The sequence below is a fragment of the Paraburkholderia phosphatilytica genome (assembly GCF_003443895.1).
In the GTDB taxonomy this organism is placed as follows: domain Bacteria; phylum Pseudomonadota; class Gammaproteobacteria; order Burkholderiales; family Burkholderiaceae; genus Paraburkholderia; species Paraburkholderia phosphatilytica.
On the sequence record NZ_QQOA01000037.1, the window covers coordinates 1 to 56,959 of the forward strand.

Annotated in this window: 53 protein-coding genes and 1 pseudogene (1 of these 54 cut by a window edge); 13 read left to right on the plus strand and 41 right to left on the minus strand. The window is 65.5% G+C overall.

Features of this window, described 5'->3' with window-relative positions:
• The 6 genes and pseudogenes from DVS29_RS28655 to DVS29_RS28680 form a co-directional block, all read right to left on the minus strand.
• Positions 1–111: pseudogene (locus DVS29_RS28655) on the minus strand (isocitrate/isopropylmalate family dehydrogenase); the annotation flags it as partial.
• A 32-nt stretch (positions 112–143) separates the two neighbouring features.
• Positions 144–1,208 carry a cyclase family protein gene (locus tag DVS29_RS28660; protein ID WP_118183916.1) on the minus strand — a complete coding sequence of 355 codons (1,065 nt, stop codon included), beginning with the start codon at positions 1,206–1,208 and terminating at the stop codon, positions 144–146.
• A gap of 21 nt (positions 1,209–1,229) precedes the next feature.
• Positions 1,230–2,540, minus strand: a complete 1,311-nt coding sequence (locus DVS29_RS28665; RefSeq protein WP_118183917.1) for an MFS transporter — start codon at positions 2,538–2,540, stop codon at positions 1,230–1,232.
• Between the two features lie 62 nt (positions 2,541–2,602).
• Complete coding sequence (gene hpaI / locus DVS29_RS28670) at positions 2,603–3,421, minus strand: 4-hydroxy-2-oxoheptanedioate aldolase (RefSeq protein WP_118183918.1); 819 nt, start codon at positions 3,419–3,421, stop codon at positions 2,603–2,605.
• Positions 3,390–4,727: an MFS transporter gene (locus tag DVS29_RS28675; RefSeq protein ID WP_118183919.1), complete on the minus strand. Its 1,338-nt coding sequence runs from the start codon at positions 4,725–4,727 to the stop codon at positions 3,390–3,392. Before DVS29_RS28675 ends, hpaI begins: the two co-directional genes overlap by 32 nt.
• Before the next feature lie 81 nt (positions 4,728–4,808).
• Entirely contained in the window at positions 4,809–6,362 is a 1,554-nt protein-coding gene (locus tag DVS29_RS28680) for a UxaA family hydrolase (protein ID WP_118183920.1), read from the minus strand.
• Between the two features lie 241 nt (positions 6,363–6,603).
• On the opposite strand from DVS29_RS28680, the gene DVS29_RS28685 reads away from it, so the two are divergent.
• Complete coding sequence (locus tag DVS29_RS28685; protein WP_118183968.1) at positions 6,604–7,572, plus strand: LacI family DNA-binding transcriptional regulator; 969 nt, start codon at positions 6,604–6,606, stop codon at positions 7,570–7,572.
• Between the two features lie 51 nt (positions 7,573–7,623).
• On the opposite strand, the gene DVS29_RS28690 is transcribed toward DVS29_RS28685, so the two are convergent.
• Positions 7,624–8,517 carry a hypothetical protein gene (locus DVS29_RS28690; protein ID WP_118183921.1) on the minus strand — a complete coding sequence of 298 codons (894 nt, stop codon included), beginning with the start codon at positions 8,515–8,517 and terminating at the stop codon, positions 7,624–7,626.
• 285 nt (positions 8,518–8,802) lie between these two features.
• On the opposite strand from DVS29_RS28690, the gene DVS29_RS28695 reads away from it, so the two are divergent.
• Positions 8,803–9,756: a glycosyltransferase family 9 protein gene (locus DVS29_RS28695; protein ID WP_240655826.1), complete on the plus strand. Its 954-nt coding sequence runs from the start codon at positions 8,803–8,805 to the stop codon at positions 9,754–9,756.
• On the plus strand, positions 9,753–10,640 hold the full coding sequence (locus tag DVS29_RS28700) for a glycosyltransferase family 9 protein (RefSeq protein ID WP_118183922.1): 888 nt from the start codon (positions 9,753–9,755) through the stop codon (positions 10,638–10,640). Before DVS29_RS28695 ends, DVS29_RS28700 begins: the two co-directional genes overlap by 4 nt.
• A 559-nt stretch (positions 10,641–11,199) precedes the next feature.
• Here the strand turns inward: DVS29_RS28700 and flhC are convergent.
• The 3 genes from flhC to DVS29_RS28720 all read right to left on the minus strand — a co-directional run bounded on the left by flhC (position 11,200) and on the right by DVS29_RS28720 (position 13,387).
• A complete protein-coding gene (flhC, locus tag DVS29_RS28710; RefSeq protein WP_420816175.1) occupies positions 11,200–11,823 on the minus strand; it encodes a flagellar transcriptional regulator FlhC in 624 nt (207 codons plus the stop codon).
• A 17-nt stretch (positions 11,824–11,840) separates the two neighbouring features.
• Entirely contained in the window at positions 11,841–12,158 is a 318-nt protein-coding gene (flhD, locus tag DVS29_RS28715; RefSeq protein ID WP_118183923.1) for a flagellar transcriptional regulator FlhD, read from the minus strand.
• A gap of 620 nt (positions 12,159–12,778) precedes the next feature.
• A complete protein-coding gene (locus DVS29_RS28720) occupies positions 12,779–13,387 on the minus strand; it encodes a hypothetical protein (RefSeq protein ID WP_118183924.1) in 609 nt (202 codons plus the stop codon).
• A 220-nt stretch (positions 13,388–13,607) separates the two neighbouring features.
• Between DVS29_RS28720 and DVS29_RS28725 the strand changes: the two genes are divergently transcribed.
• Positions 13,608–13,856 carry a hypothetical protein gene (locus tag DVS29_RS28725; RefSeq protein ID WP_118183925.1) on the plus strand — a complete coding sequence of 83 codons (249 nt, stop codon included), beginning with the start codon at positions 13,608–13,610 and terminating at the stop codon, positions 13,854–13,856.
• An 88-nt stretch (positions 13,857–13,944) separates the two neighbouring features.
• Here DVS29_RS28725 and DVS29_RS28730 read toward each other — a convergent pair whose 3' ends face one another.
• Complete coding sequence (locus DVS29_RS28730) at positions 13,945–14,715, minus strand: hypothetical protein (protein WP_118183926.1); 771 nt, start codon at positions 14,713–14,715, stop codon at positions 13,945–13,947.
• A gap of 367 nt (positions 14,716–15,082) precedes the next feature.
• Here DVS29_RS28730 and DVS29_RS28735 point away from each other — a divergent pair, with 367 nt between their 5' ends.
• Both DVS29_RS28735 and DVS29_RS28740 read left to right on the plus strand, forming a co-directional pair.
• Positions 15,083–15,814, plus strand: a complete 732-nt coding sequence (locus DVS29_RS28735; protein WP_118183927.1) for a response regulator — start codon at positions 15,083–15,085, stop codon at positions 15,812–15,814.
• Positions 15,798–17,060, plus strand: coding sequence for an ATP-binding protein (locus DVS29_RS28740; protein WP_118183928.1), 1,263 nt, complete (start codon positions 15,798–15,800; stop codon positions 17,058–17,060). Before DVS29_RS28735 ends, DVS29_RS28740 begins: the two co-directional genes overlap by 17 nt.
• 19 nt (positions 17,061–17,079) lie before the next feature.
• Here the strand turns inward: DVS29_RS28740 and DVS29_RS28745 are convergent, their stop codons facing one another.
• Both DVS29_RS28745 and DVS29_RS28750 read right to left on the minus strand, forming a co-directional pair.
• Positions 17,080–18,648 (minus strand): SulP family inorganic anion transporter, encoded by a 1,569-nt coding sequence (locus DVS29_RS28745; protein WP_118183929.1) that lies wholly within the window; start codon positions 18,646–18,648, stop codon positions 17,080–17,082.
• Between the two features lie 121 nt (positions 18,649–18,769).
• Complete coding sequence (locus DVS29_RS28750; protein WP_118183930.1) at positions 18,770–19,366, minus strand: carbonic anhydrase; 597 nt, start codon at positions 19,364–19,366, stop codon at positions 18,770–18,772.
• A 343-nt stretch (positions 19,367–19,709) separates the two neighbouring features.
• On the opposite strand from DVS29_RS28750, the gene DVS29_RS28755 reads away from it, so the two are divergent.
• Both DVS29_RS28755 and DVS29_RS28760 read left to right on the plus strand, forming a co-directional pair.
• The gene (locus DVS29_RS28755; RefSeq protein ID WP_118183931.1) at positions 19,710–21,473 is read left to right on the plus strand and encodes a methyl-accepting chemotaxis protein; all 1,764 of its coding nucleotides are present in this window, start codon (positions 19,710–19,712) and stop codon (positions 21,471–21,473) included.
• A 327-nt stretch (positions 21,474–21,800) separates the two neighbouring features.
• Positions 21,801–22,814, plus strand: a complete 1,014-nt coding sequence (locus DVS29_RS28760; RefSeq protein WP_118183932.1) for a GGDEF domain-containing protein — start codon at positions 21,801–21,803, stop codon at positions 22,812–22,814.
• Positions 22,815–22,831: 17 nt separating this feature from the next.
• Here the strand turns inward: DVS29_RS28760 and DVS29_RS28765 are convergent, their stop codons facing one another.
• From DVS29_RS28765 to DVS29_RS28795, 7 genes are all read right to left on the minus strand, one after another.
• A complete protein-coding gene (locus DVS29_RS28765; protein ID WP_118183933.1) occupies positions 22,832–23,701 on the minus strand; it encodes a hypothetical protein in 870 nt (289 codons plus the stop codon).
• 49 nt (positions 23,702–23,750) lie between these two features.
• Positions 23,751–23,963, minus strand: coding sequence for a hypothetical protein (locus DVS29_RS28770; RefSeq protein ID WP_118183934.1), 213 nt, complete (start codon positions 23,961–23,963; stop codon positions 23,751–23,753).
• Between the two features lie 93 nt (positions 23,964–24,056).
• Positions 24,057–24,302, minus strand: coding sequence for a hypothetical protein (locus DVS29_RS28775; RefSeq protein ID WP_118183935.1), 246 nt, complete (start codon positions 24,300–24,302; stop codon positions 24,057–24,059).
• A 146-nt stretch (positions 24,303–24,448) separates the two neighbouring features.
• Positions 24,449–25,081, minus strand: coding sequence for a response regulator (locus DVS29_RS28780; protein WP_118183936.1), 633 nt, complete (start codon positions 25,079–25,081; stop codon positions 24,449–24,451).
• Positions 25,078–26,709 (minus strand): response regulator, encoded by a 1,632-nt coding sequence (locus DVS29_RS28785; protein ID WP_118183937.1) that lies wholly within the window; start codon positions 26,707–26,709, stop codon positions 25,078–25,080. The genes DVS29_RS28780 and DVS29_RS28785 overlap by 4 nt, the downstream gene beginning before the upstream one ends.
• Positions 26,706–28,862, minus strand: a complete 2,157-nt coding sequence (locus DVS29_RS28790; protein WP_118183971.1) for an ATP-binding protein — start codon at positions 28,860–28,862, stop codon at positions 26,706–26,708. Before DVS29_RS28790 ends, DVS29_RS28785 begins: the two co-directional genes overlap by 4 nt.
• Before the next feature lie 232 nt (positions 28,863–29,094).
• Positions 29,095–29,403: a hypothetical protein gene (locus DVS29_RS28795; protein WP_118183938.1), complete on the minus strand. Its 309-nt coding sequence runs from the start codon at positions 29,401–29,403 to the stop codon at positions 29,095–29,097.
• Between the two features lie 302 nt (positions 29,404–29,705).
• On the opposite strand from DVS29_RS28795, the gene DVS29_RS28800 reads away from it, so the two are divergent.
• Both DVS29_RS28800 and DVS29_RS28805 read left to right on the plus strand, forming a co-directional pair.
• Complete coding sequence (locus DVS29_RS28800; RefSeq protein ID WP_205962534.1) at positions 29,706–30,563, plus strand: CPBP family intramembrane glutamic endopeptidase; 858 nt, start codon at positions 29,706–29,708, stop codon at positions 30,561–30,563.
• 468 nt (positions 30,564–31,031) lie between these two features.
• Complete coding sequence (locus tag DVS29_RS28805; RefSeq protein WP_118183939.1) at positions 31,032–31,988, plus strand: PfkB family carbohydrate kinase; 957 nt, start codon at positions 31,032–31,034, stop codon at positions 31,986–31,988.
• Between the two features lie 122 nt (positions 31,989–32,110).
• Here DVS29_RS28805 and DVS29_RS37455 read toward each other — a convergent pair whose 3' ends face one another.
• Entirely contained in the window at positions 32,111–32,281 is a 171-nt protein-coding gene (locus DVS29_RS37455) for a hypothetical protein (RefSeq protein ID WP_164708010.1), read from the minus strand.
• A gap of 220 nt (positions 32,282–32,501) precedes the next feature.
• Between DVS29_RS37455 and DVS29_RS28810 the strand changes: the two genes are divergently transcribed.
• The gene (locus DVS29_RS28810; protein ID WP_118183940.1) at positions 32,502–32,804 is read left to right on the plus strand and encodes a DUF6566 family protein; all 303 of its coding nucleotides are present in this window, start codon (positions 32,502–32,504) and stop codon (positions 32,802–32,804) included.
• Positions 32,805–32,927: 123 nt separating this feature from the next.
• Here DVS29_RS28810 and DVS29_RS28815 read toward each other — a convergent pair whose 3' ends face one another.
• The 6 genes from DVS29_RS28815 to DVS29_RS28840 form a co-directional block, all read right to left on the minus strand.
• On the minus strand, positions 32,928–34,466 hold the full coding sequence (locus DVS29_RS28815; RefSeq protein ID WP_118183941.1) for a methyl-accepting chemotaxis protein: 1,539 nt from the start codon (positions 34,464–34,466) through the stop codon (positions 32,928–32,930).
• A gap of 379 nt (positions 34,467–34,845) precedes the next feature.
• Positions 34,846–35,115: a DUF1488 family protein gene (locus tag DVS29_RS28820; RefSeq protein ID WP_118183973.1), complete on the minus strand. Its 270-nt coding sequence runs from the start codon at positions 35,113–35,115 to the stop codon at positions 34,846–34,848.
• 26 nt (positions 35,116–35,141) lie between these two features.
• The gene (locus DVS29_RS28825; protein ID WP_240655827.1) at positions 35,142–35,417 is read right to left on the minus strand and encodes a DUF6723 family protein; all 276 of its coding nucleotides are present in this window, start codon (positions 35,415–35,417) and stop codon (positions 35,142–35,144) included.
• A 230-nt stretch (positions 35,418–35,647) separates the two neighbouring features.
• Positions 35,648–36,499, minus strand: coding sequence for a sugar phosphate isomerase/epimerase family protein (locus DVS29_RS28830; RefSeq protein WP_118183942.1), 852 nt, complete (start codon positions 36,497–36,499; stop codon positions 35,648–35,650).
• A 4-nt stretch (positions 36,500–36,503) separates the two neighbouring features.
• A complete protein-coding gene (locus DVS29_RS28835) occupies positions 36,504–36,812 on the minus strand; it encodes a MocE family 2Fe-2S type ferredoxin (RefSeq protein WP_118183943.1) in 309 nt (102 codons plus the stop codon).
• A 41-nt stretch (positions 36,813–36,853) separates the two neighbouring features.
• Positions 36,854–37,930 carry a fatty acid desaturase family protein gene (locus tag DVS29_RS28840; RefSeq protein WP_118183944.1) on the minus strand — a complete coding sequence of 359 codons (1,077 nt, stop codon included), beginning with the start codon at positions 37,928–37,930 and terminating at the stop codon, positions 36,854–36,856.
• A 165-nt stretch (positions 37,931–38,095) separates the two neighbouring features.
• On the opposite strand from DVS29_RS28840, the gene DVS29_RS28845 reads away from it, so the two are divergent.
• Positions 38,096–39,157 (plus strand): LacI family DNA-binding transcriptional regulator, encoded by a 1,062-nt coding sequence (locus DVS29_RS28845; RefSeq protein ID WP_118183945.1) that lies wholly within the window; start codon positions 38,096–38,098, stop codon positions 39,155–39,157.
• Between the two features lie 28 nt (positions 39,158–39,185).
• Here the strand turns inward: DVS29_RS28845 and DVS29_RS28850 are convergent, their stop codons facing one another.
• The 12 genes from DVS29_RS28850 to DVS29_RS28905 all read right to left on the minus strand — a co-directional run bounded on the left by DVS29_RS28850 (position 39,186) and on the right by DVS29_RS28905 (position 52,576).
• Complete coding sequence (locus tag DVS29_RS28850) at positions 39,186–40,538, minus strand: pyridoxal phosphate-dependent decarboxylase family protein (RefSeq protein ID WP_118183946.1); 1,353 nt, start codon at positions 40,536–40,538, stop codon at positions 39,186–39,188.
• A gap of 71 nt (positions 40,539–40,609) precedes the next feature.
• Entirely contained in the window at positions 40,610–40,999 is a 390-nt protein-coding gene (locus DVS29_RS28855) for a cupin domain-containing protein (protein ID WP_240655828.1), read from the minus strand.
• On the minus strand, positions 40,989–41,957 hold the full coding sequence (locus DVS29_RS28860) for a LysR substrate-binding domain-containing protein (RefSeq protein ID WP_240655829.1): 969 nt from the start codon (positions 41,955–41,957) through the stop codon (positions 40,989–40,991). Before DVS29_RS28860 ends, DVS29_RS28855 begins: the two co-directional genes overlap by 11 nt.
• On the minus strand, positions 41,954–42,970 hold the full coding sequence (locus DVS29_RS28865) for a GlxA family transcriptional regulator (RefSeq protein ID WP_118183947.1): 1,017 nt from the start codon (positions 42,968–42,970) through the stop codon (positions 41,954–41,956). The genes DVS29_RS28860 and DVS29_RS28865 overlap by 4 nt, the downstream gene beginning before the upstream one ends.
• A complete protein-coding gene (locus DVS29_RS28870) occupies positions 42,967–43,968 on the minus strand; it encodes a LysR substrate-binding domain-containing protein (RefSeq protein WP_118183948.1) in 1,002 nt (333 codons plus the stop codon). Before DVS29_RS28870 ends, DVS29_RS28865 begins: the two co-directional genes overlap by 4 nt.
• A 175-nt stretch (positions 43,969–44,143) precedes the next feature.
• The gene (locus tag DVS29_RS28875) at positions 44,144–45,637 is read right to left on the minus strand and encodes an aldehyde dehydrogenase (protein WP_118183949.1); all 1,494 of its coding nucleotides are present in this window, start codon (positions 45,635–45,637) and stop codon (positions 44,144–44,146) included.
• Between the two features lie 17 nt (positions 45,638–45,654).
• Positions 45,655–46,986 (minus strand): NAD(P)/FAD-dependent oxidoreductase, encoded by a 1,332-nt coding sequence (locus tag DVS29_RS28880; RefSeq protein WP_118183950.1) that lies wholly within the window; start codon positions 46,984–46,986, stop codon positions 45,655–45,657.
• Positions 46,987–46,998: 12 nt separating this feature from the next.
• On the minus strand, positions 46,999–47,886 hold the full coding sequence (locus tag DVS29_RS28885; RefSeq protein WP_118183951.1) for a dihydrodipicolinate synthase family protein: 888 nt from the start codon (positions 47,884–47,886) through the stop codon (positions 46,999–47,001).
• A gap of 88 nt (positions 47,887–47,974) precedes the next feature.
• Positions 47,975–49,270, minus strand: coding sequence for a serine hydroxymethyltransferase (gene glyA / locus DVS29_RS28890; protein ID WP_118183952.1), 1,296 nt, complete (start codon positions 49,268–49,270; stop codon positions 47,975–47,977).
• A gap of 120 nt (positions 49,271–49,390) precedes the next feature.
• Entirely contained in the window at positions 49,391–50,272 is an 882-nt protein-coding gene (locus DVS29_RS28895; RefSeq protein WP_118183953.1) for a glycine betaine ABC transporter substrate-binding protein, read from the minus strand.
• 124 nt (positions 50,273–50,396) lie between these two features.
• Complete coding sequence (locus tag DVS29_RS28900) at positions 50,397–51,287, minus strand: ABC transporter permease (RefSeq protein ID WP_118183954.1); 891 nt, start codon at positions 51,285–51,287, stop codon at positions 50,397–50,399.
• Positions 51,284–52,576 carry a quaternary amine ABC transporter ATP-binding protein gene (locus tag DVS29_RS28905; protein WP_118183955.1) on the minus strand — a complete coding sequence of 431 codons (1,293 nt, stop codon included), beginning with the start codon at positions 52,574–52,576 and terminating at the stop codon, positions 51,284–51,286. Before DVS29_RS28905 ends, DVS29_RS28900 begins: the two co-directional genes overlap by 4 nt.
• A 499-nt stretch (positions 52,577–53,075) precedes the next feature.
• On the opposite strand from DVS29_RS28905, the gene DVS29_RS28910 reads away from it, so the two are divergent.
• Positions 53,076–54,332 (plus strand): aromatic ring-hydroxylating oxygenase subunit alpha, encoded by a 1,257-nt coding sequence (locus tag DVS29_RS28910; RefSeq protein WP_118183956.1) that lies wholly within the window; start codon positions 53,076–53,078, stop codon positions 54,330–54,332.
• A gap of 2 nt (positions 54,333–54,334) precedes the next feature.
• On the opposite strand, the gene DVS29_RS28915 is transcribed toward DVS29_RS28910, so the two are convergent.
• Positions 54,335–55,486, minus strand: a complete 1,152-nt coding sequence (locus DVS29_RS28915) for a peptidyl-alpha-hydroxyglycine alpha-amidating lyase family protein (RefSeq protein ID WP_118183957.1) — start codon at positions 55,484–55,486, stop codon at positions 54,335–54,337.
• A gap of 79 nt (positions 55,487–55,565) precedes the next feature.
• Positions 55,566–56,959 carry the 3' portion of a putative bifunctional diguanylate cyclase/phosphodiesterase gene (locus DVS29_RS28920; RefSeq protein WP_240655830.1) on the minus strand. 526 nt of this gene lie beyond the right edge of the window, so only the last 1,394 of its 1,920 coding nucleotides appear in the window; its start codon lies beyond the right edge, outside the window; its stop codon occupies positions 55,566–55,568.

The window sequence follows — 56,959 nt, forward strand, 5'->3', positions numbered from 1 at the left end:
GATGCCAAAGCGCTTGCACGCGGCGTCGAGCACGCGCACGCCTTCGGGCATCACTTCCGTGCCGATGCCGTCGCCGGGGATGACGGCAATGCGGTAGGTCTTCGATGTCATGGTCAATTCCTTGGAGAGGGGTATTCGTTGGGTCAAACCGTCGCGACCGGCGTCACCGGCGATCCGACCGCGCCCGGCAGACGCAATGGCGGCGCCGTCAGCAGAAAGCTGTTTCGGCCATGCTCGCCGAGCCAGTCCGCGAGTTCGCTCAGGTGCCACAGTTCGCCGAGATACACGCCGAGCCGGAACAGGCAGAGATCGTGCAACGGATGCGACGCGTAGCGCTCGTTCGTCGTAGGTGCAGCGGGCAGCATTTCGACCGCCGCGTTGTCGGCGATCAGCGCAACGATTCCGGATTCCACGATCCATCGGCGCAGCGGTTCGTCGCGGCCATCGAGCGCGGCGAAACGCCCTTGCAGGCGCGTCATGTCGGGCGCGCCGCGCATCTCGAGCAGCGCTTCGTCCACGCCCGTGCGCAGGCACACCATGTCGCCGGGCTCGACGACGACCTGCTGCGCGTCCATCGCTTCCTTCAGCTCGCGATAGCCGACCGCGAGCTGCGCGGTGCCGAACTGCCGCTTCAGGTCGATCATCACGCCGCGGCCCTGCACGCAGGTCACCGCCATGTTCTCGATGCCGAGCTTCTCCGCGCGCGGTGCACGATGCGTTGACGGCTCGCCCGGCTGACGGTAATCGAGCGGACCCACCACGTCTTCGCCCGCACGAAAACCGTTGTAGAACAGCATTTCCGGATTGCCCGTACCGCTTGCGTCGAACCACTGCCCCATGTGCGCGAGGCTATCCCATTGCGTCGAATACTGCAGCGTCAAGTGCACGGTGTCGTCGCAGGTCACGTCGGTCAGACGCGCATCGTCGCGCGACAGCGGGTACGTCATGTTCGGCTTGTCGCCGCGCATCGTCGGCGCGAGCCGCGGCGGCTGACGGCGCGGATTCATCGCGGTACCGCCGGGGTAGTCGAGCGGCAGGCTCAGGCAGAACGTGCGGCCCTCGCGCACTTCGAGCATGCCTTGCAGCACCTTGCGCGGCGTCAGCAGATTGAGCCGGCCGAGTTGATCGTCGTGGCCGAAGTCACCCCAGGTCGAATCGTCGGGGCGCCGTGTCCAGCGGCGGTTCTCAGTGGCATTGGCCGTGCTCATCGCGTGCTTCCTCGTGCAGGCTCAGCGCGTTGCATTGCCGACCGCCATCAGCGCGTGCTCGTCCGTATTGCGCTCGGTCTCGCCGTCGCTCGATTCGCCGCGCGGCATCCAGCGCGACGTGTCGAACACGCTGATCGCGATCAACAGCAGCGCGCCGCCCGCGATGAACGACGCCATGCCGAATTTCAGACCGAGCGACGGCGTCACCAGCGCGATCGCATACGGCGCGACCACGCTCACGGCCGTCATCGCGTAGCTGATGCCGATACCCGTCGCGCGTCCTTCCACAGGAAAGCGGCGCGACTGGTACAACGGCATGATGCCGAACAGCCCGTTCGCGAACATGCCCATGCAGAACGCGCCGACTCCTAACAGGAAGTGGCTCGACACCATCGTGTAGAGCGCCGTCGACGGAATCACGACACACAGGAACGAGATGATCGTGCGGCGTTCGCCGATGCGGCTCGCCGCATAACCGGAGAGCGGCTTGCCGATCACCGAGCCGACCGAGTACGCGACCACGAACGGGAAGATCTGGCTCGAATCGAGGTGCTGGATGGTCAACAGGAAGGTCGGATACAGCACCTGTACGGCCCACAGCATGAAGTTGATCGCCGCGGAGAAGAGCCACGCCTGCACGACGGCGGGATTGAACACGAACACGTCGCGCGCGCTGCGTTTCGTATGCATCTGCTGCTCGCGCGTCCAGTCCGGCGATTCAGCGATGCCGCGACGCATGAACAACGTGAGCAGCGCCGGCAGCACGCCGAGGAAGAACATCCAGCGCCAGCCCGTGACCGGAAAGATGAAGTGGAACGCGAGCGCGGCGAGCATGTAGCCGAATTCGTAGCCGGCCACCATGATGCCGGACGCGAGCGGCCGCGCCTTCGCGGGCACCGTTTCCATCAGCAGCGACACGGAGGCCGTCCATTCGCCGCCGAAACCCGCGCCGAACAGGATGCGCATCACCATGAACGAGCCGTAGCTCCATGCGAGCCCGCTCAACCCCGCGGCGCACGAGAACCACAGCACGGCGGCCATGAATGCGAGCTTGCGGCCGAAGCGGTCCGCGGCGAGCCCCCAGCCGATCGTGCCCGCGATCTTCGCGAAGCCGGTGGCGGTGACGACCAGCGCCATCGCCGGCAGCCCGACGTTGAACACCTTGCCGAGATGCGGAATCAGGAACAGCAGGATCGTGAAGTCGAACGCATCGAGTGCCCAGCCCGCGGTCGCCGCGAAGATGATCCGCCAGTGTTTGCGCAGTTCGCTCAGTGGCGAGCCTGTCGTTGGCGCTGCGTCGAGCGCATCGGCCATCATTTCGTTATCCTGCATATCCTGTCTCCATCATCGTTATCCGACTGTGCGCCGGGTGCATACCGCATGAAGCGCTTACCTCAGGCTGGCATGCGAACGTCCGCGAAATCGCGCGCCAGTTTGCGCGCCGCGTTCGCGAACATCAGGATGTCGACGCCCGTCGCGACGTAGGTGCAGCCGAGTTCGAGATAGTGCCGTGCGAGCGCCGGATCCGACGTCAGCGTGCCGGCCGCTTTGCCCGACGCGACGATCGTGCAGATCGCGCCATCGATCGCCTGCTGCACGTCTGGATGCGCGGGCTTGCCGCGATGTCCCATCGACGCGGCAAGATCCGCGGGCCCGATGAACACGCCGTCCACGCCATCCACCGCGCAGATCGCGTCGAGATTGCCGAGCGCCGTGGCGGTCTCCGCCTGCACCAGCAGGCAGACTTCGCTATCGGCAATATCGAGGTAGTCGGTGCGCGAACTCCAGCGCGACGCGCGCCCGACCGCGCTGCCCACGCCGCGAATACCGTGCGGCGGATAGCGCACGGCCGCAACCAGCGCGCGCGCCTGTTCCGCGGTATCGACCATCGGCACCAGCAGATTGCGCGCGCCGATGTCGAGCAGGCGCTTGAGCAGCGCCGGGTCGCCCGTCACCGGGCGCACCACCGGCTCCGCACCGTACGGCGCCACCGCCTGCAGCTGCGCGAGCGTGGTGCGCACGTCGTTCGGCGCGTGTTCGTTGTCGATCAGCAGCCAGTCGAAGCCCGCGGTCGCGCTCACTTCGGCGAGATAGGCATCCGCCATCGAGAGCCAGAAGCCGATCTGCTTGCGGCGCGCCGCGAGCGCGGCCTTGAACGGGTTGATGGATTGAGACACGGCTTCAGGGACTGACGTCGGCATTTCGTTGCTCATGAACAAGGGACTCCGCTGGACGGCCGTCGAACCGGATCGGTTCGACCTTGCCGAGGAGGAACAGGTAGTTGAGAATCGCGATGCCGATCAGCACCGACGAAAAGACGAGCGCGGGCACGAACGAACCCGTCGCACCGACGATCGCGCCTGTGACGATGGGGCCGATCACGCCGCCGATGTTCGATACCGTGTTCTGCACGCCGGCCACCATCGATACCGCGTTCGGCGGCGCAACGTCGCCCGGCAGCGCCCACACCTGTGACGCCGCGACGGTCGTGCCCGACTTCGCGATGCACAGCAGCAGCACCGCCATCGCCGCCGAATGCGCGAACGCGGCGAGCCCGATGCTCGACGCCATCAAGAGGCCGATCACGAGAAACAACTTGCGCGTCGCGGTCAGCGACAGCCGGCCGGATGCATACACGCGATCCGACGCCCAGCCCGCCAGCACCTCGACGACGATCGAAGCGAGCAGCGGCAGCGACGCCATCCAGCCCATCTCCATCACCGTGAGACCGCGCGCCTTGATCAGGTAAGTCGGCAGCCACGTGATGAAGAAATACGAGTTGTAGTTGATCATGAAGAAGCCGATGCACATCGCCCAGATGTTGCGATGGGCGAGCAGCCGGCGCCAGTCGGGCCGAGCCGCATCGGCCGCGGACTGCGCAGTCCGTCCGCGTTCGATGTGCGCGAGTTCGCTCGCGCTGACGCGCGGATGCCTGGCCGGCGAATCGGTAAAGCTCAGTTGCCACACGACGAACCACACGATGCCTAGCAGCCCGGTGAGCACGAACGTGAGCTTCCAGTCGAAGGCCGCGAGCATCCATGCGATCAGCGGCAACGCGATCGCTCCGCCGAGCTTCGAGCCGCTATCGAAAATACCCGCTACCGTCGCGCGTTCTTCGCGCGGAAACCAGCGCGTCGCGATGCCCGCGTTGCTCGGATAGGCGCCGGCCTCGCCGACGCCGAGCGCGACGCGCAACGCCACGAGCGAGCGAAACCCGTTCGCAATGCCCGTTGCCGCCGTTGCGAGCGACCACCAGAACACTGCGAAACCCAGCACCTTCTTCTGCCCGAAGCGGTCGGCAAGCATGCCGGCTGGCAACTGCAGCAGCGCATACGACCAGAAGAACGCCGACATCACGACGCCCATCTCGACCGCACCCAGATGAAACTCCGACTGGATCCGCGGCGCAGCGGCGGACAGCACCGTGCGATCGATATAGTTGATCGCGATCGCCGACCACATCAGCCCGGCGACCCACCATCGCACGTTCGAGCGGCCTCGTCCTTGTGCGCTATGCATCCGTTGTCTCCAATGTCCGTTTATTTATGGTGTGCGCTACGTTCGCATCATGAGCCGACGCTGCGAGATGCAGCAACGTGGTCAGCTCACGATACCCATGTGCCAGGGCACGAATTCGTTGTCGCCGAGGCCCAGCAGTTCGCTCTTCGTGCGTTCGCCCGATGCCGCGCGCACGATGCAATCGAAGATGTCCTGCCCCATCGCTTCGATCGACCGTTCGCCGTCCAGCACGAGCCCGCAGTTGATGTCCATGTCTTCTTCGAGCCGCGCGAACATCGGCGTGTTGCTCGCAAGCTTTAGCGTCGGCGCGGGCTTCGAGCCGAACATCGAGCCGCGTCCGGTCGTGAAGCAGATCAGGTTCGCGCCGCTCGCGATCTGCCCGGTGACCGCGACCGGATCGTAGCCCGGCGAATCCATGAACACGAAGCCCGCGCGATCGATCGGTTCGGCGTATTCGTACACCGCCTGCAACGGCGTGGTGCCGCCCTTCATCGCGGAGCCGAGCGACTTCTCGAAGATGTTCGCAAGGCCGCCCTGCTGGTTGCCCGGCCCGACCACGCCATTGAACTGGCCGTTGTGGCCGCGCGTATAGCGCTCCCACCACGCGAGCCGGTCGAGCAGTTTCTGGCCCACTTCCGGCGTGACCGCGCGGCGCGTCAGCATGTATTCGACACCATGAATTTCAGGTGTTTCCGACAGGATCGCGGTGCCGCCATGACGCACCAGCAGGTCCATCGCGGCACCGAGCGCCGGGTTCGCGGTGATGCCCGAGAAGCCGTCCGAGCCGCCGCATTCGAGGCCGATCTTCAGATGACTGACGGGCACCGGCGTGCGCGCGACGTCGTTCGCGGCGGGCAGCATCTGCTGGATCGCGGCGATGCCCGCTGCGATGGTCGCGCGGGTGCCGCCTTCGTTCTGCATCACGAGCGCATGCACCGACTTGCCGGTCTTGAGTCCTTGCGAATCGAGCAGATCGGCGACCTGATTGCGCTCGCAGCCGAGCCCGACGATCAGCACGCCGGCCAGGTTCGGATGCCGCGCATAACCGGCGAGTGTGCGGCGCAGCACATCGAAATGCTCGCTCGGCGACGACATGCCGCAACCGCTCGTCTGCGCGAAGGCCACCACGCCATCCACGTTCGGATACGCGCGCAGGCGTTCCGGCGTGAACCAGTCGGCGATATGGCGGATCACGGTGGACGAACAGTTGACCGACGCGAGAATGCCGATGAAGTTGCGCGTCGCGACGCGGCCATCGGGCCGCACGATGCCGTTGAAGGTAGCGCGCTGCGCCTCGGGCACGTAGTCGACCGGCTTCACGTCGAGACCGAAGCCGGGATCGCGCTCGAAATCGACGAGGGTGATGTTGTGGGTGTGGACGTGCTCGCCCGCTTCGATGTCGCGCGCGGCCACGCCGATCACGGTGTCGTATTTGCGGACCGGTTCGCCGGCCGCGATGCGCGCGGCCGCGACCTTGTGACCCGCCGCGACCTGCGCGCGCAGCCGCACCGTGCTGCCGCCGACCGACACCTGCTGGCCGATGGTGAGCGCTTCGCGCGCGATCAGCACGTTGTCACGCGGGTTGAGCCGGAGCAGCTGCCCGCTTGCGGCTTCGAAGGAATTGGCCTGCAACATTCGGCGTGTCTCCACGGGCCGCGGCGGTGGGGTCGCGCAGCCGGTTTGTTCTGGAACTTATGTTACCGGTATATGTAACCGGTAACATGTGTGCCATCGTAGTACGCTTTTGGGATAATTGCCAGCACTCTTTGCGCCGACAGGAACCGCCGCCGCCGTGACCAAAACTTCGACAGAACTCGACCTGCCGGCCGCCGCCGGCGTTCCGCGGCGCGCCCGCCGCAGTACCGGCCGCGTCACGCTGAGCGATCTGGCCAGGCTGACCGGGGTGACGAAAGTCACGGTATCGCGCGCGCTCAACAGCCCCGAGCTCGTGTCGAGCGAAACGCTCGAACGGGTTCGCGAGGCCGTGCGGCAGACCGGCTACACGCCCGACCTGATCGCGGGATCGCTCGCATCGAACCGCAGCCGCCTCGTGGTCGCGCTGATTCCCGCGATGGCGGGCAGCGTGTTCCAGGAAACGGTCGCGGCGCTGACCGCCGAACTCGCGGCGGCGGGCTACCAGCTGCTGCTCGGGCAAAGCGGCTACGACGAATCGCGCGAGGAGGCGCTGCTCGACGCGATCATCGGCCGGCGGCCGGCGGGTATCGTGCTGACAGGCGTCGTGCATTCGGAGGCGTCGCGGCAGAAGCTGCGCGCGGCGGGCATACCCGTCGTGGAGACATGGGACATCACGCGCTCGCCGCTCGACATGCTGATCGGCTTCTCGCATCAACAGGTGGGCGAAGCGGCGGCGCGCTATCTGCGCGAACGCGGCGCACAGCGTCCGGCAATCGTCACGCCGGGCGACCGCCGTGCGAAGCTGCGCGCGGATGCGTTCATCGATGCGTTCGAGGGCGGCTGGAGCATCCCGGTCATGTCGGTGGCGTCCCCCGCCAATCTCGGCGACGGCCGGCGCGCGCTCGCGCGTCTGCTCGACGATCATCCGTCGATCGATGCGGTGTTCTGCGGCGCCGACATCATGGCGCTGGGCGTGCTGATGGAAGCGCGTTACCGCAAGGTCGACGTGCCGACGCGGATGAAAGTGATCGGCTACGGCGACCAGAATTTCGCCGGCGACACCGACCCGCCGCTGACGACGATCCGCATCGACGGCACGCGCATCGGCAAGCTCGCCGCGTCGATGCTGATCGCGAAGATCGAAACCGGCGCGCAGAAGCAGCGCAAGGTGGACGTCGGCTTCACGCTGATCGAACGCGGCTCCGCGTAAGCGGCGCGACGCCGACGTCGGCCCACGCGCGGGCTGGCCGTATTAGCCGCGCTATCCGTGCGAAAGCGCGGACCCGACGCCGCGCGCCGCGTTGCCGTTGTAATAGCTGAGATCGGGGCTCGTCAGAAGGCGCGTCATGTGCGGCCCGTGCGTGTGCAGCTTCGCGCGCTCCAGACACTCTTTCTTGCCGCGCAGGCAATCGGTAGCCTCGAGTTGCGGATGATCCTGCATGGACGGCGCTTCCGCGGCGCTCGGCCAGTGATGGCACACGAGGCTCAGCGCATCGCACGAGTTGCGATAACGCGGATGCACCGGCTCGCGCTCGGGCATGTCGATCACCGCCCGGCGTCCAAACCGCTCCACCACCGCGCGATACAGCACCTTCTCCAGAAACGCGTCGTCCTCCACTTCCAGCGACGACACCGTCCGCAGCAGCTCAGGCGTGCACTTCGCGATGAAGAACTGCGTCGAGATCGACTTGCGCTCGCGAATGCCGTAGCGCACGCCAAGCGGCCGCAGCACGGTCGCGAGCCGCGCGCGCAGACGCCTGCGAAGTTCCGGCGAGCGACGCCATTCCGGCAGGCGGTCCGTGCTCCACGACGACGCGGCAATCAACGCGGCGGGGTCCTGCTCGAGCCGCTCGATGTAACGCAGCAGCACGTTCTGGTCGAACACCCAGGTGTCGGCTTCGAGATGGATCACGTAATCCGCCTGAAATGCGTCGACGGCGCCCTGCATCGACGCCACCAGCAGATCGAGCGCGCCGCGCGTGAGCGGCCTGGGTTCGCGCCGCACCAGCACGTCCTCGATATAGCGCGTATAGCCGGGATCCGCGCACGCGTGCACGACCGGCCACTTATGCGCCCAGTTCAGCTTGACGATCTCCATCGAGATGCGCGCGCAATCGGTGCGATTGAACGAAGTCAGACAGATGACGACCTGCATGGGCAACGGGGTCCGCTGAACGAAAACCGGCACATGGTGCACGAAAGCGCATGCCCCGAACGGGTGCCGACGCTTACCGCAGATTACGACACCCCTCCCGCGTAGCTGCCGCACACCCGCCTGTATGGCTCCTCGCGCCGCAGAGCGCGGACACACGCCCGAAATACGTCGCAAGAGAACGGCAATCTGCCGTAGCAATGCCTATGGCACCATGCGCGGCAAACCAGTTCAGACTGCATCGCCCGTATGGCGCGCGACGAGACCCAACCGGCCACCTCGGCCCACATGAAGATCCCAACCGCAAGCGGCGCCGACCGCGTTCGGACCGTCGCGTTCGTGATGTCGCCGGCGCTCGGCGACACGCTGAATCTGCTCGTCGTCGCGCACAACCTGTGGCTCGCCGGCTGGCGCGTCAACGTATTCGGCGACCACGCGCATTCGCTCGCGGCCTGGTTCCCGCATCTGACGATCGCGCCGGCGTTGATGCCCGGCGATGCACGCCACGTGCTCGCCAGCTATCCGTTCGTCGTGCAGATGCACCGCGACCGGCCCCTCGCCGATCTGCGCGGCTGGCACCCCGGCTTCATCGATCTGCACGACGTCGAGTACGCGAAGAACGGCGACTGCATGGCGCGACGCTTCGCGGACTTCGCCGCCACGCGCTTCGGCCTGCCGAGCGTGGTCGTGTCGAACGGCATCAGTCCGCCCACCAGCCTGCGTGGGCGCCGCCATACGTCGCGCGTGGCCGTTCATCCCGAAGCCAGTACCGCGGACAAACGCTGGACGCCGCAACGCTTCGTCGAGCTTGCGCGGCATCTGCGCACGGTGGGCCTGCGCGCGGAATTCGCGCTCGACGCGCGCGAGCTGCCGCGCTGGGACTCGCGCGATGCAGGCGCGCCGCCGCTGCGCACCTTCGCGTCGACGGCCGCGCTCGCCGAGTGGCTGTACGAATCGGCGTGGTTCATCGGCAACGACTCGGGCGTCGGCCATCTCGCGTCGTCGCTCGGCGTGCCGACGCTCACCGTATTTCGCCGGCGCAGGATCGCGCAGCGCTGGCGGCCGGGCTTCGCGCCCGGCGCGATCGTGTATCCGCCGTGGTGGGTGCCCACCGCGGGGCTGAAGGAACGCTGGTGGCGCGAGTCGATCACGGTGCGGCGCGTGCTCGCGTCGTTCCATGCGCTACGGTCGCGCACTGCCGTGCAAAGCGACGGCGCGGCCTCGGAGTGGATGGTGCAATGATGAAAGCGACGCTGCAACGCGCCGGATCGATCGCGGTCATGCTGCCGGCCGCAATCGGCGATTCGCTGCTGATGATGGTGGTGGTCAACAACCTGATCCGCAACGGCTACCGGCCGGTGGTCGTGAGCTGGGTGGTCGCCGAACTCGCCGACTGGTTTCCTGGCGTCGACGTCTATCGCGAATCCGACGTGCAGGGGCACTTCGATCTCGTGATCGAGTTGCGCCGCACCGAGCGCGGCGCCGCGCTCGCCGCCCACGGCGAACTGTGCGAGATGGTTGCGCTGGAGCCATTCCGCAAGCATGGGCACATGATCGACATGATGGTCGCCGTCGCGCGCGACGTGTTCGAGCTTGCGAACGTGACGCGCGAAAACGGCATCGCGGTGCCGCCCGGCATCCGCTTTCGCGCGAACGAACGGCGCGTCGCGATCCATCCGACTGGCAGCCACATCGAGAAGATCTGGCCGCGCAAGAAGTTCGTCGCACTGGCGCGCAAGCTGATCGAGCGCGGCTTTCATCCGACCTTCCTCGTCGCGCCGGAGGAAAAGCCGGCATGGCTGCTCGACCGCGACGCCGCGCCCTGTCTTCACTCGTTCGAACGGCTGGGCGAAGTCGCCGCGTGGATCGCCGAGTCGGGCTGGTTCATCGGCAACGACTCGGGCCTCGGACATCTCGCGTCGGCGCTCGGCGTGCCGACCATCTCGCTCTTCATGCGTCGCGGCCTTGCGCGCACGTGGCGGCCGAACTGGGGACGCGGCGCGATCGTGCTGCCGCGCAACGTCTTCGTGATCGGCTTCCTGAAAGAGCGCTACTGGAAGCTCGCGCTGACCGCGCGCAGCGTGCTGCGCTCGTTCGAGCGTCTGCGGCTCGGCGAGACGACCTGAGCCTGAGCCTGAGCCGCTTACCCGTGCTTACGAATGGTATCGAGTTGCTTCAGCGCGGCGCGTGATGCCGCGCGAAGCGCGCCGGCGTGCCCCGCTATGCGAAGGCCTCGTTGCAGCTGTTACGTGCGGTTGCACATGCGAAGCGCGCCGCTGTTAACGTGCGTCCGTCGATGTCGTTCGTCGCGGGTTCGAAGCGAACACACGAGCGGAGCGCACAAGCGGAACGCACGCGCGAAGTCATCGAACGAATGTGATCAACCTGTAGGGAGAAGTGATGAAGCGAATTGGCATGCTTGCAGCGGCTGTGCTGCTGGCCAGCACCCTGGGCGGTTGCTGGTGGGGTCCGCCGCCTGGATTTGGCGGCCCTGGTGGTGGAGGTCCTGGCGGTGGCGGCCCTGGTGGCGGTGGCGGTGGCGGCGGTCCCGGTCCGCAGGGCGCGGTGACGGTGCCGCACGCGACGCAAGCGGGTTGATGCGGGTTGATGCGTTTGTTCGCGGCGCTCAGCGACGCAGCGATGCGTCGCTGACTTCGCCGCTTACTGCTCCACTCGTTGCATAAATCAGGCCGCGGATAACACCGGCTCCTGCAACGCGGCCGCGGTCTCTTCCGCGGGTTCGTGAACCGGTACCGTCTCGACGGCGACGACCGGCAGCGCGGCGGGGTCCTTGCGGGTCTTGCCCGCGCGCGCCGGCGGCTGGCACGCGACGCACACCACGTCGCGCTGCAGATCGTGGCGGTGCGCGATGAACTTGCCGCCGCAGCGGCAGCACGGCGTCAGCTGCAACAGCTCCGCATCGAAGAAACGCACGAGCGTCCACGCACGCGTGAGACTCAGCACGACTTCCATGTTGCGCGCCGCGCAGTGGTCGAGATACAGCCGGTACGACTTCGTCAGCGCATCGAGACGCACGCAGCCTGCTTCGTCGCGCAGAAAACGGTAGATGTTGAAGAACAGCGACGCGTGAATGTTCGGCAGCCACGTCATGTACCAGTCGGCCGAAAACGGCAGCAGGCCTTTCGGCGGCGACACGCCTCTGACTTCGCGGTACAGGCGCGTCATGCGGTCGCGCGACAGCGTCAGCTCGCTCTCGAGCAACTGCATCCGCGCGCCGAGCTCGATCAGCTCGATCGCGCGCAGCACTTCCTGCGCCTCGTGACGAAGACTCTTCGAAGAGATGGCCATGACGTGACCCTGTTCGCTCAGGAGAACTGTTGCGCGTGCTGGCCCGCCAGCACGATCGCGGTGTGGGTGGCCGACATGTCGATCTGCTTCGACTGTTGCGTCAGCGCCGACAGCAGCAGATGGTCGTCGAGGCGGAACGCGCACAGCAGCTGATCGGTCGCCGCGATGCGCGAGATCTGCGCGAGCGACAGGCTCGACAGCAAATCCGCGAGCTCGTGCGACAGACCGAGCCGGAACATGCCGACCGGCCGATCCTCGCGCAGCATGCGTTGCGCGAGCATCAGATACGAGAGATTGATTTCGTGGATCGAGTCCTGCACGTCGAGCACATCCATGGTCTTGAGCTTCCGCTTTCCCCGCGTTGCGCCGGCTTTCCGCCGTGCGTATGTGTGCTTCCCGCGACCAGCCGCCGCGGTGCGCTGCATTTGATACAGAAGTTACACTTTGTCACACCTTGGGGCAGAGTGTATGAGAGCGGCCAGTCGCAGGGCAAGGGGTTTTCAATTTGAATTGAGGCTTAAAACAACGATTTGACCGAATTAATCCTTTCACTCTCTCACAAGGTAGTTTTGCCCGATAAAACAGGGCGAATCAGCCATGTCTCGCGGCGCCCGGATTCCTACCAAGCCTTACGTGGTGGCCGCCTCGCGCCGCTGCCGACGCCTTCCGCAAGGCAGCCGCAGGAAAGCGATGGATAAGGCGAGCGAAATGCGGCATTCAATTTCGCTCGCGATTTTATTGTCGATCCGGCAATCGCGTGCGAAATGAATTAAGACTTGGTAATGAGTACGGGAATAAGCGTCTATTTCGGGAGATAGGGCGCGCGGATAGCCAATGTGTAACGAGGAAGACGTGGGGGAGAACGCGGGGGAAAACGCGAGGAAAATTGCGGACAGCCGCGGACAGTCGCAGCAGACTGCGGACAACCCGCGGAAATGCGGAGAACCCGGAAAGATCAGATGGCCGGCTTCCAGCCGTTGGCGGTCAGGTTCATCGTCCAGTGCCATTCGGCATTGCCGACGCCATTGACGATCTGCGCGAGCGTCGGGAACGCCGCCTGGATGTCGGGACGGGTGGCCCAGTCGGGCAGTCCGTCGATGCGGTAGGTGTAGTAGAACGCGGCCATCTTGCGGCCGCCGATCTTGACCGGCTGGTCCGATCGCGTCACCTTGTCGAGCGCGAAACGACCGTAGCAGAACTGACCATCGGTTTGGCCAGTGGTGGTTTCGCGGCCGATCACGCGGAAGTAGTTCGCGCCCGCATCGCTCAGTTCGTAACGGCGCACCGGTTGCATCAGGTCGCCGGCACGCGCGACGAGCGGCGTCATCTTCACGAGCCCGGCGTTGCGCAGCGCTTCCATTTCGCCCGCCACGCTCATGCGTTCATCGCGATGCGCGAAGTCGCGCGCGGTGACGTCGGTCGGGAACGAGACTTCCGGCAGACACGCGCTCTTGACCTGGGTCAGGTGCTCGCGCGCCGCGTCGGACAGCTTCTGGTTGCTCACGCAGCCCGAAAGCAGCGCGACCGAAACGACTGCTGCCCACGTCCATCCGTCTGATTTCATCGTGCCGGTGTGCTGGTTGGGTGGATGTCGCAGCGTGACCGCACGTCACGCCGGCGCCAGTGTATCTGGCCAGCACAGGTTTGAGAATCGTTATGTGCCTTACCTCACATAACGGCACATTTTCCAAAAACTTGAGGGATCACTTACTGAGCCTTTCCGACCCTCAAGCGCCGCGAGCACCGGACGATATCGTGGCCAGGCCCCACGACATGAGGACTCCATGACCACTGCGACGCCTGACCAGATCGCGCGGCTCGTCCGCATCAATCCCATCGTGATCGTCAACGGCAGCGGCGATGCCGCACGCTCGTTGCGTTATCGCGGCAAGCACACGATGACTGCGCTGATGGGCTTTCTCGGCACCCACCGCGACACCCGCGCACTCGTCTACAGCCACAACACGGAAGGCTCGCAATTGTGGGTCGACGTGCAGACCGGCAACTTCCGCAATCTGCAACGACTTCATTGAACCGTGACGCGCACGGCCTGGCCACTGGATGGCGAGGCCGCCGCTCATGTTGCACTTATTTAGCGCTCATCGAGCACTCACGCGCGCTTCACACCGTCAGATCGACGACGCCGCCCACCGGCTGCCATGCGAGCCCGACCGTGTTGCCGCTCAGCGCATCGAGCACGTCCGGCAACGACGCGCTCGCGTCGGGGTCCTGGTTGAGCGCCGCGATATGAGCCTGCAGCGCCGTGTTCAGGTTCGACAATGCGGCGGTCATCGGATCGCTGCTGTCGGCGGAAGCCTCGGCGTTCGTGTCCTGCGGCGGCGAAGTGTCGGCGAAATCGTCCCACGGCATCGACGTATCGTTGGCGGCATCGCTGCTCGCCACGCTTTGCGACGCGTCCGAAAGGCTCGCAATCCGCGAAGCGAGATCGGTGTACGCAGCCACGCTTCCACCGGACGACGCGGCGGTCGTGCTCGACACATTCGTCGCACCATCACCCTCCGCTTCCTGCGAAGCTGCTGCATTCGAAGCCGCCGCATTCTCCTGCAGCGCAAGCGCGCGATACAGCGCGGCAAGCAGTTGCGCGCCGGTCGTCTCGACGTCGCCCACTGACGGATTTTTCGAACGCGGTATCGACTCCAGCGAAATGTTCGCGTCGGCCACGACATGGCGCACCACCGGGTCGCCGCTGTTGCCGCCCGCCAGTTGCGACAGCGTCAGCTGCAACGCGGTCATCAGCGGATCGGGACTGCTGTTGCTGTCGGCGGTATCGGCATCGCTTGCGGAGGGCGACTTCGCGAGTGGCGAATCCTGCGATGACGAAGCATACGGCGGCACGGACGCACCGGCCTGGTTGATCGAATCGATGGTCATGATGTTGCACTCCAGACGGAGACGGGCGACCGCATCGGGATGCGCGCGCGGCGCATGCGCGTCCCGCGGCGAGGCGACGCGCTATCAGCGTGGATAACGGAACGCGAAGCCGCAACCTGAGGCTTGGTAAGGATGCGCAAGGGCTTGCGGAGACGATGCGCGCCGAGGCAAGGAGAACGACAGCCGCGAACCGGGCAGACCGGGCGCCGCGCATCGCAGTAATACACTGTAAGGCGCACTAAGGCGCCGCAACCGGCCCCGCGGACGGATTCGCTATAGTCGGGTCGGGCGCCCTGCTCCGCGGCTTCGTTCGCCGCAGCCAGCGCACATTTCGCATTTTTCCGCCGCGCACGACGCGGCCTTTGCCATGTCCGACACACCCGTCCAGGTGCTGCTGGTCGACGACGACGCCGACCTGCGCGACCTGTTGAGAACCTTCTTCCAGCAACGCGGCATCGAACTGTCGGTGCTGCACGACGCCAACCATCTGGCCCGCCGGCTCGAACTCGAACGGCCGTCGATCATCGTGCTCGACCTGATGATGCCGGGCGTCGACGGCCTCACCGCGTTGCGCGCGCTGCGCGCGAGCGGCGACACGATTCCCGTCATCATGCTGACCGCGCGCGCCGACGACGTCGACCGCGTGATCGGCCTCGAACTCGGCGCCGACGACTACCTCGGCAAGCCGTTCATGCCGCAGGAACTGCTCGCGCGCATCAACGCGGTGCTGCGTCGGCATGGCACGCGCGAACCGGAAACGCAAAACGAACGGCGCGACACCGTCGTGTTCGGTCCGTTCCGGCTCGAGCTGGCAAGCCGCACGCTCTATCGCGACAACGAACTCGTCAAGCTGACGGGCAGCGAATACGCGTTGCTCGAAGTGTTTGCGCGCCACCCGATGCAGACGCTGTCGCGCACGAAGCTCGTCGACATGCTGTACGGCCCGCACGCGGATGTGACCGAGCGCGGCATCGACGTACCGGTCTGGCGGCTGCGGCGTCTGCTCGAAAGCGACCCGGCGAATCCGCGCCGCATCCAGACGATGCGCGGCGTCGGCTACATGTTCGTGCCCGGCGGCGACGATGAAGATCCGGTTTGATTCGCTGTTCCTTCGTCTGTCGGCGATGACCATCGGGCTGATCGTGCTCGTCAACCTGACCGCGATCTTCGTCGTCGAACAGGAGCGCGGCCAGATCGACACGACCCGCGTGCAGCGCGACGTACTGCTCGCCGAGCTCGCGAAGCACGACAGCGCAATGGCCGCGCTGCGCGTCGCGTCCACGCTCGGCCTGTCGTACATCCCTGCGAACCAGGCGATCGCGCAGGGTTGCCCCGCGCCGTGCACGGACACGTCCACGCCGTTCACGCATGACCTGCGCCCGAAGCTGCCGCCCGGCAGTCATATCGTGTCGGACGTCGAATCCGGTTCGCTATGGATCCGCTATGCCGGCGACCCGGAATGGATCCGGATGGAAAACGTGACCGTGCCCGTGATGCGTTTTCGCAGCGCGAGCTTGCTGATGCTCGCGTTCGCGATTGCGATCGCGCTCGTCGGCGCATGGCATCTGCAACGGCCATTGCATCGGCTCGCGCTGGCGGCGCGCGAGTTTCGCATCGGACGGCGCGTGCCCGAAGTGCGACCGGCCGGCCCACGCGAGGTCAAGGAGCTGATCGCCGACTTCAACCAGATGGTCGACGAGCTCGCACAGTCCGAGCAGGAACGCGCGGTGATGCTCGCGGGCGTCGCGCACGATCTGCGCGCGCCGATCACGCGGATGCAGGTGCGCGCCGACCTGCTGCCCGACGAGGCGAACCGCGCGGGCTTTCTGCGCGACGCCGAATCGCTGTCGCGCATCGTCACGCAGTTCCTCGATTTCGCGCGCGAATCCGCGGACCGTTCGCCGCGCGTGCAGGTCGACGCGCATTGCCGCCGGCACTATGGCGACAGCCTCGGCGGCGACGCGCTGATCGCGCTCGATCTGCGCGCGGACGACGGCTTCGCGCTGCCGCTCGTCGATCTCGACCGGATCCTGCAGAACCTGATCGAGAACGCGCTCACTTACGGCGAACCGCCGGTCGAAATCGCGACCTTCCGGCGCGGCGCCGAGCACGTGCTGAGCGTGCGCGATCACGGCGGTGGCATTCCGGCCGATCAGCTCGAACGCGCGCTGCAACCGTTCGTGCGGCTCGACGAAGCGCGCAGCGGCGACGCGCACTGCGGCCTCGGCCTCGCGATCGTGCGCCGGCTGGTGCGCTACAACGGCGGTTCGTTCGCCGCGTTCAATTGCGGCAACGGCGGCAACGACGGCGGCCTCACCGTCGAGATGAGCTTCCCCGCCGGCTGAAGAACACCGGCTTCGCGCTTCACATCGTGCGCGGCGCTGGCGCCCACAGCGGACGCCGCTTTTTTACCGCACGCGCCGCATCGGGCCAGCGGACGCTGTCGACCGCGATGCGGCGGCGCGGCGCGTCGGCGATGAAACGGTCGAGCGTCTCGCGAATGTCGCGGTCGATGAAATCGGCGCGCTCGGCGTCGACCAGCACGCTCGCCTCGTCCGGTATCTGCGCGAGACAACGCATCAGCATCGGCTTGGCGAGAAACGACGCATCCTTGCGGAACGACAGCAGAAAGTGGTTATCGTGCTGCGTCAGCGCAAACGTATCGTGGAGATTCGCGCGCACCGCAAGCAACGTGCTGACTGCAATGCCGATCCCGATGCCGATCAGCAGGTCGGTGGCCAGCACGCCGACGACGGTGGCGACGAACGGCACGATCCGGTCGGTGCCTTCACGCATCAACGCGATGAAGAGCGCCGGCTTCGCGAGCTTGTAGCCGGTTTGGATCAGGATCGCCGCGAGACACGCGAGCGGAATCAGGTTCAGCACCGCGGTCAGCGCGAACACGCTGACGAGCAGCAGCACACCGTGCACGACAGCCGACAGGCGCGTGCGCGCGCCGGCGTTCAGGTTCGCGGAACTGCGCACGATCACGGCCGTCAGCGGCAGGCCGCCGAGCACCGCCGCGACCATGTTGCCGACGCCCTGCGCCTTGAGCTCGCGATCCGGCGACGCGCGACGGCGCAGCGGATCCATCTGTTCGACCGCTTCGAGACTCAGCAGCGTTTCGAGACTCGCGACCACCGCGAGCGTCAGCGCGACGCGCCATACGTCCGCGTTGATCAGCTGCTCGAAGTCGGGCATCGAGAACGCATCCGTCAACGCAGCGAACGAGCCGAACGAGTCGAGCGCCACGCGATGCTCGCGCGGCAGTGAGAGCGACGGCGCGAACGCGTCGGCGATGAGCGTCACCGCGACGCCGAGCACCACGACCGCGAGCGGCCCCGGCAACGCGCGCACGAGTGCGAAGCGCTTCGCGCGCGGCGTGTCCCACGCGAACAGCAGCGCGACCGACGCCAGCGCCAGCACGAGCGGCGTCAGCGAGATCGTGCCGAACGGCGTCGCGATCGAGGCTGCGCTCGCGGCCGCCGCGCCCTGGCCCGATGCCGACCAGCCCGCCGCGAGCGGCACTTCCTTGACGATCAGCATGAGGCCGATCGATGCCAGCATGCCCTTGATGACGGGCACCGGCACGAAGCTCGCGAGCCGCCCCGCTCGCAGCATCCCGAACACCAGTTGCAGACCGCCGGCGATCAGCACGGCGGCGAGAAACGCGGAAAAGCTGCCAAGCGAAGCGATCGCCGATACGACGATCACGACGAGCCCCGCGGCGGGTCCGCTGACGCTCAGCTGCGAACCGCTCAGCAGCGCGACGACGAGACCGCCGACGATGCCGGACACGAGCCCGGCGAACGGCTCGACGCCGGACGCCGTCGCGATGCCGAGACACAGCGGCAGCGCGACCAGAAACACCACGATGCCCGCGAACAGGTCGCTGCGCAGGTTCGATAGATCGATGAAGGGTTGGCTATGCATAGGGATTCGCTGTCGAAATAAAGAGGTGCCGGTGTTCAGGATGCGTGCGCGGACGCGCCGCGGCGGCCTGGCCGCGCGGCGTGCGATCCACAGTGAGAGAGGTGGCGAGAGCGCGCGCCGTTCAGGCCGCGTCGCGCATGTCGGTCAGCTGCATCAGCCGGCCTTCGCGCAGGCCGAATACCCAGCCATGCACCTGTGGCCGGCGTTTCGCGGCTCGCACAATAGGCGACGCTTCGAGCAACCGCACCTGCTCGACCACGTTCAGCGCGACGAAGTGATCGACGCGCTCGTCGAAGTCGTCGATCGCGTCGAGCTCGGCGCGGTGCCGCAGCGCGAGCTCCCGCAGGCCGGCGATGCGGCGGTTCACGAGCGGCAGTGCATCCGCGGGCGGCGACAGCGCCGCACGCACGCCGCCGCAATGATGGTGACCGCACACGATGATGTGCTCGACGTGCAGCGCATGCACCGCATATTCGACGACGCTCGACGCGTTGCCGTCGTCGGATGTGAACAGGTTCGCGATGTTGCGGTGGACGAACAGTTCCCCGGGCTGCGCGTTCGTGATGCGCTCCGCGGGCACGCGGCTGTCCGAACAGCCGATCCACAGCACCCGTGGCTGCTGGCCCTGCGCGAGCGTGGAGAAGAAGGTGGGCTCGCGGGTCGCGATTTCAGTCGACCACGCGAGGTTGGCGAGAAGCAGGCGTTTCGGATGGTTCATCGATCAGGCTCCGAAGATGTCGGGACGAAGGAATGGCCTCACCCGCCGCGTCCGGCGGGGCTCAAACGATGTTTACGAAAAGCTTTCGGTGGTTTGGTTCCACAAAAAAATCACGGCCGCGCGAATTGATGCGTAATGCGTGCACTTCGGAGTGCACTGCGCCCGCGCACGTTTCATCGGAGGAATCCCGCGCGCCGCCTACGCTCTCGGGGTATACGCTCGCGCAAACGATTTGCGTACAAAACATCTCTCAAGGTTCGCTCCGGCCCCTCCGATACAGCGAAAGACGATGGAAGCTCTACACGCTATCCGTCGCGATCAATTAAACAGCTGGGGAATAGCAATGGGGATGGGAAACATGACGGTACGCAACAGGCTGTCGATTGCGTTCGGCTCGCTCGCGGCACTGGTGGTGCTGGTGTCCGTGCTGGCGTTGAATGCGCTGTCGAGCGAAAACGCGCGCTTCGACACGTACGTGAACGGCATCAGCGCGAGAGCGGAACTCTCGGAGAAGGTACGCACTGCTGTCGACCGCCGCGCGATCGCGGCACGCAACCTCGTGCTCGTCACGAAGGCGGACGACATCGCGCTCGAAAAGGCGGCGGTCACGCAGTCGCATGAAGACGTGCAAAGCGCCCTCACCCAGCTGAAGGACCGCGTGGCCAACTCCGGCGACTCCGACCAGCAAGGCAAGGATCTCGTCGCCGGTATCGATCGCGTCGAGCAGCAGTACGGTCCCGTCGCGCTCGCGATCGTCAACGCCGCGCTGAACAACCAGCACGACCAGGCGATCACGATGATGGACGACCAGTGCCGGCCGCTCCTCGCCGCGCTGATCAAGGCAACCGATGCGTACAGCGCGTACGCGCACACGCAGGCCGCCAGCATGATGGAAGAGGCCGCCGAGCACTACCGCAGCCAGCGCATCACGCTGATCGGCCTGTCGCTCGCCGCGGTCGCAGCGGCCGTGCTCGGTGCGCTGCTGATCACGCGCAGCCTGACCCGCTCGCTCGGTGCGGAACCCGGCACGCTCGGCGAACTGACGCGCCGCGTCGCGGCGGGCGATCTGAGCTCGCTGCCCGGCGCGGAGCACGCGCCGCAAGGCAGCGTGCTCGCGTCGATGGGCGACATGCAGGCGAGCCTCGTGCGCCTGATCGGCCAGGTGCGTCAGTCGGCCACCAGCATCGCGGATGGCTCCAGCCAGATCGCGGCCGGTAATGCCGAACTGTCGACGCGCACCGAGCAGCAGGCGTCGTCGCTGCAGGAAACCGCGTCGAGCATGGAAGAGCTGACCTCGACCGTGTCGCAGAATGCCGAGAACGCGCAGCAGGCCAGCACGCTCGCCGCGAACGCATCGGAAGTCGCGCATCGCGGCAGCTCGGTCGTCGCGCAGGTCGTCGACACGATGAACGACATCAACGCGAGCTCGACCAAGGTGGCCGATATCACCGGCATCATCGAAAGCATCGCATTCCAGACCAATATTCTCGCGCTGAACGCGGCGGTCGAAGCCGCTCGCGCGGGCGATCAGGGCCGCGGCTTCGCGGTGGTCGCGAGCGAAGTGCGCAGCCTCGCGCAGCGGTCGTCGACGGCGGCGAAGGAGATCAAGGATCTGATCTCGGCGTCGGTGCAGAAGATCAGCGACGGCGCGTCGCTCGCGGACGAAGCGGGCCGCACGATGACGGATGTGACCCAGGCCGTTGCGCGCGTCACCGACATCATGGGCGAGATCGCGGCCGCGTCGCGCGAGCAGAGCCGCGGCATCACGCAGATCAGCGAAGCGGTCACGCAGATGGACGAGGTCACGCAGCAGAACGCCGCGCTCGTCGAGGAAGCGGCCGCCGCATCGCGCTCGCTCGAGGAAGAAGGCCAGCATCTGACGTCGGCGGTCGGTTCGTTCCGGCTGGAGACGGCGGATAGCGGTCGTGCAGCAAAAGCAAAGGCTGTCGTTCGCGCCAGCGTGACTGCCAAAGCCGTGGCGAAGCCTTCGGCGGCTCCGGCACGCCGCCCGGCGCCGGCCGTCTCGCGCCCGCAGCAGAGCAGCGTTGCGCAAGCGAAGGCGCAACCGGTTGCCGCCGGCGCCGACGACGGCTGGAACACCTTCTGACCACCTTCTCACATTACGCAGGACCCCACGCATCGCCGGCTGCAGTATCGAGCCGGCGATGCGTTCATTGAAGCGCCTGTTTCATCGCATCGCGCTCCATCCGCATCACGCCTTCGCGTCGCATCTTCGCGTCGCATCTTCTTAGGCAGTCCACAGAATTCCCGCCACCGATGCTTGCAAATACATGACAGGCACGTCCGTCTGCGCGCAACCGAAACGAAACCGCCGCGCTTCGCTCGACAATGCTGGTAACGTCAGGAACTTCGCCTTATAGTGATCTACCCGCTTCAGCCCTTCGATCCGACTTCGACAGCCCCAAGGTGATGCATGGACTGGTTACTCGCCCGACTCTCCGAATCGGTCTCGTCAGCGAAAAGTCTCGAGGAACTCACGCGGCCCTTGCTCGAAATGCTCGAAACGGTCACCGGCCTCGAATCCACCTACCTCACCTCGATCGATCTGGACGGCGGCGTGCAGCTGGTGCAGTTCGCGCGCAACAGCGGCGAAATGGAAATTCCCGAAGGCCTGGAAGTGCCGTGGTCGGACACGCTGTGCAAGCGCTCGATCGATGAAGGCCGCAGCTTCACCGCCGACGTCGAATCGTGCTGGGGCGACTCCGAAGCCGCGGCCCAGCTCGGCATCCGCACCTATGCAAGCTCCCCGATCTACACGAGCACTGGCCTGCTGGTCGGCACGCTGTGCGCGGCAAGCCAGGACAACCATAGCTTCAGCGACCGTTCGCGCAGCGCGCTGAACCTGTTCTCGAAGCTGATCGCGCAGCACATCGAACGCGAGATGCTCGTGAACCAGCTGCGCGCATCGAACGAACACCTCGCGAAACACGCGCTGACCGATGCGCTCACCGGCCTGCCGAACCGTCGCTCGCTGCTCGACGAACTGGCCCGGCTGCTCGCGCGCGCCGCGCGCGAAGGCTCGCACGTGATGGTCGGCGTGATCGATCTGGACGGCTTCAAGGAAATCAACGACACGTTCGGCCACGCTGCCGGCGACCGCTTCCTGCAGGCCTGCGCGCGCCGCATCGGCCTCGCGGTGCGCGAGTCCGACATGCTGGCGCGGCTCGGCGGCGATGAATTCGCGATCGTCGGGCCTGGCCCGCGCGACGCCGGCGTGGCGTGCGACGCGACGGTGACGATGGCGCGCCGCGTATCCGACTCGCTCGTCGGCAGCATCGACATCGACGGTGTCGAGCTGCACTATCGCGGCGCAAGCGTCGGCTATATCGCCGCCGCGTCCGACTGGACGCCGGACCACGCGATCTCGATGGCCGACAAGGCGATGTACGAAGACAAACGCGGCCGCCGGCTGCGCAAGCCCGCCTGACCATCGTCCGGCGGCCGCTAGCCGCCCATCCAGTACACGCCGGGTATCGTGCGGTCCGCATCCGAGAGATACGGATTGTCGAGCTGGATCACCCGGCGCTCCGCGATCCGCGCCTGTCTCAGCCCGTTCTGGATATACGGATGCGTGTTGAACAGGCGCATATACGAGCCGTCGCGATACGCGGCCGCGAAGCCGCGCGCGATTGTCTCCGCGAGCCGCGGCTGCGCCGGCGTCACATAGAACAAAAAATCCGACCGGTACGTCAGCAGCAGATGCTGCTCGACCGTCAGATGCGGCGCATCGTCGCGATGCGCGTCGGCTTCGGCGAAGGCCTCGATCACGCCGCGCGGATAGTAGTCGATGCGACCGGCTTCGAGCATGCCGAAGAGGTTCTCGTAAGTCGCCGTCTGCACCTTGAGGCCTACGTTGCGCAGCACCAGGGTATCGACCCAGCTGAGTCCCTGCCCGGCCGTCAACGCGCGCAGATCGTCGAGCGTCTGCACCTTCGCGAACTCCGGCTGGCGTTCGCGCCGGATCAGGAAGATCCGGTAGCCGATCAGCCCGCGATGAATCGGAATATGCACCGCGTTCAGGTTGCGCTCGGCCTGCGCGTCCATGCTGGTCCAGTGCAGATTGATCGTGTTGCCCGTGGCGAGTTCGGCGAGCGCGCGGCCGCGTTCCATCACGACGTCGGCCTGGCGCGTGGTGCAGGTCGCATTGGCGGCTTTCATCGCCACGTCGAGCGTCGCGAGCGCAAAGGCCGCGTGCACGTCGCCGCCGTTGCGGATGCGGGGATACACGATTTCGAACGGTTCGGCGGCTGCTCTGGAAGACAGTACGATGCCCGCGGCGCCCACGGCCGCACCAATGAAACGCCTTCGATGCATAGAGGAAAGACCGGCTAGCGCCGGGGCGTGCCGCCGATACCGGCGTCGTTCAATGAACCGTGCCGAAGAATGCCTGCGCACCTTCGGCAGGCGTGAGCCCGACGACGAAGTAGCCTTCGAGGCGCTCCGCGTTCGAATCGTCGAGCAGGAAAGGTGGTTCGATGAAGCCGACCGCGACCGCGTGGTCGTACCACTGGCTCATCCAGTCGCGCAGTTCCACCACATACTGCGGCAATACTTCTTCGGTCGCGTACTCTTCCATCTGGAGTCTCCGTGGACGCGCTCTCGTCCGCCATGCCATACCGTCACTGCCCTGCCGCGGAGGGTCATCCTCCCGCCAGCACGCGCGCTCCACTCACGCGGCCAGCCTTTCCAGGTTCAGCGCCGGACGCATGCCGTCCGGCGGGAAAACCTGCCATCCGCGGTCGGCATGGCAAAAGAAAAACAGCGTGCGAGGGCCGGTTGCGCCATGCGCCTCGACACACACGCTCAGGATCCGGCCGGAACGCGACCGATGCACCGCCAGCACCCGAATGGTCTGCTCGCGCGTCGAGCCAAGCCACTTCTCGACGATCACCCGCAAAGACTGCCGCGCTGCCATCACCGCACTCCCACCGTCCGTTGTAAGTATCGTAGGCAGTCGGAATGCGCGGTTCCATCGGGACCGGAGGATAGTTCCCTGGGAAATAGCTGGTTCACCTGTCAGGATTTCCTGCGCCGCGGAACGCGAAAAATCGGGCCGCCTCGCTACTCGGAAATCAGGCCGTGACGGATCGCGTAGCGGATCACTTCCGCGTTGTTCGCGAGGCCGAGCTTCTGCATCAGCCGCATCTTGTGCGTGCTGATGGTCTTCGCGCTCAGTGCGCACGCGTCCGCGATGTCGTTGATGCTCTTGCCCGCCGCGAGCATCTGCAGCACCTGGAATTCGCGGTCGGACAGAATCTCGTGCGGCGGCACGTCGCCCGAATGCTTCTCGAACACCATCGCGTCGACGAGCTTCGGGTCGATGAAGCGGCCGCCGTCCGCGAGCTTGCGAATCGCGGTGAGCAGCACTTCAGGATCGCTGTCTTTCGTCACGTAGCCGGTTGCGCCCGCCCGCAGCGCGCGCGACGCGACCTGCGCCTCGTTGTGGATGCTGAGCACGAGCACCGGCAGCGCGGGCTGGTCCGCGCGCACGCGGCGGATCAGGTCGACGCCGCTGATGCCGGGCATCGTCATGTCGAGCAGCAAGAGGTCCACCTCGATGGTGCGCAGCTTCTCGACCACTTCGGAACCCTGCGCTGCCTCCCCCGTCACGACGATATCGGTGGTCGTCGCGATGATCTGTTTGAGCCCGCCGCGCACGATGGCGTGGTCGTCGGCAATGAGGATCTTGATCATGAACTGTTGCCGTTCTCCAGCGGTATGTGTATCGAAATCGTTGTGCCGTCGCCCGGCTGACTGTCGATGTGCAGCGAACCGCCGATCAGCCTGGCCCGCTCGGTCATGCCGAGCAATCCGTACGAATAGCCTTCGCGCGCCGCAGCCTGGTCGAAGCCGCGGCCGTCGTCCTGCACCCGCAGTTCGAGCGAGCCGTCGCGCGCCACGAGCGTCACGTCCACATGCTGCGCTGCCGCGTGCCGCGCAACGTTGGTCAGCGACGCCTGCACGATGCGGAACAGCGCCGTCGCGTGGGTGTCGGGCAGCGCCGGTTCGCTGCCTTCCACCCGCAGTTCGCACGGAATGCTGTTGCGCCGCGTAAACTCTTCCGACAGCCATTCCAGCGCCGACACGATGCCGAAGTTTAGCGCCGCCGGCCGCAGATGGCTCGCAACGTTGCGGACCATCCAGATCGTGCCTTCGACAAGCTCGCGCATATCGTCGGCCTTCTTGACCGCTTCGGGGTCGTCGGACAGCCGCATCTTCAGCAGCGACAGGTCCATCTTCAGCGCGGTCAGCAACTGGCCGAGTTCGTCGTGCACCTCGAGCGCGATACGCTTGCGCTCGTCTTCGCGAATGCCTTCCATGTAGGCCGACAGCTCGCGCTGCTGCTCGCGCGACGCAAACAGCTCCTGCTCCATGCGCTTGCGCATCGAGATGTCATGGAGTCCGACATAAATGGCCGGCTCGTCGTCATAGGTCGCGACGCGCGCGGTCAGCATCGCCCAGAAGCGCGAGCCGTCCGCGCGGCGGAACTCCACCTCGTGATTGCGGAAGCTGCCCTCGGTGGCGAGATGGCGGATCAGCAGTTCGCGCTCGGCGGGGTCGACGTAGAAGTCGACGATATTGCCGCCCTCGTCGGCGTTTGCATCGATGCCGAACAGCGCGCGCAGCGGTTCGTTCGTGTAGCGGATATCGCCGCTCGGCATCGCGGTGATGCACAGCGCGATCGGGCTCGTCTCAACGATCGCGCGAAACCGCGCTTCGCTTGCCTGCAGACGTGCTTCGATGCGGCGCCGCTCGTCGATCTGCGCGAGCAGGTCGACGTTCGCGCGCGCGAGTTCGTGCGTGCGCTGCACGACGCGGCGTTCGAGTTCGTCACGCGCCTTCGACAGCTCGGTTTCGGCGCGCTGCCGCACCGCCACTTCGTCGAGCAGCTGCCGGTTCTGCGCAACCAGCTGGCGATGCATCGCGCGCAGCGCGAGGTGCGTGTTGACGCGCGCCATCATCTCGTCGATGCGCACCGGCTTCGTCACGTAGTCGACGCCGCCCGCCGAGAAACCCTCCACCATGTCCTCGCTGCCCGTCAGCGACGTCATGAAGATCACCGAGATGTCGCGCGTGCGCTCGTCCTGTTTGAGCCGCCGGCAGGTCTCGAAGCCGTCGATGCCGGGCATGCGGACGTCGAGCAGGATCAGGTCGGGCTGCGAGAAGCGCGCGCGTTCGAGCGTCTCCGGGCCATCGAGTGCAACCAGCACGCGAAAGCCGCGCTCCGCGAGGTTGTCCATCACCACGCCGAGATTGGCCGGCGTATCGTCGGCGATCAGGATCGTGGCGGGCGCATCCGCCGACTTCGGGTAGTCGCTCATGACGTGGCGTCCCCCGCGAGATGCTGCTCGACCAGCTGCAGGATACGCTTCGATTGATACGCCTTCGCGAGCTGCCGCAGGCGCGCAGCGAACGGCGCATGCAAGGGATCCGCGGCGGCCGCGTGTTCGGCCCAGCGCACGATGTCGCGCATGTTGCCTTCTCGCGCAAGGCGGTACAGCTCGTCCATCTGCGCAACCGGCACCTCGAAGCGTGCTTCGGGTGAGAGGTCGAGCGGCGCGGCTTCGTCCAAAGCCGGCGCGTAGGTCCACTGCAGTTCGAGCAGCGCGGCCATCTTCGCGAGCAGCGCGTCGAAATCGACCGGCTTCGACACGAACGCGCTGATGCCGCTCTCGCGGCCGCCATCACCCGCCACCGCCGACGGGCTCGCCGACAGCCCGATGATCGGGATGTGCCTGAGCGCGGGATCGTCGCGGATCATGCGCGTCACTTCGAGACCATCGATGCCGGGCATCACGATGTCGGTGAGGATCAGTTCGGGTTGTTCTTTACGTGCCTTCTCGAGCCCTTCCGCGCCCGACCCGGCTTCGCTCGCCATGAAGCCGAGCCGGCCCAGCAGCTCGACGACGACCGCGCGATTCACCTGCACGTCGTCGATCACCAGCACCTTGAGGCGAGGCCCCTCGTAGCCCGTGACGATAGCGGACGGCCGCCCGGCCGGCAAGTCCGGCTCGGCGAACGCGGCCGGCAGCTCGAACCAGAACAGGCTGCCTTCGCCGAGCCGGCTTTCCACCTGCAGCTCGCCGCCCATCGCGCGCACGAACTGACGGCTGATGGTGAGGCCGAGCCCCGTGCCGCCGGTGTGCCGCTCGCGCCGGCCCACCTGCTCGAACGGCATGAAGATCGTCTCGTACTGATCGGCTCCCACACCGATGCCGGTGTCGCGCACGTCGAAGCGCGCGGCGCCGTTCGCGCCACGGCCGATCGTGAGGCTCACGCTGCCCGCGTCCGTGAATTTCACCGCATTCGACAGCAGATTGAGCAGCACCTGACGCAGCCGCCGTTCGTCGGCGCGCACGCCGGCCGGCGCATCGTCCGCGATCCGGCAGACGAAGCCGAGCTCCTTCTGCTCCGCCTTCACCGCGACGATCTGACGGATCGCCGCGACGAGATCGCCGAGCAGCACGTCGCGGATCTCGATGCGCAGCTTGCCGGCCTCGATCTTCGCGAAGTCGAGGGTCTCGTCGATCAGCGTCAGCAGATGCTCGCCGCTATGCTGGATCACCGCGACGCCGTCGCGCTGCCGCTCGTCGAGCGCGGGATCGCGCCGCAGGATCTGCGCATAGCCGAGGATGCCGTTCAGCGGCGTGCGCAGTTCGTGGCTGAGGTTCGCGAGGAACTCGCCCTTCGCGCGGTTCGCCGCTTCCGCGAGCTGGCGCGCTTCGCGTTCGGCGGCGGCTTCGCGTTCGTCGAGATACGCGCGGTGCAGGCGCGTGCCCATCGCGTTGAACGCGGCCACCATGCGGTCGAGTTCGTCGGGCCACGCGGGCGGCGAGCGCTGCAGACGGAACGGTTGCGGCGCCTCATGAAAATCGTAGTCGCCGACAGTCCGCGCGATCGCGGTCAGATGACGCGTGACGAGCCGCGACATGATGTAAATCGTGAACAGTGAAACGAGAAACGTATTCGCTCCCTGGCTCACGAGAATCACGAGCGCGGTGCGCGTGAGGTCGTGATAGAGATTCGCGAGCGTCGCTTCGACATACAGCGTGCCGATGCGCTGCTCCTTGCCCTGCACGCGGTAGACGAGCGGAAATTCGCGCGACACGGCCATGTTCGTGGCGCGCCCGCCGGCAGTGACGACCATCGGTACGGCCACCGTTTTCGTTTCGCGCACTTCCGCCGCGCGAATATCGGCGAGCCGCAGGATGCCGTCGAGTTCGAGCTGGATCTGCGGCTGATCGAGACGCCACAGCGCCTCGCCGAGACTGTCGCGATAGCTGCGATCGACGTCGACGAGACGCTCGCTGATCCGCGCGATGCCGGCGTCGTAGTCGCGATGGAGCTGGAGAACCGTGAGGATGAGCGTGATGGCGCAGCTGAACGCGAACACCGTCGCGAGCAGCCGCAGCACGACGCTATGGCGCAGGCGACGTACGGGCTTCCACCAGGCGCCCAATCTGTCGAAAGTCATGATGCCCACGAGTGCTCCGACTCTGATTTTCATATTGTGCACTCGTTGCCGAACCACGCATTCTCGGCAACGCGTTGGCGCGCGATACTTCCGGATGCCGCCAACCCCGGGCTCATCCGGTTCAGACGAATACCGCGTTCTGCGCGGGTCCGTAGCCCGGCTTTCCCTTTGCGTCAGACGCGCGGGGCCCTCGGTGCCGTGCTGCGAACTTGCGCGGGTTACGCCTGCCGCTTCAGCTGGCGAGCGACAGTCTTGCCGGCACCTCCGGCCGGTCGATCAGTTCATCGAGACAATCGGCGAGTTCGCTCAAGGTCGTTTCGGTGTACACGTCGAGCGTATCGGGGTGATAACGGCGCAGGTCGACCATCGTTTCCCGCAGGCGGCGTATCGCGCCGGAACAGCTGTCCGACATCGGCCAGCAGTGCATCAGGTAAATCAGCGGCGTGACGCTGCGGGTTTCGCACCACGCATCGAACAGGCGCAGGCAGATCGTGTTCACCTCTTCGACGCGCACCTTGCGGTCCAATAGATACGAAACCATCGTGCAGCCCTCACCAGAATCGCAGATTGCCTTGAACCATCATGAACCTGGCCAGACGGCACGACAGTCGTCCTGACCTGCAAACGATGAAGGGAGGTCCTGATTCGCGCGTCAGGAAATCCTGACTCCGAACCGCGCCGTGCGAAGGCTCGCACAGCGCGTGGCTGGAAGCTTTCGAAAACCGTCATTTCAGGCACTTTCTGCGGAAAATCCGCGGCCCGCGACTTCGGTTATGCTGTCGCACTTTGCGAGGTCGCGCGGCCTGGTCTCGGCCGAACCGCACCGCATCATCCGGACCACTCATGCTGCTTTCGTTACCGTGGATCGCCATCTTTCTCGCCGCGCCGGCCAGCTGGGCCCCGGCGCTGCAGTGGCTCGGGCTGACGCTGCTCGCGCTCGGCTACTCCGCCGCGCTGACGATGGGCCAGGTGGACGCGCTGGCCGGCATCTCGATCGCGCTGCTCGTGCTGGCCGCTTATGCCGTGTCGCCGCATCATCCGCGTGCCGTTCGCGCGAGCGGCCATGCGCTCTTCGTCACGCTCGCGGTCGCGCTCTGCCTGCACTGGATGCCGGGCTTCCACAATCCACACGTGATCGGTCCGGTGCGTCTGACGCCGGATGCGGTGCCATTCACGATGTATCTGAACCTGGACAAGCCGCTCGTCGCCTTCTGGCTGCTGCTGGTGATTCCATGGATCCGGCGTCCTCATAGCTGGCGCACCTCGCTCGCCGCGGGCCTCGCGTGTCTGCTGGTGACGACGCTCGCGTGCCTTGGGCTCGCGACGCTCCTTCACGTCGTGCGATGGGCGCCGAAATTGCCCGCCAATAGCGTGCTGTGGCTGCTGAACAATCTCGTGCTGGTCACGCTGGCCGAAGAAGCGCTGTTCCGCGGCTATCTGCAGGGCGGCCTGACCCGCCTGCTGCGGCGCCGTCCGCAAGGCGAATGGTTCGCGCTAGGCGCAGCCGCCGTGCTGTTCGGGCTCGCTCACGCGGCAGGCGGATGGCGATGGGTGCTGCTCGCCACCGTGGCGGGCACCGGCTACGGGTTCGCGTATCGGCGCGGCGGCTTGCCGGCCGCGATGCTCGCGCACGTCGGGCTCAACGCCGCGCAGTTCTTTCTCTTCACGTATCCGATGCTGCAGACGGCGGCCGGCGGGTAGTCAGGATCGCCAGGTAATCGTAAAACGCGCGTAGCGACCGGCACCCCCAGTAAGCCGATCTCATTCCGATCCGAAAGCCCGTGCGAAACAGCCCGGTTTCGTACTGCGCAACCCTTCAAACGGCTTCCTATACTAGCCCTGTCCCTCTCTGGTTCCTTGAGGGGCGTGTTTCTCTAAAGGCGTTTGTGCGGCGGTCTCTCCCACTCCTGGGGGGACCGCCTTTTTTGCGCCCATCAATCCACTGTCGACTGACGCGCTTTTACAGCGCAATGGGTAATTACTGCGACTCCGTGGTGATCGGCGTACGCGCGCATCCGGCGTGCCACCTCGCGGGCCGCGGTAGCGCGGGCCTGCGCGCGGGCGGCACGCGCGTTGCGGGATGCAAGGATAATTCGAAGCTCGTTCGACGTCGCCTCGCATCGCGAAAACGGCAGGCAGCGCGACGGGCCCCAAGGAACCCGTGGCGATATGACGACGATCATCAGCATCGGCAGCATCAATGTGGATCTGCAAATGCGTGTGGACAGCCGCATCGGCAACCAGCACATGCTCACCGCGCGAGACTTCATGCGGCTCGCCGGCGGCAAGGCCGCGAATGTCGCGTTCGTCGCGCGACGCCTCGGTCATGACAGCAGGCTGATCGGCATGGTGGGCGACGACGACTTCGGCGACGAGGCACTGCATCCGCTGCGCGACATGGGCGTCGACGTCTCGGGCGTGCGGATCGCGCATGGGGAACCCACTGCCGTGTCGATGATCTTCGTGCCGCCCGAAGGCAGGAAGCACATCGTGCTCGCGCACAACGCGAACAACGTCTGGCCGCAGCCGGATCTCGACGCCGCGCTACGCGCGCTGGGCCGCGCGCCGCGCGACAGCGTGGTCGCGATCGACTGCGAGATCGCGCAGCCGGCCTGCGAAGCGCTGGTCGAGGAGGCCGTGCGCCGCAATCTGCGCGTCGTGCTCGACCCCACCCCACCTGAACGCGCCGGTACCGAACGCATGCGCGAACAGTGGCCGAAGCTGCTCGCCGCCACGCCGAACCCGGAGGAAGCGCAGCAGCTGACCGGCATCGACGTGCACGACGAGGACAGCGCGCTCGCGGCTGCCCGCATGCTGCACGAGCATGGCATCGGCATCGCATGCGTGAAGCTCGGCGACGGCGGTTGTGTCGTCGCGCACGCCGATGGCGCATTCACGATCTCGACGCAGGCGATCGACGCCGTCGATACGACCGGCGCCGCCGATGCGTTCTGCGGCGCGTTGACAGTGGCGCTGGCGGAGCATCAACCGGTCGGGCAGGCCGCGCGGTTCGCGACGGCCGCGGCCAATCTCACCGTGAAGACCTTCGGCTCGCAACCGGCGTATCCGGCTCGCGATGACGTCGAGCGCCATGCGCGCACGCTCGATTGCGGAGCCTGTGCATGAACGCCGCCTGAAGACCGTGTGACAGACGCGGTTTCAATTCATGCGGCCACCGCCGCTCAGGTCGCGGCGCGTTGGCGTCGGCGCGCGTGAAGGATCGATCCCGATCAATTCCAGCACTTCCGTCAGCAGGTCGATCTCCTCATGGAAATCGAGTGTGCCTGCTGGCGGCCCTCGCACTGCACGCGCATCCCGTTACGGTGGACGAGCGCAGCGCGGGTCCGGTACACCGCGTCCATGATCCGGACGTCACGGGCGGCAATCGAGTTGAGCGCCTCTATGTCCATCATCGTCATCCCCCTCTCTCGAACATGGTGGCCTCCTGCTATCGCATGATGCAGGAACGCACCCGCATGCTGCATTCCACCGCGCACGATGACGGCGCCAGCGTACGTGCGCCGGACGGAACATGTGTTGCTCACAGACGGCACAGCGAGCCTTGTCTTTGTGCCAAGGCAAAGGAACGATCGATGCGGCCTTCTTCGTATGCAGTTCGCTTCAGCAAGGAGACTCGTTATGCCGTCCATCGCAGATCCGACGAAGCCTGGCTTGCGCGAAAACCGCCCTGAAAAGACGACACCCGGCGAGGCCCAACACATCGGGCAGTTCGACTATCGCGGTCACGCGGTTACCGTCACCGCATGGCAGAACAGCGAGGGAGCGTGGATCCCGCACGTGCATATCCACTCGCACCGGACCGACGCGGTATTACCCGACGACCACCCGATCGTGCCCGAATGGGCGACGCGGGAAGAAGCAGTGCGCGACGGCGTGGAACGCGCGCGTGTTCGCATCGATCGACAACGGCCTGAGGGCTGATCGTGCGTCGAGCACTTTCTCGTCAAGATGCCGATCGAGAAATTTGCGGTGCTGAAGCCGGGCGCGCCCTGCTCGCAGGATCGATCAGGGCGTCGCGTGGCGGTCAGCGCGACAAGGCCGCGCTCAAGGCAACTGGAAAACCGACACTTCGCCTCGAAGCTGTTCGGCCTGATCGCTCATCGCGCCCGCCGCCGCAGCAGCCTGCTCCACGAGCGCCGCGTTCTGCTGCGTCACCTGGTCCATCTGCGTGATCGCCTGATTGACCTGCTCGATGCCGCGGCTTTGCTCAGTCGACGCTGCCGAGATTTCGTTCATGATGTCGGTCACACGCTGAATCGCGGTGCCGATTTCCGTCATGTTCGCCCCGGCGCGATTCACGAGTCCACTGCCTGTCCGGACCCGTTCGCCGGACGTGACGATCAGTTCCTTGATCTCGCCCGCAGCGGTCGAGGAGCGTTGCGCAAGCGAACGGACTTCCCCGGCGACGACCGCGAAACCTCTACCCTGCTCGCCCGCGCGCGCAGCCTCGACGGCGGCATTGAGCGCGAGAATGTTGGTCTGGAACGCGATGCCTTCGATCAGACCGATGATGTCGGCGATCTTGCTCGAGCTTTCCTCGATACCCATCATCGTTTCGACGACCTCCCGCACGATCTCATTGCCGCGAGCGGCCACCTGACACGCGTTATCCGCAAGCGCGCTGCCTTGCTGCGCGTTCTCGGTGTTCTGTCTGACCGTCGCCGTGAGTTCTTCCATGCTGGCCGCGGTTTCCTGCAGCGACGCCGCCTGCTCTTCGGTGCGGGACGAGAGATCGGTGTTTCCGGCGGCAATCTGGCGGGTGGCCGTTGCGATGGTTTCGCTGCCGCTGCGCACGCTGCCCACGGTCAGGGCCAGCTTCTCACGCATACGGTCGACACCGAGCAGCAACTGCCCCATTTCGTCTTCGCGATGGATGCGGACCGAACGCGTCAGATCTCCACGCGCAATGCCGTCGAGATGCGCCAATGCTTCGGCGAGCGGTCCCACGATTGCGGCGCGAAGAAAGAACCATCCGCCGAATGCCGCGGCGATGCCCACCAGCACCGAGGCGAAGCCGAGGATCTGCTGCCTCCGGTAACGCGCCTGGTTCGCCGCTTGCTGGGCTGCTGCGTCGCTCACCTGGAATTGCTTGAGGGCCGTCGATGCCTGGACCATGCGGTCATAGGATGCGGGCAACGCGTCCAGCGAAAGTCGATTGATCTCGCCCTGGTTGTAGCCCGCAATCGCCGTGCTGAAATCGCCGATCAGCTTGCGCAGGTCCGCGCGGCTTTGCTTCAGCCTGGAAGCCAGCGCGTCTTCGTCCGCGCCTCGCGGAATCCTGTCATAGCGGTTGAAGTATTGATCGGACTGATCCAGCAGGTCGACACCGCGCTTTTCGAGGTTCGGCACATCCGGTGACTGAGGTTGCAAGGCAATGCGGTCGAACACGAGACGGCTGCGCGCCATGAAAATTTCAGCGTTGGCCAGCGCATCGACGCCTGGCAATGAGTTCTCCGCAAGATCGGAGACTGACTCGTCGATGAGCTTCATTCCGTAGAGACCGAGCGAAACGGAAGCAACGAGAAGCGCGCCAAGCAACGCCATGCAGAGCGCAAGGCGCGCGCGGATAGAAAGGTCCTTCATGTGAGGAATGTCGAGTTATCGGGAGGAGTTGAACACTGCGCTGCGCGTCGAACGAGGTCGACCACATGCGAATTGAATCGTGTCCTTGATAACGGCATACCCCGCCGGCGCTTTAACCAATTCGTACACGTGTGGTCGGGAACACCGATTGCTACGCTGTTAAATCGTACGAAACTGTACGGAACGGTCAAGTTTCGTACGTCACCCATTTGCGTTTGCTGAGCTATATTGAGGACGGGGCATGACATCGCCCCCGTTCTCTTTCAGCCGGCGGACCTTATGTCCGCCATTTTTTTTGGGGCACGCGCTTAGCGCCCGTTGCGCCGTGGCGCACACAGGTCTGAAGAATCGCAGCGTCATTGAATAGAGAAAGCGCCGGCTAACGCCCGTTGCCGAAATCGGCGGCGAACAGCACGACGTCGGCGCGAGCGCCCGCCAGCACCTTGCGCTCGGCGGCAGCCGCGATCCGTTCATAGCCGTCCTCGAAAACGCGTTGGAGCCGTGCGTCGTCCGCATCGTGGGTCAGCCAGAAGTGCTGCTCCAACGCATCGCGCGAGATAAAGCACTCGATCTGCTCCCCGCGCACGACGATCGAAAATCTCAAGCCCGCCCGTTGGGCCGCGCTACGGTCCAGCAACGCCAGTCTCATCTGAATCTCCAGGCAACACTCGACGGTCATCGCTCCGGTGCGAGGATGTCGGCTTCTGCCAGCTTCATGCCAAACTGCTCCGCTGCCATCTTCGCTTCGTAGCCCGTTTCAAACGGGCCGATATCGGGTGCACCCGCATAGGGAAACAGCCGTCTCCCATCGGTTTTGCGCGTTACTTTCAGCGTTCCGTAAAACCGGCTCGCACTGGCGACGCGATAGGCCGCCGAGATCCGATAGTCCGAAACGGTCAGCACGACCGGCTGCAACGCATCGGTCTGCTGCGTCAGATTCCACCTTGCCATGCGCCTCTCCGTCATGATTGGACCGAGGCTTTTGCAGCGGCAACTGCATGCCGCGCGCCTGTTTCCTAGGAGCCTAGAGAAAGCGCGATGAACTTGGAAGAGACTGCGGGTGTCCGAAATTGCGGCGTTTCGGGCAAGCGCCTGGCGCTTGCCCGGTGCGGGTTTTCTACAGTCGTCGCATTCTGCGGAGAGGGCTTTACCGAAGGGGTAAACGGGGTTGCATGGTCAGGTCACGCAGGCTGCGCTTCCTGTGCCGTTTCCTGCCAGACCGCGCGAATCCAGTCGCGCAGCAGCAGCGATTCCGCCCAGCGGTCGGTCGTGTCGTTGCCGTCGCGGCCGATGATCGCGTAGGGCTTCGGTCCCAGTTCGCAGGTGAACGTGAGGGTTGCATCCGGACCCGCGCGGCGCCGCCATGATGCGAAGCCATAGCGCCACCAGTCGAGGAACAGGTCGACCCACATCCGGTGCGGCTCGAACGACAGTTCGATCTGCACCTGTTCGCGGCTCGCCACGCGTCCGTGAAAGGCCCACGAGTGGTCGAGGATGCGATGCATCAGCGCGTGGTTTTCGTCGGAGACGGGCCACGCGAACTCGCGCCCCACCAAGTAGTGAGAGATATCGCCGAGCAGCTTCAGGTTCGGGCGCGCGTCGAGCAGATCGAGCGTGAAGTACAGGTCCGTGGTCATCCGGTCGCGGTGCGTTTCGATGTACACGGGTATGTCGGTCTGCTCGGCAAGACGCTGCCAGCCATCCAGCAGCTTCACGCTTTCCGCGACGGTACGAGGGCGCACGTCGGGTTGCAGGTCCAGATGATGCACGCCGAACTCGACCGCATTCTCGAGCGCCGGCTGCAGGTCGTCGATCGTGCTGGGAAAGCACTGCCCTTCCGCCTGCAGCCCGTACGCGTTGCGCAATTCCGCGAGGCGCCGCACGCTGTCGCGATTCGTATAGTGCGCGCTCACGCCATCGAAGCCCGCCTCCGAAATCATCCGCAGATTCTCTTCGAGCGTGCGCTCGTGGCCGTCGCTATGACGGCGCTCCATCGCCCACATCGATTGAAAGACGAGCAGTTGCTGTCCCATCGCGTCAGACCTCGATCAGGATGCGGCCGCCTTCCACTTTCGCCGGATACGTCTGCAGTTTTTCGCAGACCGGCGTGCACAGCGGACGGCCATCGCGCACGTCGAAGCGGCCGTTGTGCTTCGGGCATTCGATCACATGCCCCATCACGAGCCCGTCGCTCAGATGCACCTGCTCGTGCGTGCAGAGGCCATCGCTCGCGTAGACGTGATCGTCGACCCGGTAGATCGCGAAGGTGCGGCCGGCGTGGTCGAAGCGCATCACGTCTTCGTCTTCGATATCGTCGAAAGCGGCGGCATCGATCCATTGCGTCATGTTCGTCTCCATGTGTCGTTGTGGTGTCGTGTGGTGCGACCTCAGGCCTGCGCGGCGCCCGGCACCGGCCGCGCAACCGCATACGACGGATCGCGCGTCTGCCGCACCAGCGCCGGAATAATCTCGGCGTACGCGGCCAGGCTGCTGCTATAAGGCGGCGGCATGTCGTGCTTCACCACTTCGTGCAGTTTCGGCAGCGCATGGAACGGCACCATCGGGAACATGTGGTGTTCGACGTGGTAGTTCATGTTCCAGTACAGGAAGCGGAACAGCGGATTCATCCGCACCGTGCGGCAGTTGCGGCGATGATCGAGCACGTTCTCCGGCATGCCCGCATGCTGCGTGAGACCGAAGTACAGATAGAGCCACCCGCCGTACAGGCTCGGCAGCCCGATATAGAGCAGCGGCAGCACCGACCGGAAACCGATGCACGCGGCAATCACGAGCACGTAGACGGAGAGGCTGATACGCGCCTCGCGAACCACCTTCGGCCATTCGGATGCGGGAATGAAGGTCTCTTCTTCCGCGCCGACGCGGCCGAACGCGGCGCTCACCATTTTCGGCAGTTCGTGCGACACGTGCTTGATCGCGAAGATGCTGAGCGCGAGACCGAGCCAGTCGGTGGGACGCTGCGCGGCAATCTCCGGATCGCGGCCCACGACGAGCGTATCCGTGTGATGACGCGCGTGGCTCCAGCGCCAGACCGTCGCCCGGCGGAACACCTGGAACGACGCGACCTGATACAGCGCATCGTTCATCCAGCGCGTCTTGAACGCGGTGCCATGGCCGGCCTCGTGCCAGCGCGAATCCGCCGGGCTGCAATACAGCGTGCCGTACACGAAGAACGCCGGGATCGCCCACCACGAATGCGCGAACCACGCGAGCCCGGCCAGCACGCCGCTCACGGCGATAGCCGCATACCAGAGCGCCGTATCGCGGATTGCCTGCGCATCGTTGCGCTGCATCAACTGCTTCATCACCGGGCGCGGCACGGCGCACTTGTACCAGTCGGCATTCACGAGTCCCGCGGCCTGCGCGCGGTCTCCAGCACCGCCAATCAGCCGGTAAGCGTCGCGCGCAGCAGAGGATGAGCGCGCATCTGTCTCCGTATGGGCCACCTGTGTCTCCTGATCCGGGTTGGCTCCGGTTCGTCTGCCACGGAGCTCGTGTGATGAAAAATAGGCCAGCGGCGGCCCGGTCTCAACGGGAGGATTGACGAAATTTCGCCATTTCGATAGGTTGGGAATGAACCTGCTTTCTCCAGATCGAGGAGGACCAAGCCCGTGTCAGCAGAGGATGCCCAGCCGCGCTGGCGCAAGCGCACCGCGCGCTTCGTCGAAATCGCGGAGCTTGCCGGCGTTAGCACGACCACCGTGGACCGCGTGCTGAACGAGCGTGGCAGCGTATCGGCGAAGGCGCGCGAACGGGTGGTCGCGGCCGCGAAGCAGCTCGCGGTGCCGCGCCTCCTGCCGGACACGCAGCATGGGCTCGTGCATATCGACATCCTGCTGCCCGAGAACGACACGCCGTTCTTCAACCGCCTGCGCCAGGCGCTGCAGCGTTCGATGCAGATGCTCGACCGGCGCGTGGTCGTGCATCGCACGCTGCTGTCCGCCGCCGACGAAGCACGCCTGCCGCAGACGCTCGGCCGCTCGCGCCACCCGCGCGCCGCGCTGATCGTGACGACCCAGGACACGCCCGAAGTGCGCGCGGCGCTCGCGGCCGCGATCGCGCGCGGCGAAGTGGTCGCGACGATGGTCACCGACATCGGCGGCATCGAGCGGCTGCACTACGCGGGCATTGATAATCACCGCGCGGGCCGCACGGCCGGCTACTTCATCGGGCGGCTCGCGAAGCCGGGCCGCGTGCTGCTGCTGCCGGGGCGGCTCGACTACCGCGCACACGTCGATCGCGTCGAAGGGTGCCGCGCGGAGCTCGGCGAGCACTTCGGCCATCTGATCTGCGAGGTGTCATCGATCGAGTCGCTGGATCAGGACGACCGCTGCTATCGCGTGGTGAACGCGGCGATCAAACGCGGCCAGCTGACCGGGATCTACAGCACCGGCTATGGTTCGGCCGGCATCGAAGCGGCGCTGCGCAAGGCGGGGCTTGCGGGTCGCGTAACGTGGGTCGGGCACGAGATGTTCGACGCGCATCGCCAGTACATCGAGGCCGGCATCATGGATATCGCGATCGACCAGGACCCGGACGGCCAGGTGATCTCGGCGTTGCAGCACGTGCTGCACGCGTGCGGGATCGTCGATGAAGCGCCCGCCAACGAGCCGGTGGAATTCCGCGTATTCTGCTCGGCCAACGTCAGGCATAGCCCGTATCTGCTTGCCTGACGCCGCGCGTTGCTCACGTCAACCCGCATCACCCCGCGTACTGGCCGCGCAATGTGCAAAGCAGTTCGACGAGCCGGTCCACGTGTTCGTCCGTGGTCCGCCACGACGACACGCTGATGCGGAACGCCGGCCGCGACTGCCAGACGGTCGCGCCGAACCACACCTCGCCGGATGCCTGAGCCGCCTCGCGGATCGCGACGGTCTGCTCGTCCGTTGCGGCACGCACCAGCACCTGATTGATCACGACGCGGTTCAGCACGTCGAAGCCGCCCGCCCGCAATCCTGCGGCAATGCGCGACGCCTGCGCGCAATGACGGTCGACCATACTCGCGACGCCCGCACGACCGAGCGAACGTAACGCCGCCCAGACCGGAATGCCGCGCGCCCGCCGCGAAAACTCCAGATTCAGGTTCTTTTGCGCATCGTGCGCGCCGGTCAGATAAACGGCGTCACTGTTCATCGCCGCGGCGAGCGCGGCGGCATCGCGGCAGATCACCATCGCGCCGTCGTACGGCGTGTTGAGCCACTTGTGGCCGTCGGTGGTCCAGCTGTCCGCGAGTTCGATTCCTTCGGTAAGCGAAGCTTTCGACGACGCCCTCGCCCACAGCCCGAACGCACCATCCACGTGAACCCATGCGCCCGCCGCTTTCGCGCGCGGAATCACGGCCGCGAACGGATCGAACTCACCGGTATTGACCTCGCCCGCCTGCATACACAGGATCGTCATGTCGTCGAGCGGCGGCAGACGGTCAGGATCGATGCGTCCCTGTGCATCGACCGGCGCGATCACGACGCGTTTCATGCCGAAGCCGAGCACGCGCAGTGCTTTTTTGACGGTAACGTGCGCGAGCTCGGAGATCACGACCTTCACTTCCGGCGCGCCGATCAGGCCGTCGCCGTCGAAGTCCCAGCCTTTGCGCTGGAGCAACGCGCGCCGCGCCGCCGCGATGGCCACCATCGTGCACGCCGTCGCGCTCGTGCCGAAACCGACCGCGCTGTCGTGCGGCAAACGCAATGCGTCCACCACCCAGCGCCCTGCGATGCGCTCGAGTGTGGCGGCAAGCGGCGAGTTGTCGAACGACGACGCGCACTGGTCCCACGCCAGCATCAGCCGCTCGGCGGCCGCCGCCGCGGGCAGCGTCGCGCCGATCACGAAGCCGAAGTAGCGCGGATCGTTCGAGCGGGTGGTGGCCGGCGTGCCGTGTTCGTCGAGCAGACGCAGCACGTCGGCGGGCGGCTTGCCTTCGTCTGGCAATGCTTCGTCGAACGCGGTCAGGCCCGCTAGCGCGCCGGCATCCGGGAACACGCGGCCGGTGCCGATCGAAGCCAGATAGTGGCGAGCGCGTTGATCCGCGTCCGCGAGCAGTGCGATTTCATCCATGCGGGAGGGCTCCCGTTGCAGTCGTTGTGGTGACCAGGACGAAAGTAGCACGCACGCGCCGCGGGCGCAGATCACGCGATGCTCGACGCCTCCCGCGTGACCACCAGCACCACGCATCCGTCGCGCGAAAACGAACGGTGCGTGGTGCCCGCCTGATACGTGACGGTTTCGCCCGGCACGAAATCCGTGCCGTCGTCGTCGGTGAAGATGCCTTCCAGAATCATCAGCAACTCGATCGATTCGTGCCGATGCGACGGCGAGCGCGCGCCGGCATCGATGCGCATCCAGTAGCTGGACCATGCACCGTCCTCCTCCGCCACCGGAATCCACGAGAAGCCGGCAAGCGGCGTGTCGCCGATCATCATCGGTTGCCAGTCGTCAGACTCGATCGTGTAGCGGGCGCGTCCGCCCTTCACGAACAGTCCGGCGAGCGCCGGCGCTTGCAGGTCCTTACTCGTCACAGTGTTCTCCGTTGGTGATCGACACCGCCGAACGCGTCACGGCGTCCTGACGAAGCCAGTCGATCAGGCCGTCGATGGCCGGGGTAATCGTGCGGCCATGGGGTACGACGATGAAATACGCGTCGCTGGTCTTGAACGATGCGACCGGCAGCCGCACGAGTTCGCCCGAAGCCAGCAGGTCCTGCACGAGCCGCCCCCAGCCGAGCGCGACGCCTTGTCCAAAGCGCGCGGCCTCGATCGCATCGGTGTAGAGGCTCGAACGGAACGCGTAGTGCAGCTTCGGGGGCCGGTAGCCGACCGCGCGAAACCACGCGTCCCAGCCCATCCATCCTTCGGACGTGGAATCCGACTCCACCAGCGCGCTTTGCGCCAGCTCGGCCACGGAAGCGGGCACGCCGTGCGCCTGCAGCCAGCGCGGCGAGCAGACCGGAAACACCTCTTCGTCGAACAGCAGCGTCGCGGTACCGTCGCTCCACTGCCCATTGCCGAAACGCACCGCGACGTCGATTTCCTTGTGGCGCAGATCCGCCGTAAACATCTGCGTCGACAGACGCAGCTGCAGGTTCGGTTGAGACTGCTTCAGCGTCGCGAGCCGGGGCAGCAGGCGGAAATGCGAGAAGCCGGCCGTCGCGGCCAGCACCAGCTCCTGCTCTTCGGTCCCGCTCGCGAGGCGATCGAACGTGCCCGCGATCTTCTGCATCGATTCCGCGACGACGACATAGAGCGCCTCGCCCTCGCCCGTCAGGGAGATGGACCGATGCAGCCGGTGAAACAGGCGCACGCCGAGCGTCTCTTCCAGAAAGCGGACCTGCCGGCTCACCGCGGCCTGCGTGACGCCGAGCTCGTTTGCCGCAAGCGTGAAGCTGCCAAGGCGCGCGACGGCCTCGAATTCGACCAGCGCCGTCATCGACGGAATCAGCCGGCGGTAGCCTTTGGTTCGGGCGGGAATCCCTTTCATTGCATCGCCACCCGTTCCGGCTCGACGAGCGGCGGTCGCGCCGTCCGGTACACGTTGGGCGACTCGCCGAATGCCTTGCGGAATTCGCGGCCCAGATGCGACGCATCCGCGAAGCCGCAGGACGTCGCGATGTCCGCCACCGTGCGGTCCGAACTCGTCAGCAGCCACGACGCCATCCGGATGCGGATCTGCCGGCCATACGCGTGCGGCGACTTGCCGGTCTCCGCGGCGAACAGCCGCTCGAGCTGCCGCACGGACATTTCCACGCGATGCGCGAGTTCCGCGAGGCTCAACGGATGGCCGATATGCTGCTCCATCAGCAGGATCGCGCGCCGCACCTTCGGGTGTGTGGCCGGTTCGAGTCCAGGCGGATGCGGCTGCGGCGCGTTGCCCTTCTGCGCATCGTCGACCAGCAGAATGCGCAGCGCCTTCTGCACGATCGTGGCTTCCACGTGCCGCAACAGGATCGCGGCCGCAACGTCGATCGATGCGCGTCCGCCCGAGCAGGTGATCCGCCGCCGGTCGATCACGAACAGACGGTCGGCGATCAGGTTGCGCTCGTCGACGCCCGGAAAGCGCTCGACGAAGTCCCAGTAGTGGAACCAGCTCACGCACATCCGGTAGCCGTCCATCACTTCGGCGCGCATCAGCGCGAACACGCCGGTGCAGATGCCGACGAGCGTGGCCGAGGTTTCCGCCGCGGCGCGGATGAACTTCAGTGTCGCCGCGCTCGCCGACGGCCCCGAGTGCAGCAGGCCGCCCACCACCACCACGTAATCGAACGTGCCGGCGTCTTCGAAGGTCGTCCACGGCGTGACCTGGATGCCGCAACTGGCGCGCACGGGCACCAGCGATTCGCCGATGATCGTCCACGAACAGCGCACGGGGCGGCTCATGTCGCCTTCGTCGCTCGCGAGCCGCAACAGGTCGACGAAACCCGAGAACGCGGTCAGCGTGAAGTTGGGCAGCAGCACGATGCCAAAGCGAAGCTGCCGCGTGGCGCCAGAGGTCATCGCGCGACTTCGGCTTCGACGCCGTGCCACTCGCGCATCATCGCGCCCACCTCTTCGCCGAGCCACTCGCGAAACTGCTCGTACTCCGGCCGCAGCCGCGCATTCTTGTGCGTGATCAGATAGTGATGGCGGTCCTGGAACACGAGCGCGTCCTGCACCGGCCGCACCAGCAGCCCCTGTTCGACCTGCCGGTGCACGAGGTGATGCCAGCCGAGCAGCGTGCCTTCGCCGGCTTCGGCCTGCGCGACGAGCAGCCGGTAGTCGTTGCTCTCCAGGTGCTCGTTTTCCACCAGACGGTCGGAACCGTCGCCTTGCTGAAACCAGTTTCGCCACACGCGCCAGTCGACGTGTTCGCAGACCTGCGCGCGCCCGAGCAGCGACAGGTTCAGCGTGGGGTGCGAAAGCAGGTCGAGCGGCTTGAGCGGCCGGTTATGGAAATGATGCTCGTGAAACGACCGGCTGCAGACCGGATACACGACGTCGTGAAAGAGCGGCTCGACTTCGTACTCCGGCTCGCGCGGCGGATTCTTCGTGATGATGACGTCGGGCTCCATCATGTCGTCGAGCTCCATGAAGTGCTCGGTCACCATCACGTGCAGCCGCAGATCGGGAAAGCGCTTACGCAACGAAGGCAGCCGGAACGACAGCCACAGCGCGGAAAACGTGTGCGATACGCAGATCGTCAACGCATGCTTGTCGGAGCGGCGCACCGCCTCGGCAGCCTCCGCGATGTTCATGATCGACAGATACGACGCGTTGTAGAGAATGCGCCCCGCATCGGTCAACGCGATGTGCCGGCCCGTGCGCTCGAACAGCGCGACGTCCAGCGAATCTTCGAGCTCCTTGATCTGCCGGCTGATCGCGGCCTGTGTCACGCACAGCACCTCGGCGGCCTGCGTGAAGCTCTCGTAGCGCGCCGCCGTGACGAAGCAGCGCAGCGCGCGCAGCGACGGCATCTGCGCGAGCAACCGGTCGGCAAACATCTGTTTTTTCTGCATGACTATCACCTTTCAGGCGGGCAACGCGAGCGGGCTCCGAAGAGCCCGTCTTGCAAACTGCATCGCTGCGCGAACACCAGGGTATCGTGCAACGGCACGAACCCCTCAGACAAAATAGTGTGCGAGCCTCACTCCTGAATGGCAAGCGCGGCCAACCCGAGGTCGCGGAGCGGCATCAATCGAGCTTCAGCCACGTGGTCTTCAGTTCGCAATACTGGTCGTGCGCATAGATCGATTTATCGCGGCCGCCGAAACCGGACTGCTTGAAGCCGCCGAACGGCGTCGACAGATCGCCCTCACCGAAGCAGTTCACCGTGACCGTGCCCGCGCGAATGCGCGCCGCGATCTTGTGCGCGTGATTCACGTTGTCCGTCCACAGCGAGGCAGCGAGGCCGTAGCAGGTATCGTTGGCGATCCGCACCGCGTCTTCCACGTCGTCGTATTCGATGAAGCAGACCACCGGGCCGAACACTTCCTCGCGCGCGATCGTCATCTCGGGCGTCACGTTGTCGAAGATGGTCGGCTCGACAAACCAGCCGCCCGTTTCGGCGAGCGTCGCCTGGCCGCCGCACACCACGCGCGCGCCTTCCGCTTTCGCTTTCTCGATGTGCGCGAGCACCTTCCGGTAATGCGCCTCTTCGATCAACGAGCCGAGCTTCACGTTGGGGTCGAGCGGATCGCCGGTTTTCCAGCCTTCCAGCACCGCCTGCACCTTCTCCAGCAATTCGGCCTTCCTGCTGGCGGCCACGATGATACGCGACCCGGCGCTGCAGTTCTCGCCCATGTTCCAGAACGCCGCGGCCACCGCATTCTCCGCGACGGGATCGAGATTCGCGACGTCGGGCAGCACGATCTGCGGGTTCTTGCCGCCGCATTCCAGCACCACGCGCTTCAGGTTCGTATCCGCGGAATAGCGCAGGAAACGCTTGCCCGTTTCGGTCGAACCCGTGAACGCGACGAGGTCGACATCCGCGTGACAGCCGATCGCCTGACCGGCGCCTTCGCCAAAACCGGTGACGACACTGAACACGCCCGCGGGCACACCAGCTTCGAGCGCGAGATCGGCGATGCGCAGCGTGGACAGCGACGTTTGCTCGGCCGGCTTGACGATCACGCTATTGCCGACCGACAGCGCCGGGCCGATTTTCCATGCCAGCATCAGCGCCGGAAAATTCCAAGGCAGCACGGCGCCCACCACGCCGATCGGTTCGCGCGTGATCATGCTCACCACGCTCGGGCCCGATGGCGACAGCGCGTCGTAGCGCTTGTCGGTGGCTTCCGCATGCCAGCGGATGCACGCCGCCGATTCGGGAATATCCAGACCCAGGCATTCGCTGATCGGCTTGCCCGCTTCGAGCGCTTCGAGCAGCGCGAGTTCGTCGGTGTGTTCGTCGATCAGCTGCGCGAGCCGCAGCAGCACGGCTTTGCGCTGCGCGGGCGCGGCCTTCGACCACACGCCGCTTTCGAATGCATCACGCGCCGCGGTCACGGCGCGGTCCACGTCTTTCGCGTCGCACTTCGCGATGTCGGCGAGCACCTTGCCGGTCGACGGATTGAGCGTGCGAAACGTTTCATTCGAAGCCGCCGCGGTGCGCTCGCCGGCGATGAAGGCCCGGCCATCCAGCGACAGCGCGTCCGCTTTGCGTTTCCATTCCTGATAGGTCGTCATGGTCGTGTCCTCAAAAATTAAAGCTCGGCTCCTGCCGTGAATTCCTTGACCCAGATCGCCGCGGAGACGGCGATATCGGCGATCGGACGCACAGGCAGCGAACGCGGATGCGGTTGATTCAACAGCTGGCGAACGAGGTCGTTCGACTCGCCGAGCGCATATTCGGCGATCAGCTTGCCGGCGGCGGACCCTCGGCTGAGACCGAGTCCGTTGCAGCCCATCGCTTCGTAAACACCATCGTCCCGGCGCCCGAACAGCGCGCCGTTATTGGCCGACAGGCACAGCGGACCGCCCCACGTGTATTCCAGTTCGACGCCCTTCAGCATCGGGAAGCGCCGGTCGAACGAACGTTGATGCAGGCGCTTCGCGTTCGCCAGGTCGGACTCGGAGACTTCGAGGCTCGGCCGGAACGCGAAGTGATTGCGCACGCAGATGCGATCCGTGCCGAGCCGGCGCACGGTGGAGCCCATCGGGTCCGCCGGAATCAGCGCCCACGAACGCGTACCGCCGAGGCGGCGGATTTCGTCCTGATTCATCACGCGCGTCATCGACGCGAACGTGTAGACCGGCAACAGCCCGTTCGGATGACCGCCGAAGGTCGCGCCGTACGCGTTCGTGCACAGCACCACCTGTTTCGCCAGAATCCGGCCCGCGGCGAACTCCAGCACGTTCACGCCGCCGCGCTGATCGATCTTGCGAACCGCGCTCAGCTCGAACACCTTCACATTCGAAGGCAACGTCGCCGCGAGACCGCGCATCAGCGCGGCGGGCTGCACGGTGCTGCAACCGGGCGTGAAGAGCGCGCCTTCATAAAAGCTCGTGCCCGTCACCTTGCCGATCGCGGCTTCGTCGAGCCATTCGAACGGCTCGTCGATGCGGCTCAGTCCATCTGCGAAATGCGCCAGCGCGGTATGGCCTTTCTTGTTCACCGACGCATGAAACTTGCCGTCGTCGCGCCAGTCGCATTCGATGCCATGCTGACGCACGGCCGAGCGCACGTAATCGATGCCATGACGTTGCAGCCGCACGTCGGCCTTGTCCGCTTCCACGCTGCGCGAATAGCTTTCGCTGCTGATGTCGTGCGGCAGGTCGACGAAGAAGCCGGAATTGCGCCCGGCGGTGGTGCGCCCGATCCGGTCCGCCTCGACCAGCGCGATCGATGCATCGGGCGCGAGTTCCGCCAGACGGCGCGCGGCGCACAGCCCGGTAATGCCGCCGCCGATCACGACCCAGTCATAACTGCGTTCGGACGACACCGTCTGCGCCGGCGGCGCCGGCGGCAAGCTTTCCCACCACCCGTTCACGCCGTCAGGGGCGGGAAACCGCACGAATTCCAGTTTCGAGGTCATACGAGTGCGGGTTTAGTTGGCGTTGCGCAGCAGAGGCTTGACGATTTTCGCGAAGGCGCTGCGTTCGTCGTCCGTGAGTGTGCCGAGCGGCGCGCGTGCATTGCCGACCGGAGTGCCCGCCAGTTCGCAGCCGTAGCGCACGTACTGGATGAATTTGCCGCTGCGCTCCAGCAGTTCGAGCACGGGCAGCAGCTGCGCCATCAGCGCGCGGCCCTTCACGAAATCGTGCTGCTTCACGCACGCGTCGAGCAGCGCGGTATGCGCTTCCGGCAGGAAGTTCGACGCACCCGCCACCCAGCTCTTCACGCCCCACACGAAGAATTCGAGCGCCTGGTCATCCATGCCGCAGCTCAGCAGCAGACGGTCGCGGAAATGCGTGGCCAGATGATGCAGATGCGCGATATCGCCGGTGCTTTCCTTCATCGAGATGAAATTCGGCCGCTCGAGCAGCTTTTCGAGCACGGCGTCGCTGATGTCGGTTCCCGTGCGCGCCGGGAAGTTGTACAGCATGATCGGCATGCCGAGGCTGTCGTCCACCTTCAGCAGGTGCTCGAGCAGTTCGTCCTGCGTCGGCTGCGCGTAATACGGCGCGGCGACCAGCAGCGCGTTGAGCCCCGCTTTTTTCGCTTCCTGACCGAGGCGGATCACGTCTTTCGTCGTGGTCGCGTTGATGCCCGCGGTCAGATAGGTCTTGCCGCCGGCTGCCTCCGCCACCGTATGGAACGTCTTCACGCGCTCTTCGAAACTCAGCGCGTAGTACTCGCCCGTGGTGCCGCCCACGCCGAGCCCGGCCACCCGGCCCGCGAGATTCGCCGCGTGCCGGCCCAGCAATGCATGATCGATCTCGCCATCGGCGTCGAACGGCGTGACGAGCGGTGTGTGTACTCCCTCGAAGCTCATTTCGGTATCTCTCTTCAGTAGTCTTGAACAAGGCCTGATGAACCGCCTCTACTGGCGGTCCTTTCCGGCTTCCAGAAATCTGCGTGCGCTAGACGAGCGCCTCGCCGTGCGAGTAAATCGGGAACTGGCTGCACAGCTCGCGCACGCGGCTGCGAACGGTGCGCTCCACCTGTTCGTCGCCGTTGGGTTCGCGCTCCAGCGCGGACAACACCTCGAGAATCATTTCGCCGACCTGCTCGAACTGCGCCGTGCCGAAGCAGCGCGTCGTGCCGGCGGGCGTGCCGAGCCGGATGCCCGAAGTGACCGTCGGGCTCTCGGTATCGAACGGAATGCCGTTCTTGTTGCAGGTGATGCCCGCACGCTCCAGCGCCTTTTCGGCGTGGGTGCCCTTGAGGCCCTTCGCGCGCAGGTCGACGAGCAGCAGATGGTTGTCGGTGCCGCCCGTGACGAGGCTCAGGCCGCCCGTCTGCAGCACGTCGCCGAGCGCCTGCGCGTTGCGCAGCACCTGGTCGATATAAGTCGTGAATTCCGGGCGCAGCGCTTCGCCGAACGCGACTGCCTTGCCGGCGATCACGTGCATCAGCGGGCCGCCCTGCAGGCCAGGGAACACCGCGGAATTGATCTTCTTCGCGATGTCGCCGTTATTGGTGAGGATGAAGCCGCCGCGCGGACCGCGCAGCGTCTTGTGCGTGGTCGACGTCACCACGTCCGCGAACGGAACCGGGTTCGCGTGCTTGCCGGCCGCGACGATGCCGGCGATATGCGCCATGTCGACCATCAGCATCGCGCCGACGCTGTCCGCGATCTCGCGGAACGCGGCGAAATCGAGCGCGCGCGGATACGCGGAATAGCCCGCGATGATCAGCTTCGGCTGGTGCTCTTTCGCGAGCCGGCGAACCTGGTCGTAGTCGATGCGATACGTCTGCGGGCTCACGCCGTACTGCACGGCGTTGAACCACTTGCCGGACAGCGCGGGACGGGCTCCGTGGGTGAGGTGGCCGCCGGCGTCGAGCGACATGCCCATCACCGTGTCGCCCGGCTTCACGAGCGCGAGCATCACCGCGCCGTTCGCCTGCGCGCCGGAATGCGGCTGCACGTTCGCGTATTCGGCGTCGAACAGCGCCTTCACGCGATCGATGGCAAGCGCCTCGATCCGGTCGACGTGCTCGCAGCCGCCGTAATAGCGCTTGCCGGGATAGCCTTCGGCATACTTGTTGGTCAGGACCGTGCCCTGCGCTTCCATGACTGCGGCCGAGACGATGTTCTCGGACGCGATCAGTTCGATCTGGCTTTGCTGGCGTCGCAACTCCAGTGTGATCTCCGATGCGATGACGGGGTCATGGCTCTGGAGGGTTTCAGAAAAAAACCGCGAGTTCTCGTTCACTGGTCACTCCGGAAGTAACAACATTGATGCAGGTCTTGCAAGACTGCGAAAATCGTCGGCGGCACGCGATGATCCGCGGCCGCCCTCGTACATACAACGCGTGTGCTACGGTCCTGCGAATTACTGCTCGAGCCAGGCTTTCACCTTCTCCGGATGCGCGTCGACGAACTTCTTCGCCGCGGCCGCATAGTCGTTGGTCGAGTTGCCGTCGAATTCGACTGCTTCGACGTCGGAGAGCGTCAGCTTGAAGTGCTTGAAGAACTGGTCCGCGCGGGGGAACTTGCCGGCGAACTGCTTCGACGCGAACGCGTGCACCTGCTCTTCACCGCCGAGCGTGCCCTTCGGATCCTTCAGGTAGCGCATCTTCCATTTCTGCCAGAGCCAGTGCGGGCTCCACACCGTGGCGACCACCCACTGGTTCGACTGGTACGCGCGCGAGATGGACGCGAGCATGCCGGCTTCGCTGGACGACTGCAGGTTGTAGCCGTTGAGGCCATACGCCTGGATGGTCTTTTCCGATGCCTGCATCAGGCCGCTGCCAGGACCGATGCCCTGGATGGTGCCGTTCAGCTTGCTCTTCACGTCCGGCTTGTTCAGATCCTCGATCGACGACAGCTGCGACTCCGGCACATAAGCAGGCACCGCCCAGCCGTTCTTGCCGCCGGTGTAGATGACGTTGACGTCATCCATCTGGTCCTTGTACTTCGCGTAGTACACCGCGTGCGTGACCGGCAGCCAGCCGCCGACCATGATGTCGAGATCGCCGCGCGCCACGCCCTGGTACTGGATGCCGATGTCGGCATAGGTGAACTTCACCGGCTGGTTCAGCTTCGTCTCGAGCACGTACTTCGCGATATTCGCCGTGGCAAGCACGTCGGCCCAGTCCGTCACGGCCATGTTCACCGGTTCCGCGGCGACCGCGGGACCTGCGGCGACGCCCAGTGCGACGAGTGTGGATAGACCGACCTTTGCCAGGAGCGACTTCAAAATTCCGGGTTTCATGTAGTACTCCTTCTTTATAGATGAACTATTCAACGATATGACGGATGCTGCTGTGTAGCGTATGGTCTCCCTACACTTCGGTACTTCAGGCGCCCGGGTTACGTTGAGTCCGGGCGCCGAACCATCAGGTACTGGCCGCGTTGCCGGGCGCGCCCTTCGTCGTTCGTGCGGCAAGCTTCACCTTCTTCTTCGACTTCGTGCCGAAGGTTTCCGTCAGCCGGTCCAGCACGATTGCGAGCAGCACGACGCCAAGGCCGCCTTCGAAACCGATGCCGATGTCGAGACGCTGGATGCCGCTCAGCACGTATTCGCCCAGGCCACCCGCGCCGATCATCGAAGCGATCACCACCATCGAAAGCGCCATCATGATGGTCTGGTTCACGCCCGCCATGATCGAGGGCATCGCGTTCGGCAGCTGGATTTTCCACAGCAGCTGCGAGTCGGTGCTGCCGAACGAGCGCCCGGCTTCCAGCAGTTCTTCACGCACCTGGCGGATGCCGAGCGTCGTGAGCCGGACCACGGGCGGCATCGCGAAGACCACCGTCGCGATCACGGCGGGCACCCGGCCGAGGCCGAACAGAATCACGGCGGGAATCAGGTAGACGAACGCCGGCATCGTCTGCATGAAGTCGAGCAGCGAGCGCAGGACCAGGCCCACGCGGCTGTTGCGGGCGCCCCAGATGCCGAGCGGTACGCCGACCACGAGACTGAAGAAGGTCGCCGCCACCACGAGCGCGAGCGTCGCGGTGGTTTGCGGCCACAGGCCCATGTAGTTGATCGCGAGCAGCGCGATGCCGACGAATGCGGCGAACACGACACCACGGCGCCACAGCGCGAGCGCGATGAACACGACCAGCATCACGGGGAACGGAACCGCGCCCAGTCCGGTTTCGAGCAGCTTGACGACCGCGCCCAGCGCGGCCGAAAACGCATCGAAGCCGCCGCGAAAATGATTGAAGAGAAAATTGACGGCGTTCTCAGCGAACTGACCGATCAGCGACGACGACGAGTTCATGCTGCCCTCCGTTCCATGACCTGTTTCAGGATCGCGCGGCAGGACACCACACCCGCGAGCTTGCCGGACGCATCGGTGACCGGAACGTCGTGCTCCTGATCGAGCGCGATGGTCGCGAGTTCATGCAGGTCCGCGTCCAGCGACACTGCCCTCACGTCGCGCAGCAGCGCTTCGCGCACCGACCGCGCGGCGGCCTTGTGCAGCGATGCGGGCGTAACGCAGCCCTGGTACTGGCCAGCTTCGTCGCACACATAGCCGCATTCCGCGCCGCTGTCGATCAGCTGGTTGAGGTAGCGTTCCGCGGGCGCGCCGACGTCGCACGAAATCAGCTCGCGGCCGACGTTGGTCAACAGGCTCGACGCCTTCAGGAAACGCGATACGTCGACGTGGCGGAAGAAGTCGCGCACGTAGTCGTCCGCCGGCGACTGGATCAGTTCGGCCGGCGTGCCGACCTGGATCAGGCAGCCGTCTTTCATGATGCCGATGCGGCCGCCGATCTTCACCGCCTCTTCGATGTCGTGCGAAATGAACACGATGGTGCGCTGCTCTTCTTTCTGCAGACGCAGCAGCTCCGTTTGCATCTCGAAGCGGATCAGCGGGTCCAGCGCGGAGAACGCTTCGTCCATCAGCAGCACGGACGGGTTCACCGCGAGCGCGCGCGCCAGACCGACCCGCTGCTGCATGCCACCGGACAGCTCGCCAGGCAGCAGCTTTTCGTATGAACCAAGGCCGACACGCGTGAGCGCGGTCCGCGCGATCTCATAGCGCTCCGCTTTCTTGATGCCGGCCACTTCGAGACCGTACGAGATGTTGTCGAGCACCGTGCGGTTCGGCAGCAGCGCGAACGACTGGAACACCATCGCCATCTTTTTGCGGCGCACGTCGCGCAGTTCTTCCGTGGACATCGGCGCGATGTCGCGGCCTTCCAGAATCACCTGGCCGGAGGTCGGCTCGATCAGCCGGTTGAGCAGCCGCACGAGCGTCGACTTGCCGGAACCGGAGAGGCCCATGATGACGAAAATCTCGCCGGCCCTAACGTTGAGGCTGACGTCGTTGACCGCCACCATGTTGCCGGTGCGCTCGAAAATCTCGTTGCGGCCAAGGCCCTGGCGCACCATTTCGGCAGCACGCTCCGGCTTCGGTCCGAAGATTTTCGACAGGTTCCGGACCGTCAGGATGTCGGTGCCGGCAACGGCGACCGATCGGTCTGCCGACGCGACGTCCTGGGCGTCACCGATGGCGCCTTGCGGCACGACGTCATCGGGCATGAATGTCAGATTCGGGGTCATTCTGTCATCCCAACTGGCGAGTTCAAGAAGTCGAAGCCTGCGAGCCGAGGTGCCGGTTCGCGCTGCATCCAGCCCGGGTTCCCGCCAGCCGAGGCCCGGCGCTGATTGCATGGCTTGCAGCGTAGCAAGCCAATTAACCCCCTCCAGCTACATTTTCTGAGCCTTTTCCCATACCTCCGGTAATGCATCGAAGCTGTGCAGCGTTGGCTGAAAAGCCGCACAAGCAACGGGAATTCGCCGGGAGCCAGCACCGGCGCGGCTCCGGCGTTAGCACCCACCCCGCCAAACCCGCCAAGGCACGCCTGGCGGGCAGTTCGAGGAAGCACCGCGTCATAGGGAATGCCCTGGGCAGGGTCTTTAAAGCCCGCCATTCGCATAATCCAAAGTAATGTCTGACCGAAAATAAAGCGCGTTGACGCTCTTTTTCGTCACTCCAATACTGGATTGCGATGGCGGGACCCCACGAAGCCCGCACCCCCTTGAACGTTGGAGAGAGACCATGTCCGAAGTGCAGCTCAAAACCCATGGCGAATTGATCCGCAGCCGCCAGCCAGGTCATGGCATGCCCGGCGAACTGTTCGGCCGCCAGGACGTGTTCGACACGGACGTCGAGGTCTTTTTTCACAAGCACTGGATTCTGGTCGGCGTGACGTCGGATGTTCCCGAGCCGGGCGATGTGTCGACGGTGGATATCGGCAAGGCTTCGATCGTCATCGTGCGCGACGACGACGAGAACGTCCGCACCTATCGCAACGTGTGCCGGCATCGCGGCGCGCGACTGAAGGAAGCCGGCAAGTCGACCGTCGGCATGCTGGTATGCCCGTACCACCAGTGGACCTACGACCTGGACGGCAGCCTGCGCCACGCCACGCACATGGGCAAAGACTTCGACACCAGTTGCCGCAGCCTGATTCCGGTACATACGAAGATCATCGGCACGCACATCTTCGTGTGCCTCGACAACAACGCGCCGCAGGACATCGCGAAGCTCGAAGAGACGATGATCGCGCGCTTCGCGCCGTACGATCTGCAAAACACGAAGATCGCGTTCGAGCAGGAGATCATCGAGCACGGCAACTGGAAGCTTGTCATCGAGAACAACCGCGAGTGCTATCACTGCGCGGCGACGCACCCGGAACTGACGGCATCGTTCCTGCCGGAAGACTTCGGCTTTTGCCCGGACAACCTCAGCGAAGAATCCCTGCTCGCGCTGGAAGACTACAAGTCGCGCAACGCGGCCTGCCAGGCGAGCTGGGAGCAAGACGGATTCGTTAGCAGCGCAGTCGAATGGCTCGACAAAGACGCGGTGACGCAGTTCAGAACGCAGCAGCTCGTGATTGCGGGCAATGGCGAATCGCAGACCATCAGCACCAGGGTGGCCAGCACGAAACTGTTCGGCAACCTGCAGCGGCGCGATCTCGGCGACGTGCACCTGTGGACGCACAACTCATGGACGCACGTGATGAGCGACCATGCCGTGGTGTCGTACATCATTCCGCTCGCACCGGACAAGACGCTGGTGCGATCGAAATGGCTCGTGCATGCCGACGCGGTGGAAGGCGTGGACTACGACGTGAAAGACCTGACCGAGGTCTGGGTCGCGACGAACACGCAGGACAAGCACCTCGTCGAAATCACGCACGAAGGCACGCAGGACCCGGCGTATTCGCCGGGCCTGTTCTCGCCGTTCACCGAGACCTACGTGGACCAGTTTTCGCGCTGGTACGCGGCCCGCCTGAACGCGCACGGCGTGTGAGATCACGCATGCAGCACCAGCTTCTGGATGCGCCAGTTGAGCAGTTCGGCCACGTAAAGCGTGTTCTCCGAAGGACACGCCATCTGATGGATCCAGCCGAACTGCTTCAGCTGCTTGCCTGATTCTCCGAGCACCCCCAGCACCTCGCCTTCGAGCGACAGCTTGTAGATGCGGCCCGGGTACGCATCCGAGCTGTAGAGCACCTGGTTCGGGCCCGGGGAAATGCAGATCGCCCATGGCGAACCCGGCGCGAACGTACCCTGCGCGAGTTCGGCTTCGTCCGGCACGTTGCCGATCGCCGGCCGCGCACCTGCGGGAACCGGCACGTCGATCGTGAACTGCCTGAGGAACGTGCCGTCGGTATCGAACACCTGAATGCGGCGATTGCTACGGTCTGCTACGTAGATGCGGTCGTTCGCGTCCACCGCGATGCTGTGCGGCGTATGGAACTGGCCCGGCCCCGTGCCGCGATCGCCCCACGACTTCAGCCAGTTGCCGTCCCTGTCGACCTTCGCGACGCGCGAGTTGATATAGCCGTCGCTGATGTAGGTGTTGCCCGCCTTGTCCCATGCAACGTCGGTGACCTGGCGAAAGCGCCCCGGCTCGGCGGGCAGCGGCGGATTCGGATGCTTGAGCGGTCCTGTGGCTTCGTCCGCGGCTTCCTGCTTGCGGCCGAATACCATGTCGACGCGTCCATCCGGCGTGAACTTGATGACCATGTCCGAACCCTTGTCGGTCACCCAGATGTTGTCCTGCCGGTCCACCTTCACCGTGTGCGCGAACGACCACGCATACAGGTTGTGCCCGATCTCGCGAATGAAGCGGCCGTTCGGCGCGAACTCCAGCAGCTGTGCGGCGGCCGCGCCGTACGCCGGCCCCTTGCTGTTGCCGCGCGACAGCACGAAGATGTGACCTTTCGAATTGAAGGAGACGCCGGAGCACTCGCCGAAGTACATGTCGCGCGGCAACTGCACCGGCTGCGGAATCGAATCGTAAGCGATGGTCGGCACCGCCGACTGCGCGCGCGCAAGCCCCGGAAACAACGCTAGCGCCGCAATGCCGCCGCTGGTCGCGGCCAGAAACTGCCGCCGGCTCAGCGCGCGTTGCCGCGCATCGCCACAGCATGGACAGAATACGGAATGCTGATTGCTCACGTCTCCCCCTCCATATCACTGACGTACCGTTGAAAGAAGTCAGGCCGCGTGTCATGCAGACGGCGACTGGAGGGGGATGCTACCCCGCTTGCGACGTCAGCGCCTTCGACGCGGGCAACGGTGCCGACGGGTGGCGCACGAGCTCGCGAAACTGCTCGAGCGGCATCGGGCGCCCCGTCAGGAAGCCCTGCACGATGTCGCAGCCGGCATCGATCAGCCATTCGAGCTGCGCCGGATGCTCGACACCTTCCGCAACCACTTCGAGATCGAAGCTGTGCGCCATCGAAAGAATCGCCGTGACGATCGCGCGGCCCTCATCGGGCAGGCGCTCGACGAACGAGCGGTCGATCTTCAGCGTGTTGACCGGGAACGCGTGCAGATACGACAGCGACGAATAGCCGGTGCCGAAGTCGTCGAGCGACAGGCTCACGCCGATTGCGCGCAGCCGCTGCATCGTGTCGATCGCCATGGACATGTTCGCGATCAGGAAGCTCTCGGTCAGTTCGAGTTCGAGCATCGCCGGCGCGAGCCCGCTCAAGCGAAGCGCGGCCGCAACGTCCGGCAGGAACGACGGATGCCTTAGCTGACGCGCCGACACGTTCACCGCCACCCGGTAACGGTCCGCGCCGGCCGCCGCATTCCACGTCGCCGCGGCCACGCATGCATGCTGCAATACCCAGCGCCCGAGCGCCACGATCAGGTCGCTGTGCTCCGCGATCGGGATGAATTCGGCCGGCGAGACGACGCCTTCCAGCGGGTGCGTCCATCGCGCGAGCGCTTCCGCGCCGACCAGCGCGCCGCCGGTGCAGCTGAACTGCGGCTGATAGAAGAGTTGCAGCGCGTCATTGTCGAGCGCCTTGCGCAGTTCCGCTTCGAGGTACGCACGCCGCCGCGCGGCATCCGTCATCTCGGGCGAAAAGCGCACCACCATGTTCTTGCCGCGGCTCTTGGCCTGATATAGCGCGATGTCCGCGCTGCTGACGAGGCTCGCCGCGTCATCGCCCGCTTCCGGATACAGACAGTAGCCGACGCTCGCCGTGACGTTCATGTCGCGGCCCGCAAGCGTCACCGGCCGCCCAAGCGCGCGTGCCACGCTGCCCGCAACCGCGCCGACCTCCGCTTCGTTCGTGCCGACATCGAGCGTGATCGCGAACTCGTCGCCGCCCATGCGGCTCACCGCGCCTTGCCCGTTCGATGCTTCTTTCAGCATCGTCGCGACGTGCTGCAGCAGTTCGTCCCCGGCGCCATGCCCGAGCGAATCGTTGATGGTCTTGAAGTCGTCGAGATCGACGAGGATCACGCCCATCTGCTGCCGCGTCAGTCGCGCCACGCGCAGGCGCTGATGCAGCGAATCGTAGAACGAGCGGCGGTTCGGCAGGTTCGTCAGCGGATCCGTCGATGCGAGGTATTCGAGTTCGCGCTCGGCGCGCGCCACGCGCCGGCGCATGCGGTTCATCAGTCCGGTCGAAATCC

Coding starts and splice junctions, on each gene's coding strand:
- DVS29_RS28775 (WP_118183935.1), bottom strand. CDS start 24,302: ATGGCAGCGCGGCAGTCTTTGCGGGTGATCGTCGAGAAGTGGCTTGGC.
- DVS29_RS28760 (WP_118183932.1), top strand. CDS start 21,801: ATGGACTGGTTACTCGCCCGACTCTCCGAATCGGTCTCGTCAGCGAAA.
- DVS29_RS28780 (WP_118183936.1), bottom strand. CDS start 25,081: ATGATCAAGATCCTCATTGCCGACGACCACGCCATCGTGCGCGGCGGG.
- DVS29_RS37455 (WP_164708010.1), bottom strand. CDS start 32,281: ATGACGATGATGGACATAGAGGCGCTCAACTCGATTGCCGCCCGTGAC.
- DVS29_RS28765 (WP_118183933.1), bottom strand. CDS start 23,701: ATGCATCGAAGGCGTTTCATTGGTGCGGCCGTGGGCGCCGCGGGCATC.
- DVS29_RS28730 (WP_118183926.1), bottom strand. CDS start 14,715: ATGACCATCGATTCGATCAACCAGGCCGGTGCGTCCGTGCCGCCGTAT.
- DVS29_RS28875 (WP_118183949.1), bottom strand. CDS start 45,637: ATGACGACCTATCAGGAATGGAAACGCAAAGCGGACGCGCTGTCGCTG.
- DVS29_RS28835 (WP_118183943.1), bottom strand. CDS start 36,812: ATGACGCAATGGATCGATGCCGCCGCTTTCGACGATATCGAAGACGAA.
- DVS29_RS28910 (WP_118183956.1), top strand. CDS start 53,076: ATGTCCGAAGTGCAGCTCAAAACCCATGGCGAATTGATCCGCAGCCGC.
- DVS29_RS28725 (WP_118183925.1), top strand. CDS start 13,608: ATGACCACTGCGACGCCTGACCAGATCGCGCGGCTCGTCCGCATCAAT.
- DVS29_RS28850 (WP_118183946.1), bottom strand. CDS start 40,538: ATGGATGAAATCGCACTGCTCGCGGACGCGGATCAACGCGCTCGCCAC.
- DVS29_RS28815 (WP_118183941.1), bottom strand. CDS start 34,466: ATGAAGGACCTTTCTATCCGCGCGCGCCTTGCGCTCTGCATGGCGTTG.
- DVS29_RS28820 (WP_118183973.1), bottom strand. CDS start 35,115: ATGAGACTGGCGTTGCTGGACCGTAGCGCGGCCCAACGGGCGGGCTTG.
- flhD (WP_118183923.1), bottom strand. CDS start 12,158: ATGGATGTGCTCGACGTGCAGGACTCGATCCACGAAATCAATCTCTCG.
- DVS29_RS28745 (WP_118183929.1), bottom strand. CDS start 18,648: ATGCATAGCCAACCCTTCATCGATCTATCGAACCTGCGCAGCGACCTG.
- DVS29_RS28900 (WP_118183954.1), bottom strand. CDS start 51,287: ATGAACTCGTCGTCGTCGCTGATCGGTCAGTTCGCTGAGAACGCCGTC.
- DVS29_RS28740 (WP_118183928.1), top strand. CDS start 15,798: ATGAAGATCCGGTTTGATTCGCTGTTCCTTCGTCTGTCGGCGATGACC.
- DVS29_RS28805 (WP_118183939.1), top strand. CDS start 31,032: ATGACGACGATCATCAGCATCGGCAGCATCAATGTGGATCTGCAAATG.
- DVS29_RS28720 (WP_118183924.1), bottom strand. CDS start 13,387: ATGAAATCAGACGGATGGACGTGGGCAGCAGTCGTTTCGGTCGCGCTG.
- DVS29_RS28785 (WP_118183937.1), bottom strand. CDS start 26,709: ATGAGCGACTACCCGAAGTCGGCGGATGCGCCCGCCACGATCCTGATC.
- DVS29_RS28755 (WP_118183931.1), top strand. CDS start 19,710: ATGGGGATGGGAAACATGACGGTACGCAACAGGCTGTCGATTGCGTTC.
- DVS29_RS28885 (WP_118183951.1), bottom strand. CDS start 47,886: ATGAGCTTCGAGGGAGTACACACACCGCTCGTCACGCCGTTCGACGCC.
- DVS29_RS28830 (WP_118183942.1), bottom strand. CDS start 36,499: ATGGGACAGCAACTGCTCGTCTTTCAATCGATGTGGGCGATGGAGCGC.
- DVS29_RS28860 (WP_240655829.1), bottom strand. CDS start 41,957: ATGAAAGGGATTCCCGCCCGAACCAAAGGCTACCGCCGGCTGATTCCG.
- hpaI (WP_118183918.1), bottom strand. CDS start 3,421: ATGAGCAACGAAATGCCGACGTCAGTCCCTGAAGCCGTGTCTCAATCC.
- DVS29_RS28895 (WP_118183953.1), bottom strand. CDS start 50,272: ATGAAACCCGGAATTTTGAAGTCGCTCCTGGCAAAGGTCGGTCTATCC.
- DVS29_RS28800 (WP_205962534.1), top strand. CDS start 29,706: ATGCTGCTTTCGTTACCGTGGATCGCCATCTTTCTCGCCGCGCCGGCC.
- flhC (WP_420816175.1), bottom strand. CDS start 11,823: ATGGCCATCTCTTCGAAGAGTCTTCGTCACGAGGCGCAGGAAGTGCTG.
- DVS29_RS28790 (WP_118183971.1), bottom strand. CDS start 28,862: ATGACTTTCGACAGATTGGGCGCCTGGTGGAAGCCCGTACGTCGCCTG.
- DVS29_RS28700 (WP_118183922.1), top strand. CDS start 9,753: ATGATGAAAGCGACGCTGCAACGCGCCGGATCGATCGCGGTCATGCTG.
- DVS29_RS28795 (WP_118183938.1), bottom strand. CDS start 29,403: ATGGTTTCGTATCTATTGGACCGCAAGGTGCGCGTCGAAGAGGTGAAC.
- DVS29_RS28735 (WP_118183927.1), top strand. CDS start 15,083: ATGTCCGACACACCCGTCCAGGTGCTGCTGGTCGACGACGACGCCGAC.
- DVS29_RS28825 (WP_240655827.1), bottom strand. CDS start 35,417: ATGGCAAGGTGGAATCTGACGCAGCAGACCGATGCGTTGCAGCCGGTC.
- DVS29_RS28695 (WP_240655826.1), top strand. CDS start 8,803: ATGAAGATCCCAACCGCAAGCGGCGCCGACCGCGTTCGGACCGTCGCG.
- DVS29_RS28810 (WP_118183940.1), top strand. CDS start 32,502: ATGCCGTCCATCGCAGATCCGACGAAGCCTGGCTTGCGCGAAAACCGC.
- DVS29_RS28870 (WP_118183948.1), bottom strand. CDS start 43,968: ATGCAGAAAAAACAGATGTTTGCCGACCGGTTGCTCGCGCAGATGCCG.
- DVS29_RS28675 (WP_118183919.1), bottom strand. CDS start 4,727: ATGCATAGCGCACAAGGACGAGGCCGCTCGAACGTGCGATGGTGGGTC.
- DVS29_RS28665 (WP_118183917.1), bottom strand. CDS start 2,540: ATGCAGGATAACGAAATGATGGCCGATGCGCTCGACGCAGCGCCAACG.
- DVS29_RS28750 (WP_118183930.1), bottom strand. CDS start 19,366: ATGAACCATCCGAAACGCCTGCTTCTCGCCAACCTCGCGTGGTCGACT.
- DVS29_RS28680 (WP_118183920.1), bottom strand. CDS start 6,362: ATGTTGCAGGCCAATTCCTTCGAAGCCGCAAGCGGGCAGCTGCTCCGG.
- DVS29_RS28770 (WP_118183934.1), bottom strand. CDS start 23,963: ATGGAAGAGTACGCGACCGAAGAAGTATTGCCGCAGTATGTGGTGGAA.
- DVS29_RS28690 (WP_118183921.1), bottom strand. CDS start 8,517: ATGCAGGTCGTCATCTGTCTGACTTCGTTCAATCGCACCGATTGCGCG.
- DVS29_RS28865 (WP_118183947.1), bottom strand. CDS start 42,970: ATGACCTCTGGCGCCACGCGGCAGCTTCGCTTTGGCATCGTGCTGCTG.
- DVS29_RS28660 (WP_118183916.1), bottom strand. CDS start 1,208: ATGAGCACGGCCAATGCCACTGAGAACCGCCGCTGGACACGGCGCCCC.
- DVS29_RS28905 (WP_118183955.1), bottom strand. CDS start 52,576: ATGACCCCGAATCTGACATTCATGCCCGATGACGTCGTGCCGCAAGGC.
- DVS29_RS28880 (WP_118183950.1), bottom strand. CDS start 46,986: ATGACCTCGAAACTGGAATTCGTGCGGTTTCCCGCCCCTGACGGCGTG.